Here is a 57671-nt window from a genome sequence, read left to right as displayed (position 1 = left end):
AGAACTATGGCATCGACAATTTGGCTGAACTGCAACGGGCCGATAATTTTTGCCTTGCGACGGAAGTGCCTCGTCTCGACCTGGATGCTTTGTTTGCAGTGAAAACCCAGGCCCCTTGCGCATCGGTAAATGTGCTCCCTGTAGACACAGATGTCGACCCCTCCAGGTTTGGCGCGGTTTTTATTAACGGCGGCAAGCAACCCGCCATAACGATCAACACATCAGAGGAAGACAGCCCTGATGGCATACGGGTCCCACCCCACCAACTGACCAACCTGAGCGAAGATCGGGCAGACCGTCTCAATCGGATGATTCGCCTTAGCCGCTGGATGAATTTGTCGTTCAGAGAAACCGATCGTCTGGTCATGGCGGCCATCACGGCAGAAGGAGGGGGTAACGACTCTCCCTGGATGACGGTCAACACTTTACGTGCTCTGGGCGTGTTTCAAGATTATCGCCAACGCTATGGCGTCAAGGCTGAGGAATTTGCTGCATGGCTGGAACAGCTTTCACCTTACGGGGCAGGGGCGGAGCAGGCGCAGTTTGATCGTATTTTCAACGGCCGCTCACTGTTCCCTAATCCGCTTGTGCTTGATGACAGCGAGTTTGATATTCAGCCCGTAGATGAGCGGGGTCGGCAAACGGTGCAGCAGATCTGTGCCGCGCTGGGTTTGAGTCAAGAAACCTTCCAATACCTGGCTCGCCTGATTGCGATGGCCACGGAAGGCAAGGTACTGAAGCGATCGCTGCCGGTAATCTCGTCCTTTTACCGGATCACCAGCCTGGCGTCCTGTCTGAAACTTCACCCCATCGTCCTTCTGGCGCTGATTGAAGTGCTCGATGAGGACGGCGAATCGCTGGTCCGCCAAGTGGCTGGGGTTCCGCTTAATGTAAGCTTTCAAGTGTTCGGCTACGCCGATATTTTGGGCACCTTGGTAGCGCTAAGTTCATGTGTGCAGTGGTGCCGCGATAATGACATTGATGTTGTCTGGCTCATTCAGCACCTGCGCACACCGCAGGCGGTCTCAACCGATGCAGAAATAAAACTGCTGAACGAGTTGAACAGCCGCCTGGAGCCGGTAAGGATTACGCGCACCACCTTGCTGGAGGCGGGGGTGCCGAGCACAATCGAAGGGCCTCCTGCAGGCCATGATGAGGAGCAGATAGTTACCCCTGATTGGCTGTGTCGCTTGCGCGATCTTGTCGACCTCGATGGCATCGTGAAAGATGGCGTAGCCGCCGCAGAAGAAGATTATGAGAACAGTGCCAAAAGCATCATCGACGCGATGCTGGAGGAACTGTACGCCGGAAAAAAAGATCCCGACTGTAATGAGCCGCGTTATACCCGGCAATCGCGTAAACGCACGACGAATGCTTCAATTGTGCCTGTAAATCAGGAAAAGCATAAAATCCTCGATACGCTTCTCGCGATCATACTACGGGCTCGCGCCGCGCAACGAGCAGTCGTTCAGGAAAGTCTGGCGGATTATCTGCTTTTGAGTGCAGAGCTGGTATTGCCCCTGATCTTCTGGGCCAAGTACAGCGCCTACAATTTGCTCGCCGTTGCCAGAGCGCTTTCTCTGTCGGGTAACATCCCGAATCTGAGTCGTTCCAGCCTGCGCCGGATAACCATGAGTGGAGATGACACAGAAGAAGACACTGTGTTTCAGGGTCTCCTGGTCGAGCTCGCGCAACTGAGCCGCCTCGCGCGCGTCACCCAGCAGTTCAAGCTGGATGCCGGCATGCTGCAAAACCATGCCCGCACCTGGGGGGAAACCTGGTTTGGTTTTTCGGCAGGCGAAATCACCCTCCCGACCCTTTACTACCTTACTTTAGGCGCTTCGAGCCTAACGAAACCGCATTTGAGTTGCGTTTTGCATCCGGTCACAACCCCGAAACGCCCCAAGTCGGTGCCTCCGGGGATTGGCCGTGGCGCGAAGGTGCGATGCATTTCACCAGTGTTGAGGTCCAGCTGATTTTGCAGCCACTGCTGCTAGAGGAGAGGGCCCCCGAGATAACGATGGAGGGTCGGCAAGCACGATTCCTGGTTCATGGCAAAGTGCCTATCTGCCGGGGAAAGGGCACGAAGCATCGTCTGCAGTTAGCGGTAGATCCCGCTTGCGGCTGGGGAGGGGACGATGTTTATCCAGGTTCACGTGTTTATGCTTACTGGCAGGACGCTGAGGAGGCAAGCCGGCTCAAGGTTGAACTGCTGCCAACCGAACCAGAGCAAGATGGAACCCAGTTGATCAGCAAAGCATTCGAGGTTGTCAGCGGTAATGCAGAGAACGGTGATCTGCAGATCGTCTTGCAGAGTATCTACGACGCCGACCCGTATATTCTCCCGTGCGTAGTGGGGCACTTCAAGCTTGACGATGCTGGGGCCGAGCAGCCGGAGCACTGGCCTGTTATACCGCAGGGAGAAACCATCGAGTTGGCTGTCCGTCTGCTAAATGCACAGACAAAGGGGCCGGCCGATGGTGTTGCCGTGACCTGGCAAAAAGCTGATGCCAGTATTGAAACTGTGTTAACCGATCAGGAGGGATGGGCCCGCTATAAGTACAGTCCCATCAAGGCCGAAAATCATCCAGTCACCGCTAAATTCGACGCGCCCTATAACCTGGCGGAGGGTCAACGCGTATTCAACGTGCGGGCGATACCGACAGTACCTTGGCAACAATTCGATTTTTTTCTCGATGGCCAGCCAATGGACATGACCACAGGATTCCTGTTGTTGAGGCTGGGTAGGGTCCACCAACTGCAACTCAAACCCAGTGAGAAGTGCGTGTTGATAGGCGAAGAAATCGAGTTGAACTGGGAGATGGAGGGCGCTGAGGCGCCCGAAGAGCTCGAGGTTACGCCGGCACTGGGGGAAAGCGAAGATCTCACTAAAGAGGGATTCTCCTGGGAGATTAAATGCCTTAGTCATTTTAAACGTCGAATAGCAATCAATTTAAAGTGCAAGCGGCTTTCCCGACCCCTTGATTTTGCCGTTATGTTGCAGGGCATCGGCAGCATGTTCATTGCAAGTCCTGAGGAACAACAAGAAGCGCTCAAGGACCCGACCAAAATCATCGAAAACAAGTTGTTCTATGTTGCTTGATCTGAATGTTTCTGAAGGTGTGACTCAAACGCTGTCCTGAAGAAGCGGTATTTCTATAGGGATAAAGCAATGTTGCCATGAACAAGAGCTTGGGCTGGAAGCAGCAAATGGTTCTGTGGGCCCAGGACTCGTGCGGGGTTAAAGCCCGGTGAGGATGGGAGGTTGGTCGTTGACCTGGCGGTGACCAAACCGTTGCCGGGTAGGGGTATCGCTTTCTCAATACGATACAGTTCTTGAATGCGTGACGACCTGCTACAAGATTGGGGCTGCAGGCTGTTGCCGTTTATGAAGGGCCAGCTGTAATGTTTACAGGTGATTTGTTTAGTGGGTTAGATCTCGACGTGTGGCACCATAAAGGTAATGAAAGTAGCGCTTATTTTGAGGGTGTAGAAGTTAAACCAGTAGGCTCTGTACGGAATTCCGATATGATGCCCCGTCACTGCCTTGGAACTGAGTTTTTCGTGGAGTCACGCCGGCCGGGGATCATGCCGTGATTGATGAAATCACGGCACCCTCGACCAACTCGAATCGGCTGATCGTCCCAAACCACGTCTGCCGATGACCACCAGATACGGGGCAGGTGAATCAATGCCTGGTTGTGTTCTTCAACCAAGGCGAGGGCTGTGGTTGCGCCGGCGGCGGATCAAACAGGTCATTCTCATCAAAGGCAACCGTACTCCAAACCCAATACCACATTTCCCGGCGTAGCGACTTTAGCTCGGGCGGGTTGCCCTGGAGCATTTTCTTCGCTAGCACGGTTTCAGTGGGACGGCCTGCAGCGTCATAAAACTGTTGATCGTGATAGGCATGCTGACGCATCGAGCGATCATTGATATAACGCGGCTGGTCGGCGAAGTACGGCCGGTACACCCGGACCTTTTCGCCTTTGTTGTTGTACTCCACCGGCTCACTGACCCGCCAGCGTCGTGGTACCTCAGCCTCCTGCGGCGTACCGTCGTCCTGGAGCAGCAGTTCACCGTTTTCATCGACCAACCAGGACTTACCAGGTTCGACTTCCTGCTTGGTTTGCAGCGTGCGGCCGAAGCCGTCCAGGCAGGCAATGCTCACCCGTACTTGCATCTCTTCATCGCCTGGGTAGCGGTCCGCCAGCAGGCCGACGGAGTACACCGGCTCACGCTGTGCCGCGTCGATCTGTTGCTTGAGGATCGTTGCGTTCACATCAAGGTTTTCCAGGCCTTCCAGGTGCTGCCGGGCTCTGCTGCAGAGGTGTCCGCTGGGCAATACAAAGCCTGCGGCCCGGGCCCAGTCCAGCCACTCGGAAGAGGGTGGGGAGGTTCGGGAGATCCGCCCCATCCAGCTGAAGGTGTCCCAGAAGCCGGCGCTGGCGAAACGGCCGATGGCTAACTTCGGATCGTGGATGGCGATGACGGGATCGCGGTCTGGCGGTGGTACATAGCTCGTCAATGGATCGAATCCCACAGGCTCGCCCATCTCCGTCCCGTAGAAGCTGGTCACCAGCGGTTCACCGAAGGCGCTATAGCGGGCTTCCTGAATATTGGCGTTGGCATCTTCGATGGCTGCCGGCAGGAATGTCCGATAGTCGATGTCGAGGCTGCGGGTGGTACAGCCGTCCGGTAGGGTGACGGCAGTGCTCAGGCACCAATAGGCGTCGTATTCGTCCCACTCCAGATTGAGCGTGTGCTGGCATAACGGGTCATCACTGATGAGCGGTTCGTACTGGTAGCTGATCGCTTCCAGATCCAGCGGTTGCAGCACGGCGTAAGGCTGATGCTTACCCTTGGTGCGCAGTACCCGTACCAGATAGCGGCTCTCGTTGACCGCATAGGGCACGGCAGTAGCAGGGGCATCATCCGCAGCGAAAACTTCCGTACGCATTACCCTGCCACTCAGGGCTCTGGCTATTTCGCGGGCGGTTTCTACGTCGGGGTCGGAGAGCGGCGACGCCGACCGATCGTTGAAGTGGTAATTCTGCAATACGGTGGATTTCAACGGGACGGCCAACGGATCGCCTGCGTAGTAACCGCTGCGCGACGCGTCGATGGCTTTTCCGGTGTGGAACCAGGTTTTGCTCAGGATCGGCGCGGTGAAGCCCGCTGTCGAACGTTCAGCAGGCGTAGCTTCGGTGTCGGTCTGCAGCAACAGGGCAAAGCCCCGGAGCTCGCGCTCGAAGTGATCGTAGAAACCGCCGCGGTACTTGAACCCCTGAGTCAGGCGGTTGCCGGTGATCTCATCGAGCTGGGTTTGCCGGCTCACCAGGTGCATGGCAAACGGCAGTTCAGAAACCGGATGTTCCACCCCGGCGTCGATCTGCTCCTGCTTTTCGTCCAGCCATTCCTGGGCCGAACTGCGGTAGGTGACATGGCTGGTGGCACCCATGTTATTGCAGGTGGCGTTCACCAGGTAGGGTTTGGCCTTGACGAAGTCGTAGCGCCAGTGTCGGGGGGCCATGTGCGGTACGGTCAGGATCAGACTGGAACACCCCAGCCCTTGCAGGTCGGCGGTAGTGACCTGGCAGAGTGGGTCGTAGCGCACACCCTCGGGCCAGGGCAGCTCGATGGGGGACAGGTCGTAGCCGTTACCGGAACGGTTCATGAACACCTGTATGCAATCAGGTGTCAGGTAGATCAGATCGGCGGCGCCGGAGCCGTCGAGGTCGGCCAGTAACACTTGTGCCGCATTGAACTCGGCATACTTGAACGGCAAGGCACACAGCACAAATCCCTTGCCGAACCGCCCATGGCCCAGGTTCGGCCAGCATTTGACCTCATTGTGACGGATGCGCAGCAAGTGCGGTTGCCCGCTGCCGATGATGTCTGCGAAGGCCACCAGCTCAGTCGCCAAGTTGCTCAGCAGCGGCAGGTCATCGTCGTTTTGCCGACGCGGCACATCAAGGCCCCCGGCGAACCCTGCCTCGCGACGGTTGCCGTACAAACGCACGCTGCGGGGGCCGATCAATGCCAGATCGCTGAGGCCGCCTCCCTGCAGATCGGTCATTTGCGACAAGGGATTGAAGAACTCGATGGGAAAGGCATCGAATGGCACAAAGTTTGACCAGGTTCGGTCAGGGTCGAGGGTGAAGAAACCGCCCATGCCGGGCCGGGCCACCAGCCAGTCCAGTTTGCCGTCGCCCGTCAGGTCCGTGAGGGACTGCTGAACAGGTTTGCGGCTGTCGGCAAGCGGAACACGTGGCAACGGTTGCCAGTCACCGTAGCTCACCTCATTGCCGCCGGTTTTGCCACGCAACGGCTCGCGGTAATACCAGCCCTTGTCGTAGCGGCACAACACTCCCGGCATGCCTTCGCCGTACAGGTCCACCAACTGGTAGCGCTGGCCGTCGTTGAGCCCGGGCATCTCAGGAAACGCTACCCAGCTCTGATGCTGCGCACTGAGATCGAATGCGTTGTAGCTGAACTCCAAAGGCGGTCGGCTTTCGACCTGGCCCAGGCTGTCGTAAGCCTGGACGTGGGCTGCGGTCAAATGGTTGTAGCCCAACGGGCTTGGCCGGTGTTCCAGCAACAGGCGCTGGACCAGTACCGGATCTGGCCCCAGTTCGTTGGGAAAGTGATGGAACATCAGCACCTGCCGGCACAGGCGCCGGGTGCCCAGCTCAAAACCGTAGGCATAGTTCCAGAACGGATCGCTACGCTCGGACCATGGCTGCTGCTCCTCGAAGGCCGGTACCTGCTCAAGGTCGGCGCTGCGTTCGCCATAGTCGAACACCAGCTGAAAGTGCCAATGCTGGCTTTTCCAGCTGTCGGCACTCCAGGCATACAGGTGCGGATAGGCCGTTTGGTTGCCGTAGCACACACGTTCCAGATAGCACTGAGCACGGTAGTCGCGGTGCTGTGGCGGGGCAGGGAGGTCTTGTTCAGGCTTGTACTCGTAGACGATGTGTTCGCCGCGGGTGTTCAGGCTTTCTTCGATCATCCACACGCCGACGTGCGTTTCGTCGTTCGGGTCGGCACGGCGCGCGTTTTTGTTTTTGCCATAGAGATGCAAGCTGCCATCGGCCCCGTGGATCAGCCAGAACCCTACAGGGTCTGCCGTGTTCGACCAATGTTCGATCAGATCGAAGCCACCCTCGACCCTGGGCCAGTAACGCACCACGGTGTGATCATCCAGCTTCACGCCGTTGTAGCTGTTAGCCACTCTGGAGATCGGCTTGCCATCGCTCTCAGTGCGCTCCGCCATCCACACATCACCGCTGGGGCCAACCACTTGGTCATTGCCGTCGTAAGTCGGCACACCTTTGGTTGTACGCAGGGTGATGGCGTCGGTGGTCATCCGCCAGCCGATCCCGAACGGGCTGTTGCCGACATCGCTGCTGTAGCCCAGCCCCAACGCCGGGGCAAAGCCGCGTCCAGGGGATATGGGCAACGGCAATTCCAGCGAAGCGGCACCGGTGGTACCCACGCCGCCAAAGCCCTTGCCAATGCTTTGAATAGCACCGCCAGCTTTGGGCAACGCAGGTGGATTGACGCTCAGTTGTGCTTGATCGTTCATGTCAGTCCCTTGCGTTGAAGATCATTGATCAGCCTTCGTGCGCTCTGTGTGGGGCTGACCGCTGTGCTTCGACTTACGCTCACATGAATTCGATTTTTTTTCACCTGGCAGAATTACCAGGTGCTGGCGCGCTAGACGTATCACATTGTATCCGTACGTCGTGGCTCGCAGATTCGCATACAAATGTACCTGCCTATGGATACGTCACGGACACATGGCCGTGGCGAAATGGCCACACCCAAACGAGGTAAGCCCTGGCGCCTCGTACCAGGGTTACAACGCCCTTGTGGCATGACCTGCGCGGCCTGGCCGCACTGTATCCGGAGAAACACCATGTCCCGTACCCAGCTCCCTGGCAAGACCCGTATTGGCCTGATCGCTGTCGCCCTGGCCGGCGGCTTGAACCTGGTATCGTCCGCCGCTTTCGCCGTGGAGGCTCTGCCTCAGGGCTACCAACTGGCCGCCGCCGACAAGACCGCTGAAGGCAAATGTGGCGAGGGCAAATGTGGCGCTACAGCAACCAGCAGCACCAAGGCCGCCGAAGGCAAGTGTGGTGAAGGCAAATGCGGCGATGCCTCCTTCGCTCGCACCGACACTGACGACGACGGTCGGGTCTCGCTCAAGGAGCTGCTGACGGTGGCACCGCAGGGCGGCGCTGAATTCACCGCGATGGACAGCAACAAGGACGGTTTTCTCTCCGAGGGCGAGGTCTACACGTTCCGCAGCAACCAGTACCTCTCCAACGGCAAGCCGGTTCCTACCGAGCTGTTCACCAAGCTGAGCCAGGCCAAGAACTGATTCGCGCCCTGTTTTGCACCCTCTCTGGACTCCCCGCCGGGGAGGGTGACCTCGATGGAGACGCTCCATGACCACCCCTTATTTTCCACAGGGTGCAGGCCTCGGCTTGCGCCGCGCTTTGCTGCCTGAGCTGCTGGCAATGGAGGCCAGCTCCGTGGATTTCCTCGAATGTACGCCGGACAACTGGATCAATGTCGGTGGCCGTCACGGTGGTGCTCTGGCGCGTCTCGCCGAGCGTTTCCCGCTGGCGTGCCACGGGCTGTCGCTGTCCCTTGGCGGTCCGGCGCCGCTGGATCTTGAGCTGCTGCGACGTACCCGCGAGTTCCTCGATCGGCACAACGTGGCGTTCTTCAGCGAGCACCTGAGCTACTGCTCGGACGATGGTCAGTTGTACGACCTGTTGCCGCTGCCTTTTACTGACGAAGCGGTACAGCATGTCGCCGCGCGCATCCGCCAGACACAGGATGTTCTGGAGCGGCGTATCGCGGTGGAAAACATTTCCTACTACGCCGCGCCGTATCAGGTGCTGAAAGAGATCGACTTCCTGCGCGCGGTACTGGAGGAGTCCGATTGTGACCTGCTGCTGGACGTCAACAACCTCTTCGTCAATTCGATCAACCACCGCTACGACGCCGGTGAGTACCTGGCTGCGCTGCCGGCCGAACGGGTTGTCTATATGCACGTGGCCGGCCACTACGATGAGGCGCCGGACCTGAAGATCGATACCCACGGCGCGACGGTGAAGAAGGACGTCTGGACCTTGCTGGAACAGGCATACCAGCGCTTCGGTGCGCTGCCGACCCTGCTGGAGCGCGACTTCAATTTCCCGCCGCTGGCGGAGCTGCTGACCGAGGTCGAGCAGATTCGTCGGCGCCAGCAAGCTGCCATTCGCTGGCCGGAGGTGCGCCATGCATGAGGTACTGCATGAGCAATTGCTGAGCATGGCGCGCTATGTGCGCGACCCGCAGCGCAACGCGCCGCCACCCGGCATCGAGGCGCGGCGTCTGGCGGTGTACCGGCAGTTGTTTTTCGGTAACGTGGAGTCGTTGTTGTCGGGTGGCTTCCCGGTGATGCGTGCCTGCCTCGGGGCAAAGAAATGGCTAGCGCTGGTTGAATCCTTCTACGCCGACTACCGCTGCCAGACGCCCTTGTTCACCGAAGTATCGGCAGAATTTCTCACCTTCCTCGAAGCAGGCGGTGGCGCTGCCCTCGACTTGCCGCCCTGGGTGCCTGAGCTGGCGCACTACGAATGGGTGGAGGCCGCGCTGCTCCTGAGCGACAAGTGCGAGCCTGCGCATAACTCGCAGGGTGACCTGCTCGATGGCGTACCGCTGCTGTCGCCACTGGCCTGGCCTTTGGCTTACCAGTGGCCGGTCAACGAAGTAAGCCCGAACTACCTGCCGCAGCAGGCCCCGGATCAGCCGGCCTTGCTGCTGGCACGGCGTGGTCCTGACCTGCAGGTGCATTTCTCGCGCCTGGCGCCGCTGGCCCATGCGCTGCTTGCTTCGTTGCAGGCGCACAACTGCACCGGGCGTGAGCATCTGCAATCCCTGGCCGAAGCCGTTGGCGTCGACGTGGTGGCGATTCTGCCGCAAGGCCTGGCTTTGCTGGAGAACCTGCGCGAGCAGGGTGTGGTGTATGGATAACCCCTGAGCGGATTGCCCAGCGTTAATTGGGTTGGGTTGGGTTGGGTTGTTGAGGTTGTGAGCTTATCCATTTTGTGTGGCGATGCAGCCGGCCCCTTCCGCCTTTACGGCGGCCTACTTTTTTCTTGGAAAAAGTAGGCAAAACCGCTGGCTCCTGCATCCGGCCCTACGCTGCGCTCCGGGTCCCTTCGCTCCGGTGCCTTCCAGGGGCATCGCGGCCTACGACTTGCTTCGCCAAGTCTACGGCTCGCGAACTTCGGCTAAGGCCGAAGGGTGCTACGCACCAGCCCCCTCCAGACACCTACGCTCAGCCTCCTGAAGTCGCAAAGTTACGGGTGGCGCCTGTGCTGACGCATCTTCGAAATCTGATTCTGGCGGAGCCAGGATGTCATCGCGGGGCAAGCCCGCTCCCACCGGGTTAATTGGTCTCCCGGTGGGAGCGGGCTTGCCCCGCGATATCGACCTGCCAGTTACCTCGCATCGCGGGAAAATCCCGCTTCAAAGCCTTGCTCTTGCTCTTCATGCACGCAAGTGCAGGCGCCGCGGACTGCGACTTCAGAAGGCTGAGTGGAGGTGCCTGTAGGGGCCAGTGCGTAGCACCTTCGGCGTAGCCGAAGAACGCGAGCCGTAGACTTGGCGAAGCAAGTCGTAGGCCGCGTGGTCCCGGAAGGTGCCGGAGCGAAGGGACCCGGAGCGCAGCGTAGGGCCGGATGCAGGAGCGAGCGGCTTTGCCTACTTTCCCCAAGAGGAAAGTAGGCCGCCGTGAGGGCGGAAGGGGCCGGCAGCATCGCCATACAAAATGGATAAGCCCACAACCTCAACATCCCAACCCCAGTCCAGTCCCAAGACCATGCTCCCCAGGGTTCCGTGAAGCACCTTTGATTTTACGTGAGACTGTCACGTATCCCCGTGTCCGCCGCGCTAATGAGCGTCAGCGGACGGCTGCCTCGGCGGCTGGACTTTACGCATCAACGGCACCAGCGAAGTGGTCACCACGAAGCACGCCATGATCATCAGAAAAGCGTCGGCATAGGTGAGGGTTTGCGCTTCCCGCCAGGTCAGCGCCCACAGTTGATGCAGTGCCGACTGACTGGCATCGAGGCTGCTTTGTCCGAGCAGTTGGGCGTTGACGGTCAATTGCTCGAGCCAGTTGTTCATGACTTCGTTGCGGCTGTTGAGATGCTCGGCCAGCCGCAGAAAATGCAGGTTGGTGCGGTCGTTGAGCACGGTGGCGCAGGCAGCGATACCGATGGCGCCGCCGAGGTTACGCATCAGATTGAACAGGCCCGATGCCAGCTTCAGACGCTCAGGGGCCAGGGCGCCGAGGGTGAGGGTAACGACCGGCGGAACCGCCATTTGCTGGGCAAAACCGCGGATTGCCTGTGGTAACAGGAGCTCTTTGGCGCCCCAGTCATGAGTAATGGCAGAGAAGTCCCACATCGACAGGGCAAACAGGCTCAGCCCCAGCATCAAGATTCAGCGCAGGTCGATGCGGTTGGCCAGCATGGCATACACCGGGATCGCCAGCAGCTTGAACACTCCGGTGGAGAACACCGCCAGGCCGATGTCCAGCGCGCCATAGCCACGCACGTGTCCTAGAAACAGGGGAGTCAGGTAAATGGTGGCAAAAATGCCGATACCGGTGACGAAGGAAAACAGACAGCCCAGGGCAAAGTTACGATCGCCCAGGGCGCGCAGGTCGACGATGGGTTCGGCAATGTCCAGGCAACGCCAGATGAACAGCACGCCACTGATGCCGGCAATCCAGGCAGTGATGACGATGGTGATGTCGCTGAACCAGTTCCAGCGCGGTCCTTCTTCCAGGGTGTACTGCAGGCAGCCCAGGAACAGCGCCATCAGCAGCATGCCGAGGTAGTCAGCACCCTTGAGCAACGCGAGGTTGGGCCGGTCAACCTTGACCAGCATCGGCACGTCTACGGTAACCAACAGGCCGGGTACCAGGTTGATGTAAAACAGCCAGTGCCAGGAGGCGATATCGGTGATCCAGCCGCCCACTGCCGGGCCCAGGGTCGGGGCCAGCGAGGCAATGGCGCCAATGGTCGAGGCGGCGATCACCCGCTGCTTGCCGGTGAGTACATAAAGGCCGTGGTGAATACCAGCGGGATCATCGAACCGCCGAGAAAGCCTTGCAAGGCGCGAAAGGCGATCATGCTCTGGATGTTCCATGCCAACGCACAGAGCAGGCTGGTCAGGGTAAAGCCTGCGGCCGATACGGCGAACAACCAGCGTGTGCTCATCACCCGTGAGAGCCAGCCGGACATGGGGATGACGATGATCTCCGCGATCAGGTAGGCGGTCTGCACCCAGGCCGTGTCGTCGGCACCGGCCGACAGGCCACCGCCGATATCCTTGAGCGACGCGGAAACGATCTGGATGTCGATCAGGGCGATGAACATGCCGACGCACATACTGGCGAAGGCGGCGACTTTCTGCGCCGTGCTGAGTGTGGGCAGGGGGCTGCTCATGGCCGGCTTGCCAGCGCAACATCGCTCGGTTGCGGCGCGTCACGGGTATTGACCTGGGCAACCACCGACAGCCCCGGGCGCAGCGCACCGAAGTCGGCATCAACGCTGTCCAGGCGTACCCGTACCGGTACGCGCTGGACGATCTTGGTGAAGTTGCCGGTGGCGTTTTCCGGCGGCAGTACGCTGAACTGTGCCCCGGTGGCAGGCGCCAGGCTTTCGATATGACCGTGAAACTCACGACCGGGCAGGATATCGGCGCGGATGCTCACCGCTTGCCCCACCTGCATGTGCGCCAACTGGTCTTCCTTGAAGTTGGCGTCGATCCACAGGCCCTTTGCCGGCACAACCGAGAGCAGTTGACTGCCTACGGCAGCGTAGGCGCCAACCCGGGCGCGACGGTTGCCCACATAACCATCCACCGGGGCGCGCAATTCGGTATAGCCGATATTGAGCAGGGCCTGTTCTCGCTCGGCCTGGGCCTGTTGCAGGGCGGCCTGGGCCTGACCACGCTGGCTGTCGATCACATCGAGTTGGCGGCGTGCCGCCATGAGCCCGGCGTCTGCACGGGCGCGATCGGCGCGGGCGGCTTTCCAGGTGGCTTCGACCTGCTGGGCGCTCTGTACCGACACGGCCTGGGTACGAACCAGGGTCTGGTATAAGGGGGAGGGGGTGTACGTCTGCGCATGGGCAAAACGAATTCTTTTGCGTGGCAACTTTGTACTTGGCCCAAGGTTCGCCTAAACCCTCTAACGAGGGCGCGTGTTGTTCAACGATTCGTTGCTCCAGCGTTCGCGTGTCCATGGCGTAATACGACCAAAGGAAGACGAGCATGACAAACAAGCTGATCGGCAAAGCAGTTTTACTTGGGCTCCTCAGTGCTGCCGCAATTTCCGTGCAGGCAGCACAAGCAGGGGGAAATGGCTGTGGTTGGGGCAACATGCTGTTTGAAGGGAAAAGCGGCCTGGGGCCCCACCTGCTGGCGACAACCACCAACGGCACCTCTGGCAACGCCACTTTTGGCCTGACCTCCGGCACCAACGGCTGCGACTCGAAAACCAAGCTGGGCTATGGTGGCCGCTCGATGCTGGCGATGAACAACATGCTTGAGGGCATTTCCGAGGACATGGCCAGAGGCAATGGTGAAGCATTGAGCGCCTATGCCACGTTGCTGGGGGTTCCCAGCGATGATCGGCAACACTTTGCCAGTGTCACCCACCGGCATTTCGATGAGATCTTTGCCAATCAGGATGTCACCGCCGAACAGGTCTATAGCAACACCCTGGCGGTAATGAGCCGCGACCCACGCCTGGCGCGCTACGTGCAGCAACCCGGCTAGCAATCTGGCAACTGTCGATCGAGCCCTCCACGGAGGGCTTTCTCGTGTGCCAGTCGATGCACGGCGCTATGCTGAATATGTAATCCCTTCGGGCATTTATCATGCGCAGGATGATGCTGTTACTTGCAGCCAGTGTTGTTGCGGCTTGTCAGGCGCCGATGCCAGCGGCTAATCCCCAGATGGCCTGGGTCGATTTCTCTACACCGTTCCCCAACGACCGCTTGCTGTTGGCCGAGCGTCTGGATAAACAGCGCCTGAGCGACGGGCGCTTTTTCGAAGTCAGCCCCGGTCGCCATGAGCTGATCGTGCGCTTCGACTATGAAGTAACCGGTGGCGGGGGCATGGGCATGATGGGCGGCCCCACCGTACGCGTCTGTTACCTGACCATTCACTACGAGCATTTCGAAGCTGGCCAACGCTACGTTCTCGAAGGCCGCTCGATGGCCATGACCCCTGAGGCACGGTTGTACAACGCCAAGCGTGAGATCGTTGCAGAGGCCAGCGATTACTACTGCCTCATGTGAGGTGAGTCAACAGCTCAGCTCAAAGGCAACGCCTCGACCCGCCCACGGAACGCGTAACACCGTAGGCGGCGTCAAGGCGCTGCGGCTTACCCGGCTTGCTGCTGGACGATCACCGTCTGCGCCGGCATCGGCGCCGGGAAGCCGGCTTCGCCGAGGGCATCCTTGATGGTGCGGTTGGTGTCGAAATAGACCTGCCAATAGTGCTCGTTGTGGCAGTACGGGCGCACCGCCAGTACCGGGCCGACCAGGTTGAACTCCAGAATCTCCACATCCACTCCAGGCTCGGCGAGCACATTGGGCAGCGCCGCGATGTGCTGCTTGAGCAACGCCGCAGCCGCTTTCCAGTCGGCCGCGCCAGATAGCTGCGCCTGCAGTTCGACACGGCGGTACGGGTTGTGGGTGAAGTTCTGGATGTTGTCGCTGAAGATCTTGTTGTTGCCAACCAGGGTCAGTACGTTGTCCGGGGTATTGATCGCGGTAGCGAACAGGCCGATCTCGGTGACCGTACCGATCACGCCGCCGGCGCTGATGAAGTCACCGACCTTGAACGGGCGCAGGACGATAATAAAGGCACCGGCTGCAAGGTTGGCCAGCAGCCCCGACCAGGCCATGCCGATGGCCAGACCGACCGCAGCGAGCAGCGCGGCGAAGGTGGTGGTCTGCATGCCGAGGTAACCGAGGATGCCGATCACCAGGATGATGTTCAGTGTCACGGTGATGACCGAGCCGACATAGCGCAGCACGGTCGGGTCGAGCTTCTGCTTGGTCAGGGCCCGTTGCACCATGCCGACGGCAAAACCGATCAACCAGCGTCCGATGATCCAGAAGGCGATTGCAGAGAGAATCTTGACCGCGAAAGCGGCCCCGTATTGTTGCACCAGCGCGATTATCGCGTTGAACTTCTCGGTGGTCACGTTAACGATGGTTTCGTCCATGGCTGGGGCTCGAAAATGAGGGATTGGCCTCAAAACGCTAGCACAAGCTGTGTGCCACGCCAGCTAATGGGCATGTGAATGGAGAGTCAGGGCCCCCGGTACCTTGGTGCGTTCGAGTCCCCCGTGTTCCAGCCAGCGGAGAGTCTGCTCATAGGCACGCTGCAGCAAAGACTCGGTCTGGTCGAAGTTGAACACCGAGACATCCACAGGGCACAAAGGCGGGACGATGTGCAGGCTGGTGAGGGTGCGGAAGTGTTCGATGTCGCTCACCAGTTGGCGCATGCTCATCAGATTGACGGTGTGCAGGGCCAAGGCGACCAGGCCTCGGGGCGGTTGGGTCAGGGCGCAACTCACGCCGGTGGGGATGACCACGACGTTGCTGGCGCCCAAGGCTACTGCAGTGGAGATAGGCGTATTGCTTGCCACGCCGCCGTCAACCAGGAACCGATCGGCGATCTGTACGCAGGGGAACACCAACGGGATGGCAGCACTGGCCAGTAACGCCTGCTCGAGTTCGCCACTGGACAGCACAGTCTCGGCGCCACTGAGCAGGTCGGTGGTGACGATGTGCAGGGGCAGCGTGGCCTCTTCGATGCGATGGATGGGCAGTGCCTGACCCAGTAATCGGTTCAAGGCCGACGGTTGCAGCAGATAGCCACGCCGTTTCATCAGACCTCTACAGGTATCGAGCCAGGAGAGGGGGAAAATGTCGGTTTTACTCAGCCCGCGCCAGAACCCGGCGAGCGCTGCGACACCATCGGAATCGGGCCTTGCGGCAAAGTAGGCACCGTTGATCGCGCCTACCGAAGCGCCAACCACCATGTCGAATCGAACATCAGCCTCGACCAGGGCCCGCAACATGCCGACCTGCACCGCACCCAGGCTGCCGCCGCCGGCGAATACGATTGCGGTGTTGGTCGCCATGCTCGAAGTCTCTGTGCAGCAATGTTCGACTTAGTGTAGCTGGCGGGTCGGCGTTAATTTCGCTTGATGCAGCGGCTTTTGGTCGGCGTGTATACCGGTGGGAGCGGGCTTGCCCCGCGATTGCGGGCTGTCGGCTACATCGCTTCGCGGGGCAAGCCCGCTCCCACCGGCGACGCTGTTTTCAAAGCACCAGGTCAAGACAGTTGCTCCCACCGGTGGCTCGGCTAATGGGGCGTGAAGATCCGTTGCACGCCAACACCATCAAGTACCGCATCGATCAACGCACGCGCTATCTCGATGTGCTGGCCCGCGCCGCACATCAGGGAGCGATCGTTGAGCGTGAGGTGATCGACCGCATCGTGGACCGTAGCTTCGGCACATTGCAGTAGATGGCACGCATGTAGCAACGCTTCTTCGGCGGGAATGCCGGCGCGGACAGCGAACATGCGATTGGTGCCGAACGGGGTGTCGGCGGTGGTGGCGTTGGAAAGGTCGCTACTTGGGGGATCGGGGACGAGCTTTTTCATGGGCAACCTCTGTCAGTGAAGCAACCATCCTTACGGTCTGACAGAAAACACCTACAGCATCGCGATTTGTCGCAGATAGCTGTGGGAGCAACTGACTTGAAGGATGTAGTCGCTGCTTGCTTCGGCTGCAGTCGTATCCAGGCGTTGCTCACGGCACCTGCAGGCTTGGTAGCGCTGCCCGACCTTGTGCCGAGAGCAGCGGCTCCAACTGTTTCCAACTGAAGGTCACGTCTACGTCACAGCCATCGCCAATGGGCTGGTTGGCCAGCTGCATGCCCTGGGTGTCGAAACTCAGGTCGTAGGAGTCGTAGCTCGCCACGCCGGGGCAGTCGCTGTCCGCCGCGGCCTGGGTCTCGAGCCAGGTGGCGAAATTTTTCGGCAGCTTGACCTGCCCGGAGAAGGGGCTGTACCACTCAAAACCTGTACCGATCCAGGTCCAGGGATCGACGCTTTCACCGGTCTGCAGGTTCCAGGTGTGCAACCCCCAACTGATGCCGCCACGACCAAAGCCTGCGCTCCAGCGGTAAAACCTGACAGTGAGCCACTGAGACGACCAATACGTCGGGTCAACGCTGATCTCGCTGGTGTAGGCGGAGCCGATACGACCGAGGAATTCACGTCGCTCGTTGAAGAACGCTTTCTGGCCCTCGGGGCTGACGGCGAGGCGTGCCAGTTGTTGATTGATCTTGTGGATGGCCGGGCTGTCTCCCTCCAGTCTGAGGGTGACCTGGGCGCCCTGGGTCCTGACCTGATAGGCGTGCTCGCCGAAGGTTTTCTTCTCTACCTTGACGGGTAACGGCGCTGCCTCCATTGGCGCGTTGTAAGCGTCGCCACCACAGCCTTCGGCACTTGAGCGCGTAAGCACCAAGGGCAACGGGGTAGCGCCTGCCGCCTTGCTCCAGGTTCCGCTCAACGTATCGCCCTGCAGGGCGTCCAGTTGCCAGAACCCCGTCTTGCCGTCTTCGACCCAGGGTTCGCCGGCCTTTTCCTGGGTTAGCTGGATCGGCGTGAGAAAGCGCTGATAGTAGTAGCTGCCGTTGCTGTCGGGGGCGGCGTTGAAACAGGCGGTAATCGTGCTCTTGCCGAGGGTGCCTTTCCAGACGCCGGCGAGGTCGGTGGGCGCGGCGTTGGCGTAGCCGGTAGCACAAGCGAGGGTCAGTATGGCCAAGGGCTTGCGCATACAGATCGGACTTCCAGATGTCTGACGGGCGGCCATCATAGCCGAAGGACAACGCCATCGCTCAATCAGCTGGTTGTGATCCACCTTCAAACCAGCTGATTTCGTCAGCGCGTTTCGGTTAGCGGGGAATGAAGATCCGGTTCACGCCTACACCATCAAGCACGGCGTCGATCAGCGCACGTGCCGTCTCGATGTGCTGACCAGCGCCGCTCACCAGGGAGCGGTCGTTGAGCGTGAGGTGATCGACCGCATCGCTGACCGTAGCCTCGGCGCATTGCAGCAGATGACACGCATGCAGCAACGCTTCTTCGGCGGAAATACCGGCGCGGACAGCGAACATGCGATTGGTGCCGAACGGGGTGTTGGCGGTGGTGGCGTTGGAAAGGTCGATACTTGGGGGATCGGGGACGAGCTTTTTCATGAGGTGCTCCGAAGGTGCAGTGGAGCGACCACGATTCGCTGCTAAACGAAGGGTGGCAGCTATACGCGGGTTAGCAGACCGGGCACCTAGAGCGAAACCGGCGCACCCGAAGGTGCCCCACGTACAGCCGCCATATAGCGGTTTCCGTTGAGCTCTAGATGCATATTCGGACTGCTAAATCCGGTCATTGGATTTTCCAACGACGGCAGCAGCCTAGGGCCATGAAGGCCCAGGCACAACAGAGCAACGGCGGCGGAAGTATGATTCAGAACGGCCTGACAGAAAACACCTAAAGCATCGCGATTTGTCGCAGATAGCTGTCGGAGTAACTGACTTGAGGGACGTAGTTTCTGCATGCCGCGCTTACAGGGTGCGGCTATCGACTTCGTGCTCGTCTTCAAAGTCCATGAACCGCTGCAGATCGAGTACATCCAGTTTGACCCGGGCGATAAAGGCAGAAAACGCCAGGTTGGCGGCAAGCCGGCGCAGGTCGCTGGCCCAGGCCGGAATAAAGGTTGGTCCCACCAACCAGCCTGACTCAAACAGCGGCGCCAGGTGCAAGGTGTCGCCCAGGCTCAGGCGCCCGGCAAACAAATGCCCGACCAGTTCCGGGCGGTTGTCGCGGATCGCCACGCGCAGCAGGGTGTGCACACCGAGCAATCCGGTCAGGTACGCGGCATCCTTGGTAAACGCCGAACCCCCTCGGACATTGGCGCCGCGGAAAATCCGCTGCGCTGAGCGAAAGGACTCTTCCGGCGACTGGCCGGCCATGAGAAAACCTTCAAACACCTGGATGAAGTCGGCGCCATCGAGCGCTTGCTGCACCGCAAGCACGCGCAAGGCGAGGCGGCGCAAGCGGTTGATGTCCATGCTGCCGGTGAACAGCTCCGCCAGCGTGGCAATGCCTTCTTGTGTCTGGGTGGTGCGTGGCGCCCCCAGGGCCAGGCATTTGAGGTTGGGCTGGCGCGCACCGTTCTGCGCGGTGGCCACATGCACAAAGGCTTCGTGCTGCAGCAACTGCTGCTTGTCCAGTTCGCTGAACAAGGCGCTGGCACGCAGGCGAATACGGCTGGTGCCGGCGATGGCCTTGGCGGCCAGCTCAGGTTCAAGCTTGATACTGATCTGGCCGGCACCAAAAAAGCGGTCCAGCTCCGGCTGCAGCCAGGCAGCAAATATATCGGCCGGAATATCGGCGGGGCTGGGGGGAATACAGTTGCCACCCAACAGGGCGTCGGTGGTTTTCAGGAAGAAATGCGCGGCGTCGAGCATGCTCAGCTTTTGCCTGGGGTAGTAAAAATCCGGACGACGGTACAGCGCCGACGAATACCGGGTAAACGCCGGGGTACCCATGGCGCCCAGCATGCGCCCGGCCGTGGCATAGCTGTGTGCGGTTCTGGCGAGAAATTGCCCGGCCGGATGCCCCTGATCGCAATGCTCGACAAAGCTGTCCAGCGCTGCGATCTCAGCACCGTGCTCGTGCGGGCTGAACTCGACCTTGGGTAGTTGCGCCTTGCCGCTGCGCCACTGGGCAAGGAAAACCTCTTCGACACCCTCGGGCCACGCCAGCGCGTCGAGCACGCGGATCTTGCGGGTTAAAGCGGGCAGCGTGGCATCGAGCTCAGACAGCGACAGGGCACTCATGGTACTCACCTTGAGAGACGAAGATCCATCGCACTAGCTTAGCCGTTGCCGGTGTAGTGCGGTGAATCAGCCCTGGCGCGTGCCTTTATATGGCCGCTGGCGCCTGTCGCCAGCGTACCAGGTTCAATGTTTGTGCTTATTTTTGTGCTTATGCTTGTGGCTGGACTTGTGGTTATCGTGATGGTCATCGTCATCCGCCATGCTATTGCCGATGGCGCTACCGGCCGCACCGCCCAGGCCGGCACCGATGGCGCCTCCGGTCGTGCCGCCGACGCTACGCCCCACCACCTGACCGCTGGCTGCGCCAAGGCCACCGCCAATGGCGGCTTCGGTTTTTTTGCCATCCTTCGCGCTCACTGCGCCACCTGCAGCACCACCGACGCCGGCACCGATGGCAGCACCGGTGCTACCGCCAACCGCCTGGCCGACCACACTGCCCAAAGCGCCACCCAGGCCTCCGCCCACGGCGGTATTGGTGGTTTCCCCGGCAAAGACCGCTGGTGCTACGGCAAGAGTAAGTGCAAATACAGCAACAATTTTTCGCATTTCGTTAATCTCAAAGGGTGTACAGCGTTAGAGTCTGTCAGATGCGAAAAGTGCGGACAACGCGCCTTCCAGGTTCATAGACGTAAATCAACACACCGGGCCGAAAGCTCGACCGCTTGTCGCGCTCGCTGTACTGCTATTTGCAGTTGCCAGCTTTACGATAGCCTGCCGCCTGAGCTTCAGATTCCGATGCGAACGACACCTGATTTTTTGCAGACACCTGCAGATAGCCAGGGCAGCCGCTCGGCAGATGATAAACATGACTTTTCTGGTTGCCGATGATCACACCGATGGCAGTAGACGCACTGGCCAGGGTCGGTTTTGGCGTGGGTTGAGCGGTGCGCACCGGGACCGCGCTGACGACGCCGTCACCAACAGGCTTGTATCCCGTGGTCCAGCTGCGTTGGCCGGTAACGAACGGGTTGGAGTGCCCCATGATTGTGGCAATACGGCGATCGCGCTCTTTCTCCCAGGCCGTTACCGGATGCTGTTTGTCCCATGCCATGAGCAACTGTTGTTGCTGACGGGACATGCTCAGCCTGTAGCGATCGAACATATAGAAGGTGGTGCGAGCAACCAGGCCCTTGACCTCGTCACGCGGCTCTGCGGTTTTTTGCTTGAAGTCGACCGTTGTCGTGCACTGACCGTATTGGCGAGCAATCCCCTGGTTCATGCCGTAGTTGAAATTGCTGCGATCGCCGTTCACTTCGCCTACCGACGGGTACAAGTTGAACAGATCAGCTTCCATGGCACGGAACACCGGATCTTCGTCAACGCAATGTTCCCGCCCACCGTTCTTCCAGCATTGGCGTTGGTGACCAAACGTCCAGGCCGGAACGATGTGTTCCCACTCGGTCCGCTCAGCGCGGGTTTGCTCCTTGCGCGTTTGATAGCCGCAGGATCCGGGATCAACGCGGCCACCTGATTTGCCTACCCATGTCCACTTGCAGCCACAGTAGAGCTCACCCATGGGGCTGTTGGCCTGGTCGAGATAGACCTTCTGCTTGGCGATGACCTTGGCTTCAGAAAATGTCGCAGGCGGTGAGGAGAGGGCGGAAGTGGCTACACAAAACATCAGTGCTACAGCAGACAACAGCTTTTTCATGAATCAAATCATCGGCTTAAGGATCGCACAGTATAACTGTCCTTACTCTTTCGCCTATGGGGTGGATATTCACTACGGCACACTCATAAGCAAAACGCCGACATTGTTGTCGGCGCTTTGCAAGTGGAGAGTAATTACGACCTACGCTTGAACAACCGCAATTTTGGCGCTCGCAGCGGCCTCACGGAACTCGGCAATCTGGTCGAAGCTCAGATAGCGGTAAACGTCGGCAGCCATGCTGTCGATGTTCTTCGCGTACTCCATGTACTCTTCGACGCTTGGCAGCTTGCCCAGGATCGAGGCAACCGCAGCCAGTTCGGCCGAGGCCAGGTACACGTTGGCACCATCACCCAGGCGGTTGGGGAAGTTACGGGTCGAGGTCGAGACCACCGTCGAGTTCGCCGCCACACGTGCCTGGTTCCCCATGCACAGCGAGCAGCCCGGCATTTCCATGCGTGCACCGGCCTTACCGTAGATGCCGTAGTAGCCTTCTTCGGTCAGTTGGTGCGCATCCATCTTGGTCGGTGGAGCCAGCCACAGACGGGTCGGCAGCGAACCTTTGACCTTTTCCAGCAGCTTGCCGGCAGCGCGGAAGTGACCGATGTTGGTCATGCACGAACCGATGAACACTTCGTCGATCTTCTCGCCCTGAACGGTCGACAGCAGACGGGCGTCGTCCGGGTCGTTCGGCGCACAGAGCACTGGCACTTTGACCTCATCCAGATCGATCTCGATGATCTCGGCGTATTCGGCATCGGCGTCGGCTTCCAGCAATACCGGATTGGCCAGCCAGGCTTCCATCGCCTGGGCACGGCGCTCCAGGGTGCGGGCATCGCCGTAGCCTTCGCTGATCATCCAGCGCAGCAGGGTGATGTTCGAGCGCAGGTATTCGGCAACGGCCTTCTCAGGCAGCTTGATGGTGCAGCCGGCAGCGGAGCGTTCAGCCGAGGCGTCGGACAGCTCAAAAGCTTGCTCGACGGTCAGTTCGTCGAGACCTTCGATTTCCAGGATGCGGCCGGAGAAGGCGTTGATCTTGCCTTTCTTCTCAACGGTCAGCAGGCCTTTCTGGATGGCGTAGTAAGGGATCGCGTGGACCAGGTCACGCAGGGTGATACCTGGTTGCAGTTTGCCCTTGAAGCGCACCAGTACCGACTCCGGCATGTCCAGCGGCATGACGCCGGTGGCAGCGGCGAAGGCGACCAGACCGGAACCGGCCGGGAAGGAGATGCCGATCGGGAAACGGGTGTGCGAGTCACCACCGGTACCGACGGTGTCCGGCAGCAGCATGCGGTTCAGCCAGCTGTGGATGATGCCGTCGCCAACCTTCAACGAAACGCCACCGCGGGTACGGATGAAGTCTGGCAGGGTGTGGTGGGTGTTTACATCCACAGGTTTGGGATAGGCCGCGGTGTGGCAGAACGACTGCATGACCAGGTCAGCGGAGAAGCCCAGGCACGCCAGGTCTTTCAGTTCGTCACGGGTCATCGGGCCAGTGGTGTCCTGGGAACCGACGGTGGTCATCTTTGGTTCGCAGTAGGTGCCAGGGCGAACGCCGGTCACGCCGCAAGCTTTACCGACCATTTTTTGCGCCAGGCTGTAGCCCTTGCCGGTGTCGGCGGGCTGCTCTGGCTTTTTGAACAGCTCGGACACCGGCAGGCCCAGCTCGGTACGGGCCTTGTCGGTCAGGCCACGGCCGACGATCAGCGGGATACGACCGCCAGCGCGGACTTCGTCGAGCAGCACCGGGGTCTTCAGTTCGAAGGTGGTGATGACCTCGTCGCTGCCGTGCTTGCAGACTTTGCCGGCGTGCGGGTACACGTCGATGACGTCGCCCATGCTCAGGTTCGACACGTCGAATTCGATCGGCAGGGCGCCGGCGTCTTCCATGGTGTTATAGAAGATCGGGGCGATCTTGTTACCGAAGCAGAAGCCGCCAGCGCGCTTGTTCGGCACAAACGGGATGTCGTCACCGAAGAACCACAGCACCGAGTTGGTGGCGGATTTACGCGAAGAACCGGTACCGACCACATCGCCGACGTAGGCCACCGGGAAGCCTTTGGCTTTGACTGCTTCGATCTGCTTGAGCGGACCAATGGCGCCTGGTTGCTCAAGATTGATGCCGTCACGGGCCATTTTCAGCATGGCCAGGGCGTGCAGCGGAATGTCAGGGCGCGACCAGGCGTCCGGGGCAGGGGACAGGTCGTCGGTGTTGGTTTCGCCTGGAACCTTGAACACGGTCAGGCTGTATTTTTCAGCGATGGCGGGCTTGTTGGTGAACCACTCGCCGGCGGCCCAGGACTCCAGCACGGCCTTGGCGTGCAGGTTACCGGCCTTGGCTTTCTCGGCGACGTCGTGGAAGGCGTCGAACATCAGCAAGGTGTGCTTGAGCTGTTCGGCGGCAACGGCAGCCAGCTCGGCGTCGTCCAGCAGTTCGACCAGGGTGGCGATGTTGTAGCCGCCCTGCATGGTGCCCAGCAGCTCTACCGCGCGTTTTTTGTCGATCAGCGGGGAAGTGGCTTCGCCCTTGGCGACAGCAGAGAGGAAACCGGCCTTGACGTAGGCGGCTTCGTCCACGCCTGGTGGAACGCGGTGGGTGATCAGGTCGACGAGAACTGCTTCTTCGCCAGCAGGAGGATTCTTCAGCAGCTCGACCAGGCCTGCGGTTTGTTCGGCATTCAGTGCGAGGGGCGGCAGGCCTTCCTCAGCACGCGCTTGTAAGTGGCGGGCATAAGCTTCGAGCACGGGCGATCTCCTATGTGTGGCGTACCGGAAAGAAAAAAAAGCAGGGGCATATTTTTGGTAATTGAGAGTGACCACTGACAAGACCACCAAAAACAGTCTGCTCCTGCTGAAGTCGATTTTGTTGACACATTGGCGATCAATGCGCGAAATCTAAAGGATAAGAGCCGGCAACACAATAGGATTGTCGACACATTGGCGTGGCTTATCCATTTGCGGTGGGGTCCGAAGGCTCTGCGTCGGGCCATATCAGACGCACCGCTTCCCCCGTTGATACGGTGGGCATGGCAGGTGCCAATCATCCAGGGTCTAGGTCTTGGGCCAGAGGTTTGCCAAGCGCGTAACCCGCGTGGTGTTTGGCCGCACAAGCAGCCGGCCATGATTTGCCTTAGTAGGATGTTTCTGTAGCTTTTTTAAGAACCATCCTATTTTTCTTTGCCCGGGAAGTGTCAACACTCGTTACCCATCGTGAGGCTTCCAGTTATGGCCTCTTCAAACTTGCCTTTGGCTACCCCAGCAAAGTTAACGTTTCATGGATGGAATCGAGATGTCGGTATTGCACCGCCGGAAGAGGTCATTTTCTTTTGCCTTACTGGGCTGCCTGGGGGGACTGAGTTCCGCCTTTGCTGCCTCCACGCCAACACCTGGTGATCAGGACCTGATTCGAGAGCGCCAGGACCGGCTGCTGGAGGAACAGCGGCGTCGACTCCAGGACCTCAAGGAGTTACCGGGCAAAGAGGCGGTGCCAGCTACACCCAGTGCCCCTGTAGACAGCCGCTGTTTTCCGATTAGGCAGGTCCTGATCAACGGCGCGGATCACCTGTCTGAGTCGGATCGAAAACAGCTGACGCAGCCTTATCAGGATCGATGCCTGGGCACCTCGCAGCTCAATGAATTACTCAAAGTCATCACCAACCGCTACATCGACAAAGGCTTGGTAACCAGTCGGGCCTACCTGCCGCAGCAAGATCTGTCTGGCGGGCAGTTGTCGGTGCTGGTGGTTGAGGGATACCTGGAAAACATTCGCACCACAGCCGGCAGTGGTTTGTCGGCGCGCGAGTTGGCCATGAGTTTTCCGGGCCGTGAAGGTGAGTTGCTGAGCCTGCGTGAAATCGAGCAGATGGTTGATCACCTCAACCGGTTGCCGTCCAACCAGGTGCAAATGGAGCTGACCCCCGGCAAAACCGCAGGTGGCAGTGACGTCGTGGTGAAAAACACGCCACAAAAACCCTGGCGTGCGTCCCTGTCGCGCAGCAACGATGGCCAGGACAGTACCGGCGAACAGCAATGGAGCACCTCACTTGAGTGGGACAGCCCATTAGGATTGGCCGATCAACTGATGTTGCGTGGTGGTCACGACGCTGTCAGCGATCATCAACGTACTTCCAGTAGCGTCTTTGCCAATTACAACCTGCCGTGGGGCTGGTGGAATTTCAATTACAGCTATAGCCAGAGCGACTATCGCTCACAGGCGCAGGCCAATGGTTACAACTTCAAGCAAACCGGAGACAGCCAGAACCATCAGTTGCGTGCCGAGCGGGTGATTCATCGCGATTCGATGAGCAAGACCTCAGTCAACGCCGGCCTGTCTTACCTGCGCACCAACAACTTCTTCGAAGACAGCAAACTCAAGCCAAGCAGCAACCGCATCAGCGAAGCGCAGCTGGGTATCAACCATGGCCGCCGCATTGGCAACGCGTTCGTCAACCTCGACCTTGGGATGCAGAATGGCATCGGCGCTTTCGATGCCCAGGGCGATCACGATCCAGCTCGCGGCGAACCCACCGCGCGCTACCGCAAGTACACCGCGACCCTGAGTTATTTGCAGCCCTTCAGCCTGTGGGGCGAGTCGCCCTCGACTTCGGTACGGCCGGTGGTGACCTGAACAATAGCGGTGGGATGATCACCACCGCTGGACCGCTGAGCATCAGCCACCTGCGTGATCTGAGTAACCAAGGCGGTGAAATCTCCAGCAGCCAAAGCTTCGCGCTGACCGGGCGCAACCTCGACAACCAGGCCGGCAAGCTGATCAGTAGCCAGCAGCTTACGCTCCACGGCGCCAGTGTGCTCAACCAGAACGGCCTGATTTCGGGCTGGAAAGGCCTTGCCGTCACTGCTGGCAGCCTGGACAACCGCAACAACGGCACACTCTCCAGTCGCAACGGCGGCCTGACGGTCGAGGTTGAAAACACCCTGCTCAATAGCGCTGCCGGTGCGCTGGTTAGCCAGCAGAACCTGACGGTGAAAGCTGCTTCCCTCGACAACAGCGCTGGCGGGATTCTCTCCAGTGCCGGTGAACAGGCTTTGACCGTAGCCGGCGAGTTGAATAACAGCCAAGGCGGTCAGATCGACAGCAGTACAACCCTGAGTGTTGAGGCGACGAGGCTCAACAATAACGGCGGCTCAATCAGTGCAACCCAGGCCCTGAATGTCAGCGGCACTACGCTCGACAATGCCACCGGCAGACTGATCGGTAATGCCGGCGTTACCTTGGCCTTGCTCGGTACGTTGACCAACACCCAAGGCAAACTGGCCAGCGCGGGGCCTTTGCGACTGAGCGCCACTCAGGTCGATAACCAGGGCGGTCAACTTGCCAGTCAGGGACTGCTGACCCTGCTTACGGGGGGCTTGGACAACCGCAATCGTGGCACGGTCGCGGCCAATGACCTGTTGACCCTGACCGCCACTGGCGTGGTGCAAAACGCTGCGGATGGCCTGATTTATAGCCAACACGGTGACCTGCGTGTGCGCGCTGCGAGCCTGAACAACAATCAGGGCACGCTGCAGAGTCAAGGTGCGCTCAAGCTTGATGTTGTCGGGGATATCGATAACCAGGAAGGCCGCCTCCTTGCGCAGGACGCTGAGCTCACTGTTTCCGCCATCAATCTCGATAACCGCGGCGGGGTGCTGACCAGCCTTTACGCGGCGCTGAGCGCCTCTCTCAGTGGTTGGTTGCAAAACGCCTCAGGCGGTATCACCCAAGGCGAGCGTCTGAATCTGACAGCCCTTGGGATAAACAATCAGAGCGGACGGATTGCGGCGCAGACAGGCGACGTAGTCATCAACAGCAGTAGCTTCGATAACCGCAGTGGCGGCCTGTACGCCGCACGCAAGATCGATGTCACGGGGAGTGACTTTGACAACAGTGCCGGGCAGATCGCCGGCCAACAGATTGACCTGAGCCTGGCCGGAGCGCTCAACAACCGCTCGGGCATCGTCGAAAGCGACAGCGTGCTCAATGTCGCCGCGAACAGCCTTAACAACCAGAGCGGGAAACTGCGTGCCCTCGGTACCAGTGGAATTTCCCGTTTCCAGATTGGTGGCGTGCTGGATAACCGCAACGGTAGCGTCGAAAGCGCCAATACAGATTTGAGTCTGCTCATGGGCGGCTTCTTGAACGCTGGCGGCACCGTGTTGCACGTCGGAACCGGCACCTTCGACATCGCCACCGCTCACGTCATGAATGCCGGTGGCAGCCTGGTCACCCGCGGTGGCCTGAACCTCACTGCCGACAGCTGGACCAACAGCAGTGTCATTCAAGCCGGGCGCTTGACCGTTGACGTCGCTCAATTCACCCAGACCGCCAGCGGCCAGTTACTGGCCGCCGAAAGCCTGACCGGCAGTGGTGTGAACTGGAACAACGACGGCTTGATCGCCAGCGACGGTAGCCTGAACGTCGGGTTGACCGGGCTGTACAGCGGCAACGGCCGACTGAGCAGTCGGGGCGATTTGAGCCTGTACACCGGGCAGTTGCAGCTGCCCGAGGTTGCGAGCATCGCCAGTGGTGGGGACAGCACGATTACGGTTGCTGGCCTGTTGACCAACTACGGACGACTGACCTCAACGTCCGACCTGACCCTGAACACCGGCAGCCTGAACAACTACGGCACGCTGGGCAGCGGGCAGGACCTGACGCTCACCAGCTCGGCATTGCTCAACGATCACGGGTTGATCTTCAGTGGCCGGGACATGGGCTTGCGGGTGGGCTCGCTGACCAACAGTTACGCCAGCATCTACAGCCTTGGCAATCTCGACATCGACCGCGACGGAGCGGGTGGCTGGGCCACGAGCATCATCAACAGCTCAGGCTTGATCCAGAGTGACGGCAGCATGAGCCTGGCCGCCAGTACTGTTGAGAACATCCGCGCGCTGCTGACCATCAGCAATGCAGGCATCTACACGGCCAGAATCAAGGAAATCCGGTGTATTGAAGGCGTTAACGCCGGCGACTGCAGCGGCAAGCGCAACCGTGTCTGGGAGATCGTGCAGCGCGACAAGCTGGAAGTGACCGCCGCCAGTGCCGCCTCCAGCATTACCGCAGGTGGCAACCTGGACATCAAAGGTGGCGACCTGTTGAACCACAGCAGCACCATCGCCAGCAGCGGCAACTTTACTGCCACGTTGAACAACCTGAGCAATACCGGTGTAGAGGCTTCCGATACCGAAACCGTAAGGGTGTTTCGCACCCAACGCGCCAGCAATGGCAGCGGCTGGACCAACGCCGCAAATAATTTCACCCAGCGCTATTGGTTTGAAAGCGATGGCTACGACGCCAGCAACCTCAGTGGCCTGGCAGCGGACATGAGCCGCTTTATCGGTAGCACCGAAGCCGAATTGCCGCAGTTCGGCCGCGTGACTCAGTTGAGCACTGGCGACCAGAGCTACGCCGCTATCATCCAGGCCGCCGGCAACGTCAACATCACCACCCAGAACAACTTCGATAGCAGTGTGGTTCGCGCAGGCTATGAGTACGTCGGCAGCGGCCCAAGTACCAATACCACTGCCCCCGATCGTGAGTTTTCGACCCGCGTTACCCTGAATCAACAGCTACCGCCGGAATTGGCGCAGCAGCAAGTCAACCCGCTGGCGTTGCCGGGATTTGAACTGCCCAGCGGCCAGAACGGCCTGTTTCGCCTCAGCGGGCAAGGCGCCAGTCAGGGAGACACCGGTCCGCAAAGCTGGAACCTGGGTGACGCAAGCGTGGGCAGTGCTCAGCGCCAACAAGAGGTGCCGGGTACTCAAGGCCGGGATACCGGCATAAAGAGTCCAGGCAGCCTGGGCATGGCAGGCCCTGTTAGCGTCGCCAAAGTCCAGGGCCTGCCGAGCAGCAGCGGGAAGTCCAGCCCGCACAAATACCTGATTGAAACCAACCCGGCACTCACTGACCTCAAGCAGTTCATGAGTTCGGATTACCTGCTGGGCAAACTCGGCTACAACCCCGATGACAGTGCCAAACGCCTGGGCGACGGCTTCTACGAGCAATACCTGATCCAGCAGGCCGTGGTTGCCCGTACCGGCCAGCGCTTTCTTGAAGGCCTGACCTCCGACGAGGCGATGTTCCGTTACCTGATGGACAACGCCATCGCCAGCAAGGACGCGCTGAACCTCTCGCTCGGGGTCGGCTTTTCGATGACGTATGCAAGGCGATGGGCTGGGAAGAAACCCAGGGCAACCTGCCGTGCGAGCACTGGCGTTGGGAGGACCTGACCCGGCGATACGAAATTGAGGCCATGGTCGAAAGCGTGCGCAGCGACTTGGCCAGGTTCGACGCCAACAAGCTTCATGGGCAGGCCGCCGCCTTGCTGTTCAAACCCATGAGTGATTGCGGCCGTCGTGAACTCGCGGACTACTTTACCGAGAGCGACTGGCAACGTTTCACACAACTCGCCCAAGCCATCGAGTACCAGTACCCCGAGCTCCCTGAGCGCCTTGGGCTGAAACCACTCGACAACTGGCGGGACTGGTTACCGCCGGAAAGCTACCGGGGGGTAAATGTTTTTCTGTGGTTGTCGTTGGCGGTTTGTTTCGCTGCCTACCTGTTTGGCGGCACCATGAAAAGGGACGGCATCTTCAACCCGAATGTCGCGCCGCTGCTGATGCTGGGCATGCTCTGGTTTGGCACCAAGGCCTACCAGTTCTGGTCCATGTTGGCGATGGCGGTGCGGTCACTGGATGTGCGCTTGAGCCAAAGGTTGCTCCCGCGCAGATGGTACCGGCAAGGCGCCGGGCTCTTGGTGCTGCGCCATGTTCTCCCCAGTGTGGTGCCAGCAGCCCTGGCTTTCTCGGCGTCCAGCCATGTGCCCTGGATGCGCTGGGCCAGCCCAGTGGTGGTGTTCTTTGGCACGTTGTATTTCACAAATGCAGCGCTGGTGGGCGGCAGGGTTCCAATATGGACCCGGGTATTGAACGTGATCAAGCGCCAGGCCGAGCGGCTGCCTTGGCACCTACTCAAGCGCGAAGGCATCATCGTTGTTGTGGCTTTACTGACGATGGGAATTTGGGTTTACACGCAGATGAAACCTGTGGCTTAGGCGTGGAATGATCAACCTGCTATCGACAGGGCACTCATGGCCTTCACCTAGAGAGTAGAAGATCCATCGCACCAGCTTAGTCCTTGCCGAGGCAGTGTGGCGAAGCAGGCCAGAGTGGCCTGCTTCGCCTTCACGCGCCCTTGATGGCCACTCCGGCTAGAGCATCTGCGTGTCGTTGACCTTCTGCACCGCGGCTTTTCGGGCAACGCGCCTTGCTTTCACTGGCTTGGGAGCCTTGGCCTTGGCTGCCTGAATCGCCACGGCCTGCAATTCCTCGTAGGAGTCCCTCAGGCACTGCGCGAGAAAATCCGGGTCGGGGACAACGTTTGGTGAGCTGGTCAACGAGATGAACATCTTTGCGCAGTAACTGGTGGGGTTCCAGATCAACGACAAGCCATCGACCAGCGGCCCAACGCCGCACCAGTACACGAGCTTTGCACCGAGCATGTACAGCGGCACATTGGGGCCCGGGACGTTGGTCACCATGCAATTGTGCAGCAGCACCGGGCCCTTGCCGCCCATGCCCATCAGCGTCGCCAGGCGACCGGCGAGACCCAGGGTGGCAGGGGGCGCAAATTTCTGCAGATTGGTCAGGTCGTTGGCACCGACCGCATTCTGGATCGCTTTGGATTGCGAGGTGGCGGCCTGCAGCGCTTGCAGGCGCTCAAGCGGATCGTCGATGTCGGTACGCAGCGGGAAGGTGAGCATCGACACAGTGTTGCCGGCGGCGACGGATTCATTGCCCTGGCGGGTGTTGACCGGTGCCAGGGTCACCAGCGACTTCTCCGGCAGTTCATCTTTTGCCATCAGGTAACGACGCATCGCCCCACCGACAATGGCCAGGACCGCATCGTTGACTGTTGCCCCGGGCACCAGGCTTTTGATCTGTTTCACCACGCCAAGATCAAGGGTGACCGAATCCCAGACCCGGCTGGACGTCACATTGCTGTTGAACCGTGTGCGCGGTGCGCCGCCTTCAGCGCTCAGTACCGAACTGGCCACTTTCCGCAGACTGGCAATGGCCAGCTTGGGCAACACGCGGGCCAGCGGCAGTGCCATGCGGGCAGAGGCCGAGATGTTGTCAGTGAACATGCGACTAACCGTGTCCAGCATGCCCCATCGCGGCGACACGCTGGTTGCCGCCGGCGGGTTATCGACCACCGCGACAGGTTTACCCTGCGCGCCGGCCAGATCGTGCAAGGCCCAGGTCAGCTCCGCGGCCGCGGCGCCGTCCATCGCCGCATGGTGCGATTTGGTCAGGATGGCGAAGCTACCCTTGGGGATGCCCTCGATGTTGTCGAGCCCCTCGATCACGTACATCTCCCAGGGCGCCCGGGAAAGATCGACCGAGCGGGCATGGATGCGTGACACCAGGATGCAGAACTGACGCCAGTCGCCTGGCTTGGGCAGGGCGAAATGGCGAACGTGGAAGTCGATGTCGAACAGGTCGTCCTCTACCCAGTAGGGATAACCGAGGCCAAAGGGCACCTGGATGATCTTGCGTTTGAACACGGGCGAGACGTCGAGACGATCCGAGATATGGTGGACGATCTCCCGAAAGCCGAGTCGTTGCCCCTCTACCGTGGACTGATCGTAGATGTAGATCATGGTGCAGTGCGACGCGGCATGGGGACGATCGACTTTGAGGAACAGGGCATCTTGCCCGCTGAGTTTGCTCATCGTTAACGCTCTCGCAAGGTTGTGGCGCAGTTGGGGGCAATCAATTGAGCTGAAAGACAGGCGCTTCGCGTTTCATCAATACGACCAAGGTCGATGACGGGCAGATTCATCGATCTGCCGTTGCATCGTCCCCCTGCAAAAGGGGGGGAGTGAGCGGTCGGCGCGGTCCTTATGCTGGGGGCTATCGGGGCGCACATGCCGCCCCCCGCCTGGGGAGGGGAGTTTGCGTGTGGAGTAAAGAGCAGTGCGTGAGTGAGGAAAGGACAAGGGCAGGGGATTCACGCAGCCCCTGGTGGGAGCGTTTGTCCGAAGACTTCTGGCGGCAGGCCGACGGCACCGAACTGGATGCCAGGCACCGCCTGAAGATCCATGGCAGCGCCGCGATCGAGCGGGTGATGCGCACCTCCTTGTCGGCTACGGTGGCGGCGACCGCGCTTACCACGCTACGCAAACCTGGCCGTCTGCAGCGCGAGTTCGAGGCGCTGCGCTTCTACGAACCGCTAGCGCGTGCGGGAGATGCCTCCGAGGTATTCCTGCGACCGCCGAAGGACATCGTCATTTCAGAGCGTGCGCTGCCAGGCAATGACATCCGTCGTTTGCAGCTGCGGTTTGCCAGTCCGTTCAAACCGCTCAATCCGTTCGCGCGCCCGCAGTTTGAAGCCATGCAGCGCAATGCCTTCGCCCATGCCCAGCACTGGTGCCATGGCGACCGGCCACGACCGACGTTGATCGTCATCCACGGATTCGCCGCCGACCCGCACTGGCTCAACGCTCACGCGCTGTCGCTGGCCGATTTCTACCGGCGGGGCTATGACATCCTGCTGTTCACGTTTCCGCACCATGGTCGTCGCGCAGAACGCAGCGACTGGTTCAGCGGCCAGGGATTATTCGGCAGTGGGCTGGTGGCCTTTAACGAGGCGCCGCTGCATGCGATCCATGACCTGCGGGTGTTCATCAACTACCTGCAGGCGCGTGGTGTCGAGCATATCGGGGTCACGGGCATTTCCCTCGGCGGTTATACCGCGGCGCTGCTGGCGACCGTTGACGAGCGCCTGGCCTATTGCGTGCCGATCGTACCTGCGGTCAGCCCTATCGACGCGTTCCTTGAGTGGCAACCCACAGGGGTGTTGCTCTCCCGCCTGATGCGCAACCAGGGCATTGGCGTGGCTGAAATGCGCGGCTTGCTTGCCGTGCACAACCCGCTGACCTACGCCCCGCGTCTGGACGGCGAGCGCATGCTGATCATCGGCGGTGCCGGAGACCGCGTTACCATGCCACGACACTTGCGGCTGTTGCACCAACACTGGCCGGGCAGTGCGTTGCACTGGTTTCCCGGTAATCACATTCTGCATCTGGGACGTGGTGAGTATCTGGCGTGTATGAGGGCGTTGATGGATAGGTACTCAGGGTTGTAGTACACCCGCGACGTTGGCAAGCATTCTGCTTGGATGTTCAGCTGTTCGATGCTATTTCAGTTTGCATCGACAGCCGTTCTAGGATGTGACAGGCACATCCTTTTCCTGCAAGGAGGCAGGCCGATGGCCTTGATAATGGAAAAACTGACCCGCTTTGAGCGTATTGAATGCTCGATGGTCAATGCCAGCGGTGCCCGCTACCCCAAGCATACCCATGAAGAATATGTGCTCAGCGCCAACCTCAGCGGGGCGGAGCGGATCTGGTACAACGGCAGGCAGCAAGCCGTGGTAGCGGGCGAGGTGACGCTTTATAACCCGATGACCGTGCAGGCGTCGGAGTTCTGCGGGGAGGGCGCACAGTTCATCAGCGTGCATCTGGATGGACAGCAGGTGCGCAACATTCTTGACCAGACCACCAGCGCCAGTGGCCTGCCCACGTTCCAGGAGGGCGTGATCCACGATAGTGCGCTGTTCCGCTCTATCCTCGACCTGCACGAGCAATTGGACGCCAGCGGTCGTGACGAGGCGTTGCTGGTGCTGTGCAGTGAGCTGGCGCGTTTTCGCACCACGCCAGACACCGCTGACGAGCCATTGCGGGTGGCACAGTTGATCCGTTTCATGAAGGCCAATCTGTACGAAGTGATCGAGCTTGAAGACCTGTGCGCCGAAGCCAATCTGTCCAGATTCCATCTGGTGCGAAGCTTCAAGACCCTGAAAAACCTGCCTCCCATGCAATATTTCAAGCAGTTGCGCCTGATCGAAGCGCGCCGGCGCCTGCGCCTTGGCGACGCGGCGGCACACATCGCCGCCGACCTAGGTTTCTTCGACCAGGCTCATCTGAGCAATGCGTTCCGTAAAGTGATGGGTGTCTCGCCGTCGAGCTACAGCTCAATGCTTGGTGTAGCCGGGTTACGTTGACGCCGTCAGCCAGAAACTGGGGTAGAGTGCTCAGCAATCTCTGCCCATACGTTGCTTGAAGAATGAATCGTCCGCTGTTTGTTTCGCTAGACGGGCCCAAGGGTACCGGCAAAACCACACTGTTGGAGGCCGTTACGAAAGTACTGAGGGCCGATAACAAAAAGGTGATCCGGCTTTGCGAGAAAAAAAGCGATCCCTACCGGGGTGAAACAATGGCCCTGGTGAACACATTCGTCAGAAATCCCAGCCGGGATCTGGAGCTGGGGGTTTGTGAGCGCTTTGCTGATAGCCGTACCTGGATTTCCCAGCACGTGCTGACCAAACAGCCAGCAGACAGCATCATCCTGATCGATCGCTGGTACCCGTCTGATGCTGCGTTTCGCCGGATGGTCCCGTTTGCACAAATCCTACAGCTGAACCTTGATCGAAACGTGCGCGTGCCAGACCTGCATGTCGGGGTTGTCACCGCCCCTGAAATTTCATGGGCGAGGGCAGCGGCACGTACGCGTGGGTTGAGCAGTACGGTGATGCATAAGCTGGAAGAACAGATCGCTTGTACCCGGGCGTTTGAGCAAGCGGTTGCAGATCACGACTGGGTTTTATGCCGTAATGAAGGAACGATTGAAGAGGCAACGATGCAGGTGGTTGCTGAGATCTATAGCGTCCTCTGATGCGCCGTTGGCGAAGTTCGCGACACCGGCCTTGATGCGGTTGAGATAGCCGTAGATGTAGAATTTCGGTATGCGCTTACTCACTTGCGGGCTCAGCTGAGTTCGGCGCACGCGCGTCATGGGCCTTAGCAACCAGATACGTTGCATGGCTGACAAATAACAGCGATGTAAAGGATGCGCCTAGATCGGGCAGGCTTAGGAATCGAGGGCCGTTGGTCCCGTACAGTGAAAGTGCGCTGATATCGCCTGTTACCTGAAGCATTACGGCGAAATACCCGAGCACAAGGAGCACGGTAATCAATACGTTCTGCAGGCGTGATACGTCAACCGTATTGGCATTGGCGATTTCCTCGCCCATGAACATATCCGTGATGGACGCCATTTGGGGCGTGTCGTTCAACGAAAGACCGTCGGACTGCGCACCCAAAAAAGGGATGCCTCGTTTGCGCGGGTCGGGATCAGCTACAAAGTTGACCTGTTTTTGGGCCGGGTCCTTGGTCGGGAGGATTAGCGCAGAGATCATTGGCGAGGCTGTCGCGATTCCCAAGGCTGCCGCGACAGATGTCGGAATGGTTGGAAAGACTGAGGCTTCCCAGCCACTCCCAACGCCAGTAAAACCAATATTGAACAACGCCAAAGCGGCATAGCCGGAAAGCGCCACCACTGTCCACAGGGTGACTTGCGCGCGTGCTAGTGAAACCCGGTTGCGGACATCGATCCAGACCCCGGCGACACGCTGCTTTGTGCCCAATCCGAGCGCGATGATCAACCCGGCGATACCAACGGCGAGCATCAGGAAGGAGGACAGGATTGACGTCGAGCTTGTGCTGATTTCAGTTTGCTTGGTGTCAACCGAGGCTGCACGGGCAACACCCAGAACATTGTTGGCGGAGGATGTTTTCCGTTCAAGAGCTGCAGCCCCACGCCTGATCACGTCACACTCCCTGGGGTTATTACCTTCATGACATTCGTTGAACCCTTTAAGCACAGCATCTACTTTCGACGGATCCCAGAGGAGTTTCTTTGTTCGCGGGGCCACGTCAGAGGCTTTTTCATTGGCCAGCAGGTTGTCGCAAACCGTGGGATGCTTAGCTGATGGAAACGCATTGGCATCCTCCTCGCATGTGAGCCTGACGCTTTCGAACAAGCGGTATTGAAGGGCAGGGTTGGTGGCCATAAGCAGATTTTTTGCTTCTCTCACCGAATGGCCTGTCGAGATAGACACTGCCGCGCCGATGAAAAAAATCACCGCCGCAAAGATCCCCACCACCCAAGCGAGTTTTTTGTAAGGGTTAGGGGGCACTGGCGCTGACAAGCCACTGCCGGTCACTTGCGAAACGAATGGTAATTGGTCTTCGGTTGGCGGTTCGTTGGACTCGAACAGCCGATAGAGGCGCTTGTTAGAGGCGTCTCCAACAAAAAAATCACCACCGCTGCGCACATCAGTCCCGAAAATCCAACTCAACGTCCTGGGGAATGCGAAATCGAGTCGAGCGGTACTGGCCTGGGGAATTTCGACCAGCGCCGCCCGTGCAGGGAGGGAGTTGCCAACGTGAACGCCGGACTCGACTTCGTCGACTGTCGTACGCATTGTCTCAAACGTTGCGGATAGTTCGGTATCGACGCGAGGCGCCGGACGCACCTGTAGTTGACCTCCAAGGCCACGTTTCTTTGCCTGAGCGGCGAGGTTGGCTACAACCGCATGAAGCCGCTTCACGGTCGCGGGTGCGCCGTCCTTGGGCGTAACGTTTTGCGTTTCTCCCCAAACCACTGAAAGCACAAATTTGTCAGCCATTTTTTCTTTCTCCGACAGGTCATTCAATGTCCGAGGGTGACGCAGGTGCAGAGACAAAAAACGAATCAATGGCCAACTCGGGGGAGGAAAGAAAAGCTGGGGAGTTCCCTCTGGGCATGGCTACGACATTGACTGCATAAGTAGCAGTCGCTGCTAGCTTATGTGTGTATTTTAGTTCTGTACTATGAAAGCGCAAATAACAGAGCTGATCGTACCGGGGCTTACTGTAAAATTAATATGGTGTGATACATGGCTGTTACAGATCATTTGCGTTTGTGTCGGCACTGAAACTATCAGCGTTCGGTTGCGCCTAAATGTTGATGGCATTGTGCTTGCGACCCTGCAAGGCCCAGTCTATGCTGGTGATAAAGGTTGTATGGCTCATATGAAAATCATTTTTGTATAAGATTTTAGTGCTGTGACTTGTGCTGAGTACGGGCCTGACAATCTTGCCTTCAAGTGCTCGTTGTTGTCTGTTTTCTTATGTGGCGTCTTGTAACCTGTATTGTTTATGCGTTGCGTTCGGAACGTCGAAGTTCGTGCTCTGCGAGCACCCTCGTTAACTCTTCTACTTAGAGTTTGTTACACGACATTAACGAAAGAGAACTCGCCAATGAACAAAGCAACCGAGCCTCTTGAAACGCCCCCTGAGCGAATCAACCTTGTTTCACTCCACCTACCCGAAAGAATGCGATCTGATCATGAAAGGCGGCATTACCAGTGGCGTCGTCTATCCGCTGGCCATTGTTGAAATTGCCAAGGCCTTCCGTTTGCGCTCCATCGGCGGCACCAGCGCTGGCGTCATGAGGCGGCACTTCAAGAGCAAGATGAGAACAATAAGCTAAGGGGCGATTGCTGACGAGCCCCACCATTCACTTGCTGTCACCGGGGGGGGCGGCGAGAGCTTGGGGATCAGCCTTGCTATGTATGCTTAAGGTACACCTGGCGTGTCAGGCGCGCGGGCCGGTGCGAACATGCCGATGAGCGCTGAAACACTGCGCCGTTGTGGCTTGGAGATGCTTGGCAGTGTACAGGCAACGTATTTAACGAAAGTCTTGTAGGGGCCCGGTTGGACTGAAAGTTGATGTCGATGCCTTGCCGCTGTACGAGCTCAAATCCACCTAGCAACGCAGCACTAATGAGAGAAGCGCGTTCACCCGGTAGCAAGGTGTACCGCGCATTCAGATGTGCGCGCTGGGGGGGATGCCATCGACTTTGGTCAGGTTGTCTTGTACTTCGGCTTTTTTGCCAGCCTGCGGGCATCCAATTCAAACAACTCACCGTTGAGCAGCATCCTCGCTAGCTGCATTTTTGGTCTATTTCTGGTCGTTATCCACCACCGCACCCGCGGCGACGAAGACTGGATCAGCTCTTTAACCAGCCGATCCAGGTCAGCATCAGGCAGTGAAGGATAACCGTCCAGTACCAACCAAAGCGGTTGTACGGTTTTCGTCAATACCTCGCCAAGCCGGTCGAAGTCAGCATTCATCAATTGCAATGCGGCACCCATGCGAGCGATCACCTGAGTCGCCTCGATCGGGTGATCCTGCAAGTCCAGCCGCGCCAAACGAGTATTGGCCGGGCGATAGGCCAAGCACTCATCTAGCAGCATTGTCTTACCGCTCCCGGCAGGCGCGCACAGTAGGCTTAACCGGCAGTGGGTGTTGAGCAATGCAGTGCGTAAATGCGATCGAGGCAGAATCGCTTGACCGTTCATGCTGTGTCCTGGCGTGAGATTGATCGGAACATTAGTTACAGGCTCGATAGCGTGATCGGCGAACGCGCAAACCATAGCGGTGGAGGGCATTGCTACGTTGATGAAGTGCGCCAATAAGCTGGCAATTGACGACAGCTACCGATCACGCCTGTAGTTCAGCCACGCGATCAAGCGATTGGCGTAGTTGGTCAAGTACGCTTCTGGTCCACACGCTAGACTCGCGGCGCGCAAGCTCCAACTCCATCTAGCCATTATCCTCGACCCCAAGGAGCCCACTTGATTCGTCCTTTCCTTTCTTGCCTGCTGATACTGCTACTAAACACCGGCCTGGCATCTGCGCAGGCAGGCGCTGATCCTGCACTAGCAAACGATGCTGCGGGTTATGCGCCGGCGCTCACGTGCTTGGGCTGCCACGCAGAACAAGCCAAGGCCTGGCAGCATTCAGATCATGACTGGGCGATGCGCGAGGCGAATGCCACCAGTGTGCTCGGCAATTTCAAGGACACGCGGTTCAGCGATGCAGGCGTGAACGCACGCTTTTTCAAGCGTAATGATCGGTACTACGTAAACACCGAGGGCGAGGATGGCAAGCCTGCGGATTTTCTGATCCGCTACACCTTTGGTCATCGACCGCTACAGCAGTATCTGGTGGCCTTTCCCGGGGGACGGTTACAGGCGTTGACGATTGCCTGGGACAGCCGCGCGGCCAGTGTCGGCGGCCAGCGCTGGTTTTCGCTATACCCTGGCCAACGCTTCGCCCCGGGTGACCCACTGCACTGGACCGGTCGTTACCAGAACTGGAACGCCATGTGTGCCGACTGCCACTCGAGCAATTTGCAAAAGGGCTACGACAGCGAGAGCGATACTTTCACCACAACCTGGCACGAGCAGAATGTGGGTTGTCAGTCCTGCCATGGACCAGCCAAAGAGCACGTGGACTGGGCGCAAAAGGCTAAACCCGACGCGCCGTACCAAAAGGCCAGCGAGATCGGTCTGAAGGTGGATTTTTCCGCCCTGGGCGCCAAAGGCCTGATTGAGCAATGCGCGTTCTGCCACAGCCGCCGCCAGGGCCTGGGCACCGGTCAGCAGCCTGGGCATTCGCTGTTGGACGCCGTGCTCCCGGCCACTTTGCGGCCCGACCTGTATCACCCGGACGGGCAGATCCAGGGTGAAGTCTATGTGTATGGCTCGTTCACCCAGAGCAAGATGCACACCGCTGGAGTGACGTGCACCGACTGCCACGACCCCCATAGCTTAAAGGTGAAAGTCGAGGGTAACGGATTGTGCCTGCAGTGCCACTCGCCCACGCCCCCCGTGCGCTTTCCCAGCCTTCAGGCCAAGGAATACGACGGCCCTGCGCATCATCATCATGCCGCAAACTCCCCAGGGGCGCAGTGCGTAAACTGCCACATGCCGGAAACCACCTACATGGTGGTGGACCCACGTCGAGACCACAGCCTGCGCATTCCGCGACCGGACCTGGCGCAGGCCAGTGGTAGCCCGGATGCTTGCAGACGCTGTCACACCGATCAGCAACCGATCTGGGCTGCCAACGCCATCGAAGGCTGGTTTGGTCAGCCGCAGCGGCCGCCACACTACGGTCAGACCTTTCATCGTGTGCGCCAAGGGCAAGGTGATGCGCTGGCCCAGTTGAGCGCGGTCATTGCCGATCTGGGCAAGCCCGCGATTGTTCGGGCCAGCGCTGCCGAACAATTGGCTGAGCTGGGAGCGCCGGCGCTGCCGACGCTGGCAAAGGTGCTCAAGGATGACAGCGCCATGGTACGGGCATATGCGGCGGCCGGATTTACCGCTCTGCCACCCGTGCAGCGGGTTGAACACCTGCTACCGCTGCTCGACGACCCTCAGCGCGCCGTGCGCGACGAAGCCTTGCGTGCGCTGGCCAGCATTCCTCTGATTGCGATGCCCGAGGCACGCCGCGATAGCTACAAGCTTGCTCAACAGGACTATGAGCGGCGCCTGCGCAGCAATGCCGACCTGCCGGGCAATCGACTCAATCTGGCGGTCTGGCTGGAGCGCTCAGGGCGGCAGATGGAGGCGCTGGAGCAGTATCGTCAGGCCCTACGCCTGGACCCCTATTTTTCACCGGCCCGGGTCAATCTGGTAACCCTGGCCAACGGCATGCTCTTGCACGATGACGCCGAGAAAGCGCTGCGCGATGGTGTGGCACTGGACAAGTCACCTGCTGCCGACCGTGGCAACCTGGCCTACATGCTGGCCCTGCTGTTGGTTGAGCGCCAGCAGCCGGCCGAAGCTGCGCGTTGGTTGGAAGAGGCGGCCAAGGCAATGCCTGACACCCCACGTATTCGCTACAACCAGGGCTTGTTGCTGCTGCAGTTGCAACAGCGTGATGCCGCCCAAGCCGCGTTGATGGCGGGTCTTGAACGTGCGCCCGAAGATGCCGATCTGCTCTATGCACTGATCTACCTGCATGGCACTGCCGGCGAACGTGCAGCGGCGGCGTCCTACTGGCAACGCCTGCAGAAGGCGGCACCAAATGACCCACGTGTGGCGCCGCTGCGTCGTCAATTGGGCCTTTACACGCCGTAGTTTCAGTGAAAGTAGGCAAGGGTTACCTGCTTTGAGACATAGGTCACCAAAAGGCAGATAAATGGCGGCCTTTATCAAGTCGGTGTCCCTGGAGCTGTATAGCTTGGTCAGCAGGTTCCCGGAACTCCGCATTCAGGGCACTGATGTTGTATGTCAATACACCAATAACAAGAAGGTGACACATGACCAAGCCTGTACCGTTGTTTGACCATAAGGAACTACTGACGCTCAATACTAATGAGCTGCCCATCTACAAAGATGCGATGGGCCCCGAGTTCCCTGGTGTAGACGTTCAGCCCTTGTATCTGGACGCGAGCGCTGGCATCTGGGTGCTACGCACACTGTTTCATCCTGGCGTGCGCTTACCTTGTCACTATCACACCGGGCCGGTGCACCTGTTCACGCTTTCTGGCAAGTGGGTCTATGACGAATATCCGGACCAGCCTCAAACCGCCGGGTGCTATCTGTTCGAACCAGGTGGTTCTATCCACACGTTCACGGTGCCCGCGGACAACACCGAGCTCACTGAAACAGTCCTCGTCGTGCATGGCGCCAATGTCAACTTCGACCGGGAAAATCAGTATGTCGGTGTCCTGGACGCCACCAGCATCACCCAAATGATCGACCATCTGGTCGCACAGCGTGGCCTGGAGCCAGCGCGCTACATTCGTCCTGGGCAACCCAACTACACCATCGGCTAATTCGACCATCGGCGCCACCCGCTGTTTCGAGTTGCAAGGTGAGGCAGTCTTGTTGCCCAGCACTCGATTGGCAAAATGTGGCGGCGCAGTGAAACAAGGAGTTGATCAATGAAAGCTGTGGTCCTGCGCGACAATAAACTGGTGATCGATAAGCTTGTCGATCCAACACCCGCTAAAGGTGAAGTACTGGTCAAGACTCTGGCCTGCGGCATTTGTGGTTCCGACTTGCACATGTTTCATCACTGCGAACACGTACTGGCTAACTTCAAGCGCGGAAACATTCCGGTCGCTTTCGATCAGCAAAAAGATGTGGTGTTTGGTCACGAGTACTGCGCCGAGATTCTCGATCATGGCCCGGGCTGCGACAAGACGCTCAAGGTCGGTACGCGGGTGTGCTCGCTACCGTTCGTTGTGACCCCTAATCGCTTCGACCATGTCGGCTATTCCAACCAATACCCTGGTGGTTATGGCGAGCAGATGGTATTGGCCGAACAGATGTTGGTGGCGGTACCAGGCGATCTGCCGGCCGACTTCGCCGCGCTGACCGAGCCGCTGGCTGTCGCCGGCCATGCGGTAAACCGCGCCCGGCTTGCGGGCGACGAGGTGCCTGTGGTGATCGGTTGTGGCCCCATCGGGCTGGCAGTGATCGCCTCGTTGAAGGCACGCGGCATTGGCCCTGTGGTCGCTGCAGATTTTTCGCCCGGGCGTCGTGCCCTGGCTGAAAAAATGGGTGCGGATGTAGTGATCGACCCAGCGCAGCAGTCGCCCTATCAATCGTGGTTGCAAGTCGCGGCGCCGCAGGGTTACGACATCAATGGCCCTTTGGCTCTGCTTGGCCTGGGACCGCAGCCTAAGCCTTGCGTGGTGTTTGAATGCGTCGGTGTGCCGGGCCTGATCCAGCAGGTGATCCAGAACGCACCACCGCGTACTCGTCTGGTGGTGGTCGGGGTGTGCATGCAGAGTGACCAGATCGAGCCGCTGATTGGTATTGGCAAGGAGGCGAACATTCACTTCTCGTTTGGCTATAGCGTCGAAGAGTTCACCCAAACGCTGCATGCCTTGGCCGATGGGCGACTCGATGTTACCTCGATGATCACCGGTAGGGTTGGCCTGGATGGAGTCGCCGGTGCGTTCAGCAGCCTGGCCAAGCCCGATGAGCATGCCAAGATCATGATCACCTTCGATTGAGCACTTGGCGTAGCTGACAGTCGCTTTTACGCCTGATCTGTTCCCTGATTTGATAGTTCCCTTTGCGTTCCGGAGGGCTGCTAGCGCGGCTTTCTGGACGCTTTTTTATGGCTTTGTGGACGCCCGGCATCAGTCGCTGGAGTGCATGGATTTGTAGGCTGCAGTCGACCGGATACGCGGTCAGGGCGCGGCAGAAAATGTCAGGATACTGGCGTGATATGCAAAGAGGGACCAAGTCGATCCACCGCATGATCGGGCCACTCTGACGAGTGCGCGAAGATCGACATCTACACCACGAATTCCGCCTTCCAGAGCGACCTCATATAAAAATAATCCGGAGGGTGCTCCATGATATCCCCACAGGGCAAGTCTGCCCGTGCTCGTAGTCTTCTGGCTGGAACCGTGCTTTCCCCCCTTGCTTTAGCCATTTCCCAGCAGGCGCTGGCGGGCGAATTCGAGTGGGGTGAGGTGAGTGGACGTTACAATGGTAGCCTCAGTGCCGGCGCTATATGGAGCGCCGAGAGACCGAACAACGATTACATCTTTCAAGGCAACGCCGACAGCATCGGCTATGGCTCGGCTGGGCAGTTCAACCCCAGTGGAGCCAAGACTATCGATGATTCGCGGCTCAACTACCACAAGCGTCGGGAAGTGGTGTCTTCGCCAGTGACGCTGCTCGGCGAAGTCGAGCTGAAATGGCAAAACTATGGTGCGTTTGTTCGCGGCAAAGCCTGGTATGACTACTCGCTGAGCAACGATTCGGTCGACTATGGCCATTCGGCCAACGGTTACACCCCAAACAGCAAGCTGGACGACAGCCATTACGATCGCTTGGCCAAGTTCCAGGGTTTAGCCTTGCTCGATGCCTACGTGTTTGGTGATTTCGACATCGCTGACCACCCGCTGCATGCGCGCCTGGGTAATCAGGTAGTGAACTGGGGTGAAGGCTTGTTCTTCCAGAACGGCATCAACTCGGTGAACCCTATCGATGTCGCCGCCCTGCGCCGTCCTGGCTCGCAACTTAAGGAAGCTTTGTTGCCGGTGCCGATTGCCTACTTCAACCTGGGCCTCACCGATGCCCTGAGCATGGAGGCGTTCTACCAGCTCAAGTGGCGCAAGACGGTACTTGAAGGCTGCGGTACCTACTTCGCGGCCAACGACTACATCACCGGTGGAGAGGCGGGTTGCTTTGGCGTTCCACTGGCCGGCGCCAACGATCAGCAAGCGTTCGCAAACGATCTGATCCTGCATCGCGCCGAGGACAACGACGCACGAAACGACGGGCAGTTCGGCGTGGCCTTCCGTTACTTTGCCGACAGCATTGGTACCGAGTTCGGCGCCTATGCCATGAACATCCACTCGCGTACGCCCTTCGCCAGCGTGATCACCGACTCGCGAGCGGCGATTGGGCCGGGCTTTATCCCCGGGCAGCAGGGCACTAACGCGCAGTACTTTGGCGACTACCCCGAAGACATCCGCATCTATGGCTTGAGTTTCTCGACCAACATCCTGGGTACGTCGGTGTTCGGCGAGTACAGCTATCGCCCTAACCAGCCTATCCAGCTTGCCACCGGTGATTTGATTCCGGCCTTTGCAGGTAATCCGGCAGCGATTGCCGGCGCCATTGGCCAGAACCTGACCCTGGGCCAGGATGCGATCAATGCCGCCCCTGGCTCGGTCTATAACGGCTATGACCGTCGGGAGATTTCCCAGTTCTCCCTGGGCTTTATCAAGTCGATCCCGCAAGTGCTCGGCGCAAGCAACTTCAGCGTGATGGGTGAAGCGGCTGCCAAGTACGTACATGACCTGCCGGGCCTCGAAGATCGCCGTTATATCAAAGGCGATCTCTACGGGACCGATTTCGCCGATGGCAATGCCGCAGGTTGCGCAGCCGGCAGCCCGGCGCAATACCGCAAGTACACCTGCTCCAGCGATGGCAATGCGACCAAGTTCTCCTGGGGCTACCGCATGCGTATGCAACTGGATTACCCAGGCTTGGTTGCCGGGGTGAACGTGTCGCCCTACGTGGCCTTCGGCCAAGACGTGCAGGGCTGGTCCCACGACGGCAACTTTGTCGAGGACCGCCTTTTGGGCTCGGTCGGTGTGAAAGCCGATTACCTGCAGAACTACTCCGCCGAACTGTCCTGGTCGGGAACCGGCAATACCGCGTTCGCCGCTACCGACCGTGACTTTGTTGCCCTCAGCCTGCGTATGGGCTTCTGATAATGAGGTACGTTATGAACCGGAACCTGCTCTCTGCTGCCGTGCTCGGCGCTATTTTTTCCCTTGCCAGCGGCAGCGCCCTGGCCAAACTCGATGCCGCCGAAGCGGCCCGTTTGGGTCAGGACCTGACTCCAACAGGCGGGCTGAAAGCAGGCAATGCCAGCGGCACCATTCCGGCCTGGACCGGTGGTTTGACCCAGCCACCGGCTGGCTACAGCGCCGACACGGGCTACGTTGACCCCTTTGCCAGTGAAAAGCCGCTGTACACCGTCACCGCGGCCAACATGAAGCAATACGCCGATCAGTTGACCGTTGGCCATCAAGCGCTGCTTGCCAAGTTCCCCAGCTACAAGATGGATGTTTACCCGAGCCATCGCACGGCGGCACTGCCCAAGGAGGAGTACGCCAAGATCGCCAAGGAATCCACCCAGGTAGATCTGGCGCCCGGTGGCAACGGCATGCTCAATTATCAGGGTACGAGTGTGCCGTTCCCGATTCCCAAGTCGGGCATCGAGGCGATCTACAATCACCTGGTGCGCTACCGTACCAGCGGCTACCAGACCACGCCTGTCGAGATGGTGGTCCAGGCCAACGGCAGCTTCACCCCGGTGCGTCGTGAAGCCAAACAGATGATGGCGTCGGCGATGGGCAATCCAGAGCCAAACCGCCTGTTCTATTACACCGACAAGGTGGTTTCGCCGGAAAGTGTCGCCGGAATCCAGACCCTGGTACACGAACCAATTGACCAGGTGACCGAGCCACGTCTGGCCTGGCAGTACAACCCGGGGCAGCGCCGCGTACTGCGGGCGCCGCAGGTGTCCTTCGACACCCCGGTAGAGACCTCCGCCGGCCTGCGTACCATGGACATGGTCGATATCTTCAACGGCTCGACAATCAAGTACGACTGGAAGTTGCTGGGCAAGAAGGAAATGTTGGTGCCCTACAACACCTACAAGTTGGCGAGTCGCGACCTGAAGTACAAGGACATCATCCAGACCTCTCACCTCAATCAGGACCTGGTCCGTTATGAGCCGCACCGTGTCTGGGTGGTGGAGGCCACGCTCAAGCCTAGCGAACGCCATATCTACGCCAAGCGGGTGTTCTACATCGATGAAGACAGCTGGGGCATTCTGGCCGTTGACCTGTACGACGGTCGTGGCGAGTTGTGGCGCCTGCAAGAGGCGCATGCACTGCAGCGTTACGACGTCGGCTCGGCATTCTATGTCAGTGATGTGTCCTACGACCTGCAGGCCCGCCGCTACATCACCTACGGCCTCATGAACGAAGAAAAGCCAGCTCGCTTTGGCCTCAAAGCCGAGTTGAAGGATTTCAATCCGGCTGCATTGCGCCGTAGCGGGCGCTGACCTGCCGCACTCGGCGTGAACGGGCGCAGTCGGTGTTGTCGACTGCGCCCTTGAGTCAATAGCGGAAGATGCCTATGAACAGTATTTCTAAGCTTGTCCCGCCCTTGCTGGCGGGGTTGGTGCTGATTTCCCAAACGGTAATGGCCGATACCGCGCCGCTGGGTGACCGACTAGAGCGCGCTTCTCGGTTGAGCACACGGGCTGCCCAGTCGCCGCTGACTGATGTACAGCGGGTGGGCGATCGCGCCGTGATGGTCGGTGCCAACGGTCACATCCTGTCACGCGGGGTGTCGAGCACCGAGCAGGCCGATGTGCCGGTCGACTTGCTGCTTACGGCGGTGCATTTCGTCGATGACAAAAACGGTTGGGCAGTAGGTCATGACGGCGCAATTTTGAATAGCACCGATGGTGGGCTTACCTGGAAGCTCCAGCTCGACGGCCGCGCCATCAGCCAAATGATGATCGCCTGGGCCGAGGCCGAGGTGGCCCGACTGGAGCAGGTCAGCGCGTCGGCAAATGGCGACGAAGCAGTGTCGGCAGCCCTGGATGACGCCAACTTCGCCCTTGATGATGCCACCGCAGGTGCCGAGCCCGGGCCATCGCGGCCATTGCTCGATATCTGGTTTCGCAATGCCAACGAAGGCTGGGCGGTCGGCGCCTACGGCATGGTCCTGCACACCCGCGATGCGGGCCACAGTTGGGACTTCGTGTCTGGCCTGGATAACCCGCAACGCTTGCACCTGAATGCCGTGCTCGGCTTGACCGATGGCAGCTTGGTGGTGGCCGGGGAGGGCGGGCGCTTGTATCGCCAGGTCGAAGGACACTGGCAACCAGTACAGACCCTGACCGATGCCTCGCTCTACAAGTTGATGGAATTGGCCGATGGTCGCCTGCTGGCCCTGGGCTTCGGGGGCACCCTGTTCCAGAGCGATGATCGGGGCGCTAACTGGCAGACCATCGCCACACCGAGCAAAGCCAACCTTTACGGTGGCACGCAACTGGCTGACGGCAGCGTGGTGTTGACCGGCCAGGGCGGCGTAGTCCTTCACGGCCTTCGTCCTGATCAGTTGCGGATCTGGGAGGGTGCGGGCAAAAGCGCCTGGCTCGGCGCTGCTGCGCTGCCCGGTGAACGCTTGGTACTGGTGGGTAGCTCAGGCCTGCGGGTACTGACTGTGTCCGAATTCAGAGAGCAGCTGAAATGAGCATCCAGATGAACATCGAGCCAACTACTGGACAAAAGTCAGTGGGGTTTCTGCCGCGTATGGTGGACTTCATGGAACGGGTCCTGTTCCACCACCGCTTGGCGGTGCTGGCCTTTTTTGCTGTTGCCTGCCTGGTGCTGGGCTGGAAATCCCAGGACCTGCGTCCGGACGCCAGCTTCAATCGAATGATTCCGACCGGCCATGCGTACATCCAGAACTACTTCAAGTTTGAAGATGTGCTACGCCCGCAAAGCAACGTGTTGCGCGTGCTGGTGGAGAACCCCAATGGCGAGATCCTGACACCCGAGTTCATGGAAGTGCTGCGTGAGGCCAGCGACCGGGTGTTCTACATTCCTGGGGTCGACCGCGGTAATCTTAAATCGTTGTGGACACCCAACGCGGTCTGGACTGAGGTGACCACCGGCGGTGTTCGCGCCGGACGAATCATCCCCGATGGCTACAATGGCAGCCCCGAATCGCTGGCCCAGGTGCGCCAGAACATCCTGAAAGCCAATATGCTGGGTAGTTTTGTTGGCAATGACTTTCGCTCGGCAGTGATCCGCGTTCCGTTGCTGGAGAACGACCCACAGACCGGCGAGCCGTTGGACTATGGTGCCTTCACCCAGGCGTTGGAGAAAGACGTTCGCGAGCACTTTGGTGCCCAAGGTGTCACCATTCGGGTGATCGGTTTTGCCCAGATCATTGGTGACTTGCTGGCCGCGGCCGCCGACATCGCCATGTTCTTTGCCATCACCGTCGGCCTTATCACGGTAATGCTCTATATTTACTGCCGGTGCTGGCGCAGCACGGCGGTCACGGTGTTGACCTGCCTGCTCACCGTCATTTGCCAGCTCGGCCTGCTGAGCGTGTTGGGTTACGGTTTGGACCCGTACTCGATCCTGGTGCCGTTCCTGATCTTCGCCATTGGCATCAGCCATGCGGTACAGAACATCAACTTGATGATGAGCGAGATGGGCCACGGCTGTACTAAGGTGGAGGCCTCTCGACGTACGTTCCGTGCGTTGTTCATCCCCGGCACCACTGCGTTGTTGGCCGATGCGGTGGGTTTTCTGACCTTGTTGGTGATCGACATCGGGGTGATTCAGCAGTTAGCGATCACCGCCAGTATCGGCGTATTCGTGGCCATCTTCACCAAGATGTTCCTGCTGCCGGTATTAATGTCCTATGTTGGCGTCAGCCCGCGCGGCATGGCGCAACAGCTAAAACGCGCCAATTCCTCCTGGCCGGTGTTCCGCCGTCTGAGCGCGGTGGTCGAGCCTCGGTATGCGATTCCGCTGATCCTCGGCAGTCTGGTATTGCTGGGCGTCGGTTACTACGCTCGGCAAGACCTCAAGATCGGTGACCTGGATGCTGGTGCCCCAGAGTTCCGACCGGAGGCGCGCTATAACCAGGACAATGCTTATCTGCTCAATCACTACACCACCAGCACCGATGTGTATGTGGTGATGTTCACCACCCCGCAGGAGCAGTGTTCGCGCTTCGCCGCCGCCGACCTTGCCAACCGCTTGGCGCAAACCCTGCGCGAAGTCGAGGGGGTGGAGTCGGTGCAGTCCCTGTACGACGTGGTTCGGTTCAACATCTTCACGCGTAACGAAGGTAACCCCAAATGGGCGGAGCTCTCCCGCGACCAGTACGTGATGAACACCGCCCGCTCCGGGGCGCCGACCGATCTGGTCGACCCGAACTGCAGTGTGGCGCCGATCAATCTGTACCTGGCCGATCACAAGGCCGAGACGTTGGCACGGGTATCCGCGGCGGTGGACGCTTTTGTCCAGCAGCACGAAACCGGTGAGTTCAAGATCCTCCAGGCTGCCGGTAACGCCGGTATAGAGGCCGCCACCAACAGCGTGATCAAGACCTCCGAGAAGCAGATGCTGATCCTGGTGTTTGTGATTATTTCGCTGGTAGTGCTGTGGGAGTTCAAGTCGATCAAGGTGACCATTGCATTGATGGCGCCGCTGTACCTGTCCACCGTGTTGTGTGAGGCGGTGATGGCGCAGATGGGCCTCGGTGTGAAGATCGCGACGTTGCCGGTGATCGCCTTGGGGGTCGGCATTGGCGTTGACTACGGTATCTACCTGTACAGCCGCCTGGAAGGTTTCCTGCACCAGGGTCTGAAGTTCCGCGCTGCGTTCTTTGAAGCGCTCAAGACGACCGGTACTTCTGTGGCCTTCACCGGTATCACCCTGGCGTTGGGCGTGGCCACCTGGTCGTTCTCGGCGCTCAAGTTTCAGGCCGACATGGGCTTGCTGCTGGTGCTGCTGTTCATCTGGAACATGGTCGGCGCACTGGTCTTGCTGCCAGCCATTGCCTCGATGCTGTTATGTGACAGACACACCCGCTAAACCAGCCGGCGCCCCAGGGCGCCGGTTTGCTTTTTGAGTGTTTGATATGGAGGAATACATGAAGTACGCCTTTACCACATTGATACAGTTTGCCGCTTTGGCCCTGGTCTGCGAAATCGCCAGCGCGCAGGAGCCGGATCGCAGTACGCTGCCGATCGCCGACTCTGCCTTCAAGGGCAAGATAGGTACTACCTTCGCCGACTCGACAGCCGACTTTCCCCAGCCAGTGACCGCACCGGCCGGTGCACCGAACGTCGTGGTGGTGTTGCTCGACGACATGGGGTTCGGTCAGCCGGGCACCTTTGGTGGTCCGGTTCCGACACCGGGCATGGACCGCCTGGCGGACCAGGGCCTGCGCTTCAACCGCATGCATACCACCGGGATCTGTTCGGCTACGCGGGCAGCCTTGCTGACAGGGCGCAACCAGCATCAAGTCGGTTTTGGCACCATTACCGAGCTGGCTACCGGTTTCCCCGGATACAACACGGTCTGGTCGCAATCGACTGCCAGCGTGGCGCGGGTGCTGCGCGACAATGGCTACAGTTCAGCGGCCTTTGGCAAATGGCACAACACGCCGGACTGGGAAACTCAGCCCAACGGTCCGTTCAACCATTGGCCGACCGGCCAGGGCTTTGATTACTGGTACGGATTTCACGGCGGTGAGACCAGTCAGTATGAGCCGCAGTTGTATCGCAATACGCTGGCCGTGGAGCCTGCTAAAAAGCCGGAACAGGGCTATCACCTGACGACCGACCTGGTCGATGACGCAATTGCCTGGGTCAGCCGGGAGCAGGCAGTGACCCCGGACAAACCCTATTTTCTGTACTTTGCGCCAGGTGCGGTGCATGCGCCGTTGCATGCACCACGTGAATGGATCGATCGGTTCAAGGGCCAGTTCGATCAGGGCTGGGACCGGGTACGCGAGGAAACCCTGGCACGACAGAAGCGTCTGGGTGTCGTACCTGCCGATACCGAATTGACGCCGCGTCCAGCCCAAATCCCAGCCTGGGACTCACTCAGTGCCGATGAAAAGAAACTGTTCGTCCGCCACCAGGAGGTCTTTGCCGGCTTCGTTGCCCATACCGACCATGAAGTCGGTCGCCTGCTCGATACCGTACGAGCATTGCCAGGTGGCGACAACACCTTGGTGATCTATGTGACCGGCGACAACGGCGCCAGCGCCGAGGGCAGCATGGTCGGCACGCTGAACAATGTCATGACCCAGAATGGTGTGCCTGACTCGGTGCCGGCGCAGTTGGCCAAGCTCGACGAGATCGGTGGTCCCTTGCATGAAAACCACTATCCGGTTGGCTGGGCCTGGGCGGGGTCGGCACCGTTCCAATGGATGAAACGGGTGCCTTCGCACTTCGGTGCCACACGCAACGGCATGATTGTTTCCTGGCCGCGCAAAATTCAGGAACAGCGAGGTTTGCGCACACAGTTTGCCCATGTTATCGACATTGCCCCGACCATCCTGACGGCGGCGGGCTTGCCAGCTCCGAAGTCGGTCGACGGTGTAGAGCAGTTACCGATGGCCGGCCACGACTTGAGCGGCACCTTCGCCAGTGCCAAGGCACCAGAGGTCAATACCACCCAGTATTTCGAGAACGGTGGACACCGAGCTATCTACCACGACGGCTGGATCGCCTCGTCCATGCAGGGAGTGCCGTGGCAGTTGACGGGGTCCAAGGGCTTCGCGAACAGCCGCTGGGAGCTTTACAACATCGACAAGGACTTTTCCCAGGCCCATGACCTGGCCGGCCAGCAGCCGGAAAAACTGAAGCAACTGCAGGCATTGTTCGATGAACAGGCACGTGGCAATCAGGTGTATCCGCTGGATGACCGTTTTGTCGAACGGGCGCTGAGCGTACGCCCCTCGGTGGTCGCCGGACGTACCAAGGTGCGCTATGTGGCCGGTATTAACCGTATCCCGGAAGGTAGCGCACTGCCGATCTACCAACGCAGCCACAGCATCACCGCCAACCTCGTGATACCTGAACATGGGGCCGAAGGAGTGATTCTGGCCGAGGGTGGCAGTGCCGGTGGCTTTGCCTTGTATGTACGCGATGGGCGCTTGCACTACGACTACAATTTCTTCGGCAAAACTCTCTATCGCGTCTCGTCCAGTGAACCGCTGCCCAAGGGCAAGGTGCAGGTGCGAATGCAGTACGAGCAGGCGCCGTTCCGCTTCCTCGTTGAACAGACTGGCGGTCAAGTGGCGCTATGGGCCAATGGCCGCCGTGTGGGGGCAGGGGTGGCGGAGCGAGTGGTGCCAGTACGCTTTTCCGCTACCGAGACCCTCGATGTAGGCATGGACTTGGGCGCTCCCGCTTCGCCGGTTTACCGTGAGCAACTACCCTATGCCTTCACGGGTACCCTTGAGGATGTCACCGTGGAAATTTCACCGACCAGGCCCTTGATCAAGTAATTGCAGGGATGAAAAAACCTCACCCCGTCAGGGTGAGGTTTTTTTGCAGGGTCAATCGGTAGTGCCGTGGGCACCGATACCGGGCTCAAGCAGGCAAGCGGGCCAGGTGCTCACGGGCCGCTTGCTGATCCAGGCGCTGCATGGCGTCGACAGCGGTCAGTTGCAGTGCGTGGTTCAAATGGACGCGAACGTCAGCCTCTTTCTCGCCATACATTACTTCCAGACCACGCGCGAATTCGATGCGCGGCACCACCGCCTGCGGCGCATGAGCGACACCCAGCTCATAGTGTTTGTGGGCCTCATCCTGGGTAGCACCGTAGAGCATCCGCCCCATCAGGGCACCTGCCTGGTCGGAAATACCGGCATGCCAGCCAGCGAAGGTTGCATGCCCTTCGGGATGCTTGGGGGCCAGTTTCAGGCATTTTTGCAACTGTTCTTTCATGCGCCCGCCGAAGCCTTGAGCCAGCGCTTCGATAATCGAGATTGACTGGCTGTAGCGGCCCATGGCCACGGCGTGAATGTAATGCAGGTTGGCGCTGACTACGCCGGCGTCTTCGGCTTCTTCGCACAGCTTCATCACTTGCTTGAACAGCGAGGCGCGGCGTTTGTCGTCTTGCTCCAGGTACTGGGCGTAGATGGTGGCGGCGAAGGCTGCGGGAACCACACCTGCGCCGCCGGCGGCCAGGCCTTTTTCGCAAGCTTGGGCAAACTCGCCCAAGTGGTAATGACGCCAGCTGTCCTGGACAGCAATGTTTTGCGAAAAGGCTTCTGGAGTGCCCAGGTGCAGGGTGTCCCACTGCTGTTGCAGGGCATCACCGGCCAGGTTGAGGTCGCCGGTGTCGATAGAGCAAGGTTGCCACTCGTGTGTGTTCATCGTGTTGCTCCTGAAAAATAGAGTAGGGGGTGGAAGCGCATTGGAAAAAACAATCGATGCGGTTGTAGGGAGTTACTGACCCGTCAGGGCAGGTTGCAGCTGACGGCAGAGCCGTTCGCTCAGCCGTTGTCGGTTTGGCGCGTTAAAGTCCGGGGCAAACGGTGCAGTCACGCGGTGGATAAGCGACGCGTCGGGACGCTGACCGGTATGGATGTACTCCAGTTGCTCCCAGGGCGTCGGGCCGATCAGCAAGCCAGCACTGAGCAGCGCTCCCCAGCGGCCACGAGATTGCGCAAGGCCCAGTACCTTGCGGCCTTGAGCATCAAGCAACTCGCCGTGGGAAATACCGGCAAAACACACCCAGTCCAGAGCCCCTTCTTGCACCAGCGGCTGATGCCGATGGAAAGTCTCTGGTGTGGCGAGCACCAGAGGTGTGCCAATACCGTCCAGGGCTTGTCGCCACATGTCGCCGAACCAACGGAATGCTTCGAGCGGATTCAACGCCGCAAAGGGGCTTGTGCTGGGCAACAGCAGATTGACACCGAGCATCCAGGGTCCAGCCAGCACGGCACCACCGCCACTGCGTCGTTGCTGTACCTGGTAGCCCAGCGCGGCGGCCCGTTGTCGGCTGGCCAGCGCATCACCACCACGTCGGCCGTAGATCACACAGGGCTGGCGGTAGTCGATCAGGGCCAGGGCCGGGGCATCAAGGCCTTCGGCCAGGCGCTGGTCGATCCACTGCTGTTCGGCGATAGCACATTGGATGCGCGTGATCTGCCTGTTCATGGTTACAGCTCGGCCACCTCTAGGCATGCGCCTAGATCACGCAGGAACAAGCTAGCCGGGTAGCCATCTACCGCCCGGTGGTCAAACACCAGGTTCAGACTGGCAACCTTGGCCACCGCCGGGGCGCCGTCACGTACTACCACGGCTTCGCGGGCCTGGCCGACACCCAGGATGCCCACCTGTGGCGGGTTGAGGATGGGGGTAACCCAGTCGATACCTGCAGCGGCCAGGTTGCTCAACGTGAATGTGCCTTTCTGAAAGGCTGCCGGTGGCAACTTGCCGACGCGCGCCGCCAGCGCTAGCTGGAGCAGCTCTTTAGACAGCTGCACGCTGTCTTTGGAATCGGCATCACGGATCACCGGGGTGACCAAGCCTTTGTCGGTGTGCACGGCAACGGCCAGGTTGACCGCATGCACCTCTTCAATGCCCTTGTCAGTGATCAGTGAGTTGAGGCGCGGATGCTGCTTGAGGGTCACGGCCAAGGCGCGCAGGATCAACACGGTCGGGGTCACCTTGACACCGCTGGTTTGACTCAGCGATTTGGCCCGGGCCAGCAAGGCGTCCATTTCGATCTGCAGGCCGAGCGCAACGCGAGGCGCTTGCCAGGCCTGGATCATGGTGCGCGAGATGATCCCGCGCAGCCCGGTCATGGGCACCAGGGTGCGGTCCGCTACCTGTTCTTGCTCACTCATGCTGGCTACTCAGTTCAGTTCAGCCAGGGCCTGGCCCCGGTTGAAGTTGTCTTGGGCGGCGACCAGCAGCTTGCCGATGGTGCCGGCGGCAGGTGCGAGCACCTCAAAGCTGGTCTTGATGACCATCACCGAGGCCACCAGTTGGCCGGCCTCGACGCTGTCGCCTTCCTTGACATGCCACTCATCGAGCAAGGCCTCGGTGCTTTCGTCGATGTCTTCCCACGCGTCGTCTTGCAGATGGATCTGGGTCATGGTCGTGCTCACAAAGGGTTGTTGATCAGGGCTTGAACGGACTCGACGATATTCGAGACCTGTGGGATCACCTGGCTTTCCAGCGCCTGGCTGAACGGAATGGACACGTCGGCAATCGCCAGGCGGCGTGGTGCGGCCTTGAGCTTGATGCGGTCCAGGCGTTCGGCGATGCGGGCAATGATCTCGCCGGTTACGCCAAAGCTCAGATAGTCCTCGTCGACCACCAGCAGGCGGCCGGTTCTGGCGACCGAACGCTCAATGGCGTCCATATCCAGCGGGACCAGGGTGCGTGGATCGATGATTTCAACACTGATGCCCTGCGCCTCAAGTTCCACCGCGGCCAGGCGTGCTTTGTGGACCATTTGGGCAAAGGCCACCAGCGTCACGTCGCTGCCTTCGCGCACAACGCGCGCTTCGCCAAACGGGATGGTGTAGGACTCTTCAGGTACTTCGGTGGCGAACTGTGAGTCGACATAGCCGAGCACCGGCAAGCCAAGTAATGCACGGTGGAACAGGAAGACCACCGGGTTGTCGTCACGGATCGCGGTGGTCATCAGGCCTTTGGCATCGTAGGGGTTCGATGGCACTACGACCTTGATGCCCGGGGTGTGGGCAAAGTAGCCGTGCAGGGTCTGGGAGTGCTGTGCGGCATCGCAGATACCACCACCGGTGGAAGCGGTGATCACCAGCGGTAGTTTGACCTGGCCTCCAGACATGTAAGTGGTTTTGGAGATGTTGTTGAGGATCTGGTCGAAACACACTCCCATGAAGTCGACGAACATCAGTTCGGCGATCGGGCGCATGCCTTGGGCGGCGGCACCCAGGGCGGTGCCGAGAATGGCGGTTTCGGAGATCGGCGTGTCACGTACACGCTCCGCGCCAAATTCCTTGTACAGGCCGACGGTAGACTGGAAAACACCGCCGATCTGGCCAACGTCTTCACCGAGGCAGAACACCGAACTGTCGCGCGCCATTTCCTGGCGGATGGCTTCAACCATGGCCATGTAGAAAGGCAGTGTGCGAACCTCGGTCGAGTTACTGGCATTGCTCATAACGTGCTCCTGGGCTTATTCGGCGAAGAGGTGCAGGTGCGCCTCGGCAGCGTCCGGGTAGGCGCTGTTGCGGGCGAAGGCGATAGCGGCCCGGACCTGTTGGCTGGTCGCTTCGCGGGCGCTCTGGACTTGTGCGTCGTCAAGTACGCCGAGTTCCAGCAATTGCTTTTCCAGTTTGACGATGGGGTCGTGTTGCTTGAGCGCACGCACCTCGCCTTTAGGCCGGTAGCCCTCGGGATCGCCCTGAAAGTGGCCGTAGTAGCGGTCCACCTTCATCTCGATCAACGTAGGGCCTTCCCCGCGACGCGCGCGGGCGATGGCTTCGCCAGCGGCAGCAAACATTGCCTGGGCATCGTTTTCTGCCACGCGGATACCTGGCATGCCATAGCCGGCTGCGCGCTCGACGTTGCTTTCGACGGCAGTGGATGCTTGTTTGCTGACCGAGATGCCGTAGTTGTTGTCCTGGCAAACAAAAACCACCGGCAATTTCCACAAGCTGGCCAGGTTCAGGGACTCGTGGAAGGAACCCTGGTTGGCAGCGCCGTCACCGAACTCTGCGATGGCCACTGCACCGTTGCCCTTGAGGCGAGCGGCAAGGCCGGCGCCACAGGCGTGGGGAATGCCGGCGCCGACGATGCCATTGCAGGCGAAGTTGTGCTCGGTGTCATACAGGTGCATATGGCCACCCTTGCCACGGCACAAACCGTCCACTTTGCCGAAGATTTCCGCCGTCATACGGTCCAGCGGAACGCCCTTGGCGATGGCGAAGTGGTGGGCGCGATGGGTACCCCACACCGAGTCCTGTTTTTCCAGGTGCACGCAGACACCCGTGGCGGCAGCTTCCTGGCCGGCAGACAAGTGCATCTCGCCGGGAATGGTGCCGGCACCGATATCGAAGGCCAGGCCTTTCTGGATATGCGGCGGCAACTTGCCCTCGAAATACACCATCGCCAGTGTGTCTTCATATTCGCGAATCAGCAGCATGCGGTGGTACATCCACAGCAGCTGTTCATGGGTTGCTTGCATGGCAGGTTCTCCCTTGGATGAGTGATGGCCGTATCGCTTAAGCGCT

At 59.6% G+C, this 57671-nt stretch carries 40 protein-coding genes and 3 pseudogenes (1 of these 43 cut by a window edge); 22 read left to right on the top strand and 21 right to left on the bottom strand.

Features of this window, described 5'->3' with window-relative positions:
• On the top strand, positions 1-1976 hold the 3' portion of the coding sequence (locus PSAKL28_RS13165) for a Tc toxin subunit A (protein ID WP_038611010.1). 943 nt of this gene lie to the left of the window's left edge; 1976 of the gene's 2919 nt are visible here — the last part of the coding sequence; its start codon lies beyond the left edge, outside the window; the stop codon is at positions 1974-1976.
• Entirely contained in the window at positions 1946-3103 is a 1158-nt protein-coding gene (locus tag PSAKL28_RS13160; protein WP_038611008.1) for an Ig-like domain-containing protein, read from the top strand. The genes PSAKL28_RS13165 and PSAKL28_RS13160 overlap by 31 nt, the downstream gene beginning before the upstream one ends.
• 585 nt (positions 3104-3688) lie before the next feature.
• Here PSAKL28_RS13160 and PSAKL28_RS13155 read toward each other — a convergent pair.
• Positions 3689-7588: a SpvB/TcaC N-terminal domain-containing protein gene (locus tag PSAKL28_RS13155; RefSeq protein WP_038611006.1), complete on the bottom strand. Its 3900-nt coding sequence runs from the start codon at positions 7586-7588 to the stop codon at positions 3689-3691.
• Positions 7589-7921: 333 nt separating this feature from the next.
• On the opposite strand from PSAKL28_RS13155, the gene PSAKL28_RS13150 reads away from it, so the two are divergent.
• The 3 genes from PSAKL28_RS13150 to PSAKL28_RS13140 all read left to right on the top strand — a co-directional run bounded on the left by PSAKL28_RS13150 (position 7922) and on the right by PSAKL28_RS13140 (position 10032).
• Entirely contained in the window at positions 7922-8386 is a 465-nt protein-coding gene (locus PSAKL28_RS13150; protein ID WP_038611004.1) for an HvfA family oxazolone/thioamide-modified RiPP metallophore, read from the top strand.
• A 67-nt stretch (positions 8387-8453) separates the two neighbouring features.
• Positions 8454-9302 (top strand): HvfB family MNIO-type RiPP peptide maturase, encoded by an 849-nt coding sequence (locus PSAKL28_RS13145; protein WP_038611002.1) that lies wholly within the window; start codon positions 8454-8456, stop codon positions 9300-9302.
• Positions 9295-10032 (top strand): HvfC family RiPP maturation protein, encoded by a 738-nt coding sequence (locus PSAKL28_RS13140; protein ID WP_038610998.1) that lies wholly within the window; start codon positions 9295-9297, stop codon positions 10030-10032. The genes PSAKL28_RS13145 and PSAKL28_RS13140 overlap by 8 nt, the downstream gene beginning before the upstream one ends.
• A 921-nt stretch (positions 10033-10953) precedes the next feature.
• Here the strand turns inward: PSAKL28_RS13140 and PSAKL28_RS13135 are convergent.
• Positions 10954-12518 (bottom strand): annotated as a pseudogene (locus PSAKL28_RS13135) (DHA2 family efflux MFS transporter permease subunit).
• Positions 12515-13174, bottom strand: a pseudogene (locus PSAKL28_RS13130) (HlyD family secretion protein); the annotation flags it as partial. The pseudogenes PSAKL28_RS13135 and PSAKL28_RS13130, both read right to left, overlap by 4 nt.
• A 173-nt stretch (positions 13175-13347) precedes the next feature.
• Between PSAKL28_RS13130 and PSAKL28_RS13125 the strand changes: the two are divergent.
• Positions 13348-13854, top strand: a complete 507-nt coding sequence (locus PSAKL28_RS13125) for a DUF3015 domain-containing protein (protein WP_038610995.1) — start codon at positions 13348-13350, stop codon at positions 13852-13854.
• A 101-nt stretch (positions 13855-13955) separates the two neighbouring features.
• Positions 13956-14378, top strand: a complete 423-nt coding sequence (locus PSAKL28_RS13120) for a PA0061/PA0062 family lipoprotein (protein WP_038610992.1) — start codon at positions 13956-13958, stop codon at positions 14376-14378.
• A gap of 86 nt (positions 14379-14464) precedes the next feature.
• Here the strand turns inward: PSAKL28_RS13120 and PSAKL28_RS13115 are convergent, their stop codons facing one another.
• The 9 genes from PSAKL28_RS13115 to acnB all read right to left on the bottom strand — a co-directional run bounded on the left by PSAKL28_RS13115 (position 14465) and on the right by acnB (position 24399).
• On the bottom strand, positions 14465-15313 hold the full coding sequence (locus PSAKL28_RS13115) for a mechanosensitive ion channel family protein (protein WP_038610989.1): 849 nt from the start codon (positions 15311-15313) through the stop codon (positions 14465-14467).
• A 63-nt stretch (positions 15314-15376) separates the two neighbouring features.
• A complete protein-coding gene (locus tag PSAKL28_RS13110) occupies positions 15377-16237 on the bottom strand; it encodes a patatin-like phospholipase family protein (RefSeq protein WP_038610987.1) in 861 nt (286 codons plus the stop codon).
• A 224-nt stretch (positions 16238-16461) separates the two neighbouring features.
• The gene (locus PSAKL28_RS26950) at positions 16462-16764 is read right to left on the bottom strand and encodes a DUF6124 family protein (RefSeq protein ID WP_075226519.1); all 303 of its coding nucleotides are present in this window, start codon (positions 16762-16764) and stop codon (positions 16462-16464) included.
• Positions 16765-16912: 148 nt separating this feature from the next.
• Complete coding sequence (locus tag PSAKL28_RS13105; protein ID WP_038610984.1) at positions 16913-17944, bottom strand: hypothetical protein; 1032 nt, start codon at positions 17942-17944, stop codon at positions 16913-16915.
• Positions 17945-18062: 118 nt separating this feature from the next.
• Positions 18063-18365: a DUF6124 family protein gene (locus PSAKL28_RS13100; RefSeq protein ID WP_038610982.1), complete on the bottom strand. Its 303-nt coding sequence runs from the start codon at positions 18363-18365 to the stop codon at positions 18063-18065.
• A 363-nt stretch (positions 18366-18728) separates the two neighbouring features.
• Positions 18729-20006 carry a peptidase MATCAP family protein gene (locus tag PSAKL28_RS13095; protein WP_038610979.1) on the bottom strand — a complete coding sequence of 426 codons (1278 nt, stop codon included), beginning with the start codon at positions 20004-20006 and terminating at the stop codon, positions 18729-18731.
• 123 nt (positions 20007-20129) lie between these two features.
• Positions 20130-20552, bottom strand: a complete 423-nt coding sequence (locus PSAKL28_RS13090) for a glycine zipper domain-containing protein (RefSeq protein WP_038610976.1) — start codon at positions 20550-20552, stop codon at positions 20130-20132.
• Between the two features lie 136 nt (positions 20553-20688).
• Positions 20689-21657, bottom strand: a complete 969-nt coding sequence (locus PSAKL28_RS13085) for an endonuclease (RefSeq protein ID WP_038610973.1) — start codon at positions 21655-21657, stop codon at positions 20689-20691.
• Between the two features lie 141 nt (positions 21658-21798).
• Positions 21799-24399 carry a bifunctional aconitate hydratase 2/2-methylisocitrate dehydratase gene (acnB, locus tag PSAKL28_RS13080; protein ID WP_038610970.1) on the bottom strand — a complete coding sequence of 867 codons (2601 nt, stop codon included), beginning with the start codon at positions 24397-24399 and terminating at the stop codon, positions 21799-21801.
• Positions 24400-24972: 573 nt separating this feature from the next.
• Here acnB and PSAKL28_RS13075 point away from each other — a divergent pair.
• The 3 genes and pseudogenes from PSAKL28_RS13075 to PSAKL28_RS13065 all read left to right on the top strand — a co-directional run.
• Positions 24973-26260 (top strand): annotated as a pseudogene (locus tag PSAKL28_RS13075) (ShlB/FhaC/HecB family hemolysin secretion/activation protein); the annotation flags it as partial.
• Positions 26236-29883: a beta strand repeat-containing protein gene (locus PSAKL28_RS13070; RefSeq protein ID WP_257011894.1), complete on the top strand. Its 3648-nt coding sequence runs from the start codon at positions 26236-26238 to the stop codon at positions 29881-29883. The pseudogene PSAKL28_RS13075 and the gene PSAKL28_RS13070, both read left to right, overlap by 25 nt.
• A complete protein-coding gene (locus PSAKL28_RS13065) occupies positions 29823-30707 on the top strand; it encodes a hypothetical protein (RefSeq protein ID WP_051939357.1) in 885 nt (294 codons plus the stop codon). The genes PSAKL28_RS13070 and PSAKL28_RS13065 overlap by 61 nt, the downstream gene beginning before the upstream one ends.
• Before the next feature lie 156 nt (positions 30708-30863).
• Here the strand turns inward: PSAKL28_RS13065 and PSAKL28_RS13060 are convergent, their stop codons facing one another.
• A complete protein-coding gene (locus PSAKL28_RS13060; protein WP_038610967.1) occupies positions 30864-32387 on the bottom strand; it encodes a wax ester/triacylglycerol synthase family O-acyltransferase in 1524 nt (507 codons plus the stop codon).
• Between the two features lie 302 nt (positions 32388-32689).
• On the opposite strand from PSAKL28_RS13060, the gene PSAKL28_RS13055 reads away from it, so the two are divergent.
• The 3 genes from PSAKL28_RS13055 to PSAKL28_RS13045 all read left to right on the top strand — a co-directional run bounded on the left by PSAKL28_RS13055 (position 32690) and on the right by PSAKL28_RS13045 (position 35391).
• Positions 32690-33802, top strand: coding sequence for an alpha/beta hydrolase family protein (locus PSAKL28_RS13055; protein ID WP_257011893.1), 1113 nt, complete (start codon positions 32690-32692; stop codon positions 33800-33802).
• Positions 33803-33925: 123 nt separating this feature from the next.
• Entirely contained in the window at positions 33926-34720 is a 795-nt protein-coding gene (locus tag PSAKL28_RS13050; RefSeq protein ID WP_038610960.1) for an AraC family transcriptional regulator, read from the top strand.
• Positions 34721-34782: 62 nt separating this feature from the next.
• Positions 34783-35391: a dTMP kinase gene (locus tag PSAKL28_RS13045; protein ID WP_038610958.1), complete on the top strand. Its 609-nt coding sequence runs from the start codon at positions 34783-34785 to the stop codon at positions 35389-35391.
• 76 nt (positions 35392-35467) lie between these two features.
• Here the strand turns inward: PSAKL28_RS13045 and PSAKL28_RS13040 are convergent, their stop codons facing one another.
• Positions 35468-37255 (bottom strand): hypothetical protein, encoded by a 1788-nt coding sequence (locus PSAKL28_RS13040; protein WP_157687026.1) that lies wholly within the window; start codon positions 37253-37255, stop codon positions 35468-35470.
• Positions 37256-37821: 566 nt separating this feature from the next.
• Here PSAKL28_RS13040 and PSAKL28_RS13035 point away from each other — a divergent pair.
• A complete protein-coding gene (locus PSAKL28_RS13035) occupies positions 37822-38031 on the top strand; it encodes a hypothetical protein (RefSeq protein WP_038610952.1) in 210 nt (69 codons plus the stop codon).
• Positions 38032-38405: 374 nt separating this feature from the next.
• On the opposite strand, the gene PSAKL28_RS13030 is transcribed toward PSAKL28_RS13035, so the two are convergent.
• Positions 38406-38903: a P-loop NTPase family protein gene (locus PSAKL28_RS13030; protein WP_157687025.1), complete on the bottom strand. Its 498-nt coding sequence runs from the start codon at positions 38901-38903 to the stop codon at positions 38406-38408.
• A gap of 459 nt (positions 38904-39362) precedes the next feature.
• On the opposite strand from PSAKL28_RS13030, the gene PSAKL28_RS13025 reads away from it, so the two are divergent.
• From PSAKL28_RS13025 to PSAKL28_RS12990, 8 genes are all read left to right on the top strand, one after another.
• Positions 39363-41471 carry a HEAT repeat domain-containing protein gene (locus tag PSAKL28_RS13025; RefSeq protein WP_306452926.1) on the top strand — a complete coding sequence of 703 codons (2109 nt, stop codon included), beginning with the start codon at positions 39363-39365 and terminating at the stop codon, positions 41469-41471.
• Between the two features lie 182 nt (positions 41472-41653).
• On the top strand, positions 41654-42172 hold the full coding sequence (locus PSAKL28_RS13020; protein WP_051939355.1) for a 2,4'-dihydroxyacetophenone dioxygenase family protein: 519 nt from the start codon (positions 41654-41656) through the stop codon (positions 42170-42172).
• 108 nt (positions 42173-42280) lie between these two features.
• Positions 42281-43360 (top strand): zinc-binding dehydrogenase, encoded by a 1080-nt coding sequence (locus PSAKL28_RS13015; RefSeq protein WP_038610943.1) that lies wholly within the window; start codon positions 42281-42283, stop codon positions 43358-43360.
• 402 nt (positions 43361-43762) lie between these two features.
• Positions 43763-45583 carry a DUF1302 domain-containing protein gene (locus PSAKL28_RS13010; protein ID WP_257011892.1) on the top strand — a complete coding sequence of 607 codons (1821 nt, stop codon included), beginning with the start codon at positions 43763-43765 and terminating at the stop codon, positions 45581-45583.
• 14 nt (positions 45584-45597) lie between these two features.
• The gene (locus PSAKL28_RS13005) at positions 45598-46947 is read left to right on the top strand and encodes a DUF1329 domain-containing protein (RefSeq protein WP_038610937.1); all 1350 of its coding nucleotides are present in this window, start codon (positions 45598-45600) and stop codon (positions 46945-46947) included.
• A gap of 74 nt (positions 46948-47021) precedes the next feature.
• Positions 47022-48149, top strand: coding sequence for a WD40/YVTN/BNR-like repeat-containing protein (locus PSAKL28_RS13000; RefSeq protein ID WP_038610934.1), 1128 nt, complete (start codon positions 47022-47024; stop codon positions 48147-48149).
• Entirely contained in the window at positions 48146-50515 is a 2370-nt protein-coding gene (locus PSAKL28_RS12995; RefSeq protein ID WP_096335668.1) for an efflux RND transporter permease subunit, read from the top strand. The genes PSAKL28_RS13000 and PSAKL28_RS12995 overlap by 4 nt, the downstream gene beginning before the upstream one ends.
• A gap of 58 nt (positions 50516-50573) precedes the next feature.
• Positions 50574-52943, top strand: a complete 2370-nt coding sequence (locus PSAKL28_RS12990) for an arylsulfatase (RefSeq protein ID WP_038610932.1) — start codon at positions 50574-50576, stop codon at positions 52941-52943.
• Between the two features lie 85 nt (positions 52944-53028).
• On the opposite strand, the gene PSAKL28_RS12985 is transcribed toward PSAKL28_RS12990, so the two are convergent.
• The 6 genes from PSAKL28_RS12985 to PSAKL28_RS12960 all read right to left on the bottom strand — a co-directional run bounded on the left by PSAKL28_RS12985 (position 53029) and on the right by PSAKL28_RS12960 (position 57625).
• Entirely contained in the window at positions 53029-53817 is a 789-nt protein-coding gene (locus PSAKL28_RS12985; protein ID WP_038610929.1) for a hypothetical protein, read from the bottom strand.
• Positions 53818-53889: 72 nt separating this feature from the next.
• Positions 53890-54603, bottom strand: a complete 714-nt coding sequence (locus PSAKL28_RS12980) for a lipoyl protein ligase domain-containing protein (protein WP_051939354.1) — start codon at positions 54601-54603, stop codon at positions 53890-53892.
• A 2-nt stretch (positions 54604-54605) separates the two neighbouring features.
• Positions 54606-55295 (bottom strand): 2-oxo acid dehydrogenase subunit E2, encoded by a 690-nt coding sequence (locus PSAKL28_RS12975; RefSeq protein ID WP_038610926.1) that lies wholly within the window; start codon positions 55293-55295, stop codon positions 54606-54608.
• A gap of 9 nt (positions 55296-55304) precedes the next feature.
• A complete protein-coding gene (locus tag PSAKL28_RS12970) occupies positions 55305-55547 on the bottom strand; it encodes a lipoyl domain-containing protein (protein WP_038610923.1) in 243 nt (80 codons plus the stop codon).
• 8 nt (positions 55548-55555) lie between these two features.
• Positions 55556-56599, bottom strand: a complete 1044-nt coding sequence (locus PSAKL28_RS12965) for an alpha-ketoacid dehydrogenase subunit beta (RefSeq protein ID WP_084589110.1) — start codon at positions 56597-56599, stop codon at positions 55556-55558.
• A gap of 15 nt (positions 56600-56614) precedes the next feature.
• Positions 56615-57625, bottom strand: coding sequence for a thiamine pyrophosphate-dependent dehydrogenase E1 component subunit alpha (locus tag PSAKL28_RS12960; RefSeq protein ID WP_038610920.1), 1011 nt, complete (start codon positions 57623-57625; stop codon positions 56615-56617).
• Positions 57626-57671: the final 46 nt, after the last annotated feature.

The sequence above is a fragment of the Pseudomonas alkylphenolica genome, assembly GCF_000746525.1.
GTDB lineage: Bacteria > Pseudomonadota > Gammaproteobacteria > Pseudomonadales > Pseudomonadaceae > Aquipseudomonas > Aquipseudomonas alkylphenolica.
This window is presented reverse-complemented; position numbering and strand designations above follow the sequence as displayed.

Coding starts and splice junctions, on each gene's coding strand:
- PSAKL28_RS13160 (WP_038611008.1), top strand. CDS start 1,946: ATGCATTTCACCAGTGTTGAGGTCCAGCTGATTTTGCAGCCACTGCTG.
- PSAKL28_RS12990 (WP_038610932.1), top strand. CDS start 50,574: ATGAAGTACGCCTTTACCACATTGATACAGTTTGCCGCTTTGGCCCTG.
- PSAKL28_RS13125 (WP_038610995.1), top strand. CDS start 13,348: ATGACAAACAAGCTGATCGGCAAAGCAGTTTTACTTGGGCTCCTCAGT.
- PSAKL28_RS12995 (WP_096335668.1), top strand. CDS start 48,146: ATGAGCATCCAGATGAACATCGAGCCAACTACTGGACAAAAGTCAGTG.
- PSAKL28_RS13050 (WP_038610960.1), top strand. CDS start 33,926: ATGGCCTTGATAATGGAAAAACTGACCCGCTTTGAGCGTATTGAATGC.
- PSAKL28_RS13005 (WP_038610937.1), top strand. CDS start 45,598: ATGAACCGGAACCTGCTCTCTGCTGCCGTGCTCGGCGCTATTTTTTCC.
- PSAKL28_RS12965 (WP_084589110.1), bottom strand. CDS start 56,599: ATGAGCAATGCCAGTAACTCGACCGAGGTTCGCACACTGCCTTTCTAC.
- PSAKL28_RS13060 (WP_038610967.1), bottom strand. CDS start 32,387: ATGAGCAAACTCAGCGGGCAAGATGCCCTGTTCCTCAAAGTCGATCGT.
- PSAKL28_RS12970 (WP_038610923.1), bottom strand. CDS start 55,547: ATGACCCAGATCCATCTGCAAGACGACGCGTGGGAAGACATCGACGAA.
- PSAKL28_RS13095 (WP_038610979.1), bottom strand. CDS start 20,006: ATGAGTGCCCTGTCGCTGTCTGAGCTCGATGCCACGCTGCCCGCTTTA.
- PSAKL28_RS12980 (WP_051939354.1), bottom strand. CDS start 54,603: ATGAACAGGCAGATCACGCGCATCCAATGTGCTATCGCCGAACAGCAG.
- PSAKL28_RS13100 (WP_038610982.1), bottom strand. CDS start 18,365: ATGAAAAAGCTCGTCCCCGATCCCCCAAGTATCGACCTTTCCAACGCC.
- PSAKL28_RS26950 (WP_075226519.1), bottom strand. CDS start 16,764: ATGAAAAAGCTCGTCCCCGATCCCCCAAGTAGCGACCTTTCCAACGCC.
- PSAKL28_RS13115 (WP_038610989.1), bottom strand. CDS start 15,313: ATGGACGAAACCATCGTTAACGTGACCACCGAGAAGTTCAACGCGATA.
- PSAKL28_RS13045 (WP_038610958.1), top strand. CDS start 34,783: ATGAATCGTCCGCTGTTTGTTTCGCTAGACGGGCCCAAGGGTACCGGC.
- PSAKL28_RS13015 (WP_038610943.1), top strand. CDS start 42,281: ATGAAAGCTGTGGTCCTGCGCGACAATAAACTGGTGATCGATAAGCTT.
- PSAKL28_RS12960 (WP_038610920.1), bottom strand. CDS start 57,625: ATGCAAGCAACCCATGAACAGCTGCTGTGGATGTACCACCGCATGCTG.
- PSAKL28_RS13155 (WP_038611006.1), bottom strand. CDS start 7,588: ATGAACGATCAAGCACAACTGAGCGTCAATCCACCTGCGTTGCCCAAA.
- PSAKL28_RS13065 (WP_051939357.1), top strand. CDS start 29,823: ATGGGCTGGGAAGAAACCCAGGGCAACCTGCCGTGCGAGCACTGGCGT.
- PSAKL28_RS13145 (WP_038611002.1), top strand. CDS start 8,454: ATGACCACCCCTTATTTTCCACAGGGTGCAGGCCTCGGCTTGCGCCGC.
- PSAKL28_RS13025 (WP_306452926.1), top strand. CDS start 39,363: ATGCGCGAGGCGAATGCCACCAGTGTGCTCGGCAATTTCAAGGACACG.
- PSAKL28_RS13105 (WP_038610984.1), bottom strand. CDS start 17,944: ATGCGCAAGCCCTTGGCCATACTGACCCTCGCTTGTGCTACCGGCTAC.
- PSAKL28_RS13000 (WP_038610934.1), top strand. CDS start 47,022: ATGAACAGTATTTCTAAGCTTGTCCCGCCCTTGCTGGCGGGGTTGGTG.
- PSAKL28_RS13085 (WP_038610973.1), bottom strand. CDS start 21,657: ATGAAAAAGCTGTTGTCTGCTGTAGCACTGATGTTTTGTGTAGCCACT.
- PSAKL28_RS13020 (WP_051939355.1), top strand. CDS start 41,654: ATGACCAAGCCTGTACCGTTGTTTGACCATAAGGAACTACTGACGCTC.
- PSAKL28_RS13090 (WP_038610976.1), bottom strand. CDS start 20,552: ATGCGAAAAATTGTTGCTGTATTTGCACTTACTCTTGCCGTAGCACCA.
- PSAKL28_RS13110 (WP_038610987.1), bottom strand. CDS start 16,237: ATGGCGACCAACACCGCAATCGTATTCGCCGGCGGCGGCAGCCTGGGT.
- PSAKL28_RS13150 (WP_038611004.1), top strand. CDS start 7,922: ATGTCCCGTACCCAGCTCCCTGGCAAGACCCGTATTGGCCTGATCGCT.
- PSAKL28_RS13120 (WP_038610992.1), top strand. CDS start 13,956: ATGCGCAGGATGATGCTGTTACTTGCAGCCAGTGTTGTTGCGGCTTGT.
- PSAKL28_RS12975 (WP_038610926.1), bottom strand. CDS start 55,295: ATGAGTGAGCAAGAACAGGTAGCGGACCGCACCCTGGTGCCCATGACC.
- PSAKL28_RS12985 (WP_038610929.1), bottom strand. CDS start 53,817: ATGAACACACACGAGTGGCAACCTTGCTCTATCGACACCGGCGACCTC.
- PSAKL28_RS13030 (WP_157687025.1), bottom strand. CDS start 38,903: ATGAACGGTCAAGCGATTCTGCCTCGATCGCATTTACGCACTGCATTG.
- PSAKL28_RS13140 (WP_038610998.1), top strand. CDS start 9,295: ATGCATGAGGTACTGCATGAGCAATTGCTGAGCATGGCGCGCTATGTG.